59 protein-coding genes and 5 pseudogenes (1 of these 64 cut by a window edge) are annotated in these 55942 nt (G+C 58.5%); 32 read left to right on the forward strand and 32 right to left on the reverse strand.

The features are described from left to right. Positions 1-95: 95 nt before the first annotated feature. Positions 96-701 (reverse strand): TetR family transcriptional regulator, encoded by a 606-nt coding sequence (locus tag HV823_RS24120; RefSeq protein WP_176952228.1) that lies wholly within the window; start codon positions 699-701, stop codon positions 96-98. A gap of 496 nt (positions 702-1197) precedes the next feature. On the opposite strand from HV823_RS24120, the gene HV823_RS27435 reads away from it, so the two are divergent. After that, complete coding sequence (locus HV823_RS27435) at positions 1198-1419, forward strand: DUF982 domain-containing protein (RefSeq protein ID WP_176952229.1); 222 nt, start codon at positions 1198-1200, stop codon at positions 1417-1419. 304 nt (positions 1420-1723) lie between these two features. Here HV823_RS27435 and HV823_RS24130 read toward each other — a convergent pair whose 3' ends face one another. From HV823_RS24130 to HV823_RS24180, 12 genes are all read right to left on the reverse strand, one after another. Then, positions 1724-2065, reverse strand: a complete 342-nt coding sequence (locus HV823_RS24130; protein WP_343052043.1) for a DUF1515 family protein — start codon at positions 2063-2065, stop codon at positions 1724-1726. Further along, positions 2062-3171 (reverse strand): c-type cytochrome, encoded by a 1110-nt coding sequence (locus HV823_RS24135; protein ID WP_176952231.1) that lies wholly within the window; start codon positions 3169-3171, stop codon positions 2062-2064. The genes HV823_RS24130 and HV823_RS24135 overlap by 4 nt, the downstream gene beginning before the upstream one ends. Continuing rightward, positions 3165-3803: a cytochrome c oxidase assembly protein gene (locus HV823_RS24140; RefSeq protein ID WP_246301926.1), complete on the reverse strand. Its 639-nt coding sequence runs from the start codon at positions 3801-3803 to the stop codon at positions 3165-3167. The genes HV823_RS24135 and HV823_RS24140 overlap by 7 nt, the downstream gene beginning before the upstream one ends. Continuing rightward, entirely contained in the window at positions 3800-4180 is a 381-nt protein-coding gene (locus HV823_RS26875; protein WP_246301930.1) for a hypothetical protein, read from the reverse strand. Before HV823_RS26875 ends, HV823_RS24140 begins: the two co-directional genes overlap by 4 nt. A 4-nt stretch (positions 4181-4184) precedes the next feature. Then, a complete protein-coding gene (gene ctaD, locus HV823_RS24145) occupies positions 4185-6704 on the reverse strand; it encodes a cytochrome c oxidase subunit I (protein ID WP_176952233.1) in 2520 nt (839 codons plus the stop codon). Further along, on the reverse strand, positions 6701-7702 hold the full coding sequence (gene coxB / locus HV823_RS24150; protein WP_176952234.1) for a cytochrome c oxidase subunit II: 1002 nt from the start codon (positions 7700-7702) through the stop codon (positions 6701-6703). The genes ctaD and coxB overlap by 4 nt, the downstream gene beginning before the upstream one ends. A gap of 350 nt (positions 7703-8052) precedes the next feature. After that, on the reverse strand, positions 8053-8463 hold the full coding sequence (locus HV823_RS24155) for a TIGR02588 family protein (protein WP_176952235.1): 411 nt from the start codon (positions 8461-8463) through the stop codon (positions 8053-8055). Positions 8464-8470: 7 nt separating this feature from the next. Next, positions 8471-9316: a TIGR02587 family membrane protein gene (locus HV823_RS24160; protein ID WP_176952282.1), complete on the reverse strand. Its 846-nt coding sequence runs from the start codon at positions 9314-9316 to the stop codon at positions 8471-8473. Positions 9317-9568: 252 nt separating this feature from the next. Next, positions 9569-10618 (reverse strand): glutathione synthetase, encoded by a 1050-nt coding sequence (locus HV823_RS24165; RefSeq protein ID WP_176952236.1) that lies wholly within the window; start codon positions 10616-10618, stop codon positions 9569-9571. A 10-nt stretch (positions 10619-10628) separates the two neighbouring features. Then, positions 10629-12524, reverse strand: a complete 1896-nt coding sequence (locus HV823_RS24170) for a flavohemoglobin expression-modulating QEGLA motif protein (RefSeq protein ID WP_176952237.1) — start codon at positions 12522-12524, stop codon at positions 10629-10631. Further along, positions 12521-13336: an N-formylglutamate amidohydrolase gene (locus tag HV823_RS24175; protein WP_176952238.1), complete on the reverse strand. Its 816-nt coding sequence runs from the start codon at positions 13334-13336 to the stop codon at positions 12521-12523. Before HV823_RS24175 ends, HV823_RS24170 begins: the two co-directional genes overlap by 4 nt. A 17-nt stretch (positions 13337-13353) precedes the next feature. Then, entirely contained in the window at positions 13354-14421 is a 1068-nt protein-coding gene (locus HV823_RS24180; protein WP_176952239.1) for a DNA topoisomerase IB, read from the reverse strand. A gap of 983 nt (positions 14422-15404) precedes the next feature. On the opposite strand from HV823_RS24180, the gene HV823_RS27130 reads away from it, so the two are divergent. The 4 genes from HV823_RS27130 to treZ all read left to right on the forward strand — a co-directional run bounded on the left by HV823_RS27130 (position 15405) and on the right by treZ (position 18978). Next, complete coding sequence (locus HV823_RS27130; protein WP_281374139.1) at positions 15405-15530, forward strand: hypothetical protein; 126 nt, start codon at positions 15405-15407, stop codon at positions 15528-15530. A gap of 146 nt (positions 15531-15676) precedes the next feature. Then, entirely contained in the window at positions 15677-16336 is a 660-nt protein-coding gene (locus HV823_RS24185) for a DUF6766 family protein (protein WP_176952240.1), read from the forward strand. A gap of 61 nt (positions 16337-16397) precedes the next feature. Then, positions 16398-17186 (forward strand): SDR family oxidoreductase, encoded by a 789-nt coding sequence (locus tag HV823_RS24190; protein WP_176952241.1) that lies wholly within the window; start codon positions 16398-16400, stop codon positions 17184-17186. 64 nt (positions 17187-17250) lie between these two features. After that, positions 17251-18978, forward strand: a complete 1728-nt coding sequence (gene treZ, locus HV823_RS24195) for a malto-oligosyltrehalose trehalohydrolase (protein ID WP_176952242.1) — start codon at positions 17251-17253, stop codon at positions 18976-18978. A 95-nt stretch (positions 18979-19073) separates the two neighbouring features. On the opposite strand, the gene glgX is transcribed toward treZ, so the two are convergent. From glgX to HV823_RS27440, 4 genes are all read right to left on the reverse strand, one after another. After that, positions 19074-21143: a glycogen debranching protein GlgX gene (gene glgX / locus HV823_RS24200; protein ID WP_176952283.1), complete on the reverse strand. Its 2070-nt coding sequence runs from the start codon at positions 21141-21143 to the stop codon at positions 19074-19076. Positions 21144-21381: 238 nt separating this feature from the next. Next, positions 21382-21639, reverse strand: coding sequence for a DUF982 domain-containing protein (locus HV823_RS24205; protein WP_176952243.1), 258 nt, complete (start codon positions 21637-21639; stop codon positions 21382-21384). Next, positions 21620-22180 carry a CBS domain-containing protein gene (locus HV823_RS24210; RefSeq protein WP_176952244.1) on the reverse strand — a complete coding sequence of 187 codons (561 nt, stop codon included), beginning with the start codon at positions 22178-22180 and terminating at the stop codon, positions 21620-21622. The genes HV823_RS24205 and HV823_RS24210 overlap by 20 nt, the downstream gene beginning before the upstream one ends. 298 nt (positions 22181-22478) lie before the next feature. Then, positions 22479-22763, reverse strand: coding sequence for a DUF982 domain-containing protein (locus HV823_RS27440; RefSeq protein WP_176952245.1), 285 nt, complete (start codon positions 22761-22763; stop codon positions 22479-22481). A 377-nt stretch (positions 22764-23140) separates the two neighbouring features. On the opposite strand from HV823_RS27440, the gene HV823_RS24220 reads away from it, so the two are divergent. Next, positions 23141-23365: a DUF2934 domain-containing protein gene (locus tag HV823_RS24220; RefSeq protein WP_176952246.1), complete on the forward strand. Its 225-nt coding sequence runs from the start codon at positions 23141-23143 to the stop codon at positions 23363-23365. On the opposite strand, the pseudogene HV823_RS26880 reads toward HV823_RS24220, so the two are convergent. Beyond that, a pseudogene (locus HV823_RS26880) lies at positions 23354-24087 on the reverse strand (transposase). The gene HV823_RS24220 and the pseudogene HV823_RS26880 sit on opposite strands and share 12 nt — an antisense overlap. A 162-nt stretch (positions 24088-24249) precedes the next feature. Then, a complete protein-coding gene (locus HV823_RS24225; protein ID WP_176952247.1) occupies positions 24250-24828 on the reverse strand; it encodes a cysteine hydrolase family protein in 579 nt (192 codons plus the stop codon). Between the two features lie 153 nt (positions 24829-24981). Between HV823_RS24225 and HV823_RS24230 the strand changes: the two genes are divergently transcribed. The 10 genes from HV823_RS24230 to HV823_RS24275 all read left to right on the forward strand — a co-directional run bounded on the left by HV823_RS24230 (position 24982) and on the right by HV823_RS24275 (position 33571). Then, on the forward strand, positions 24982-25473 hold the full coding sequence (locus HV823_RS24230) for a YciE/YciF ferroxidase family protein (protein ID WP_176952248.1): 492 nt from the start codon (positions 24982-24984) through the stop codon (positions 25471-25473). 120 nt (positions 25474-25593) lie between these two features. Next, a complete protein-coding gene (locus HV823_RS24235) occupies positions 25594-26040 on the forward strand; it encodes a hypothetical protein (protein WP_176952249.1) in 447 nt (148 codons plus the stop codon). A gap of 365 nt (positions 26041-26405) precedes the next feature. Then, positions 26406-27914 carry a glycogen synthase GlgA gene (gene glgA / locus HV823_RS24240; protein WP_176952250.1) on the forward strand — a complete coding sequence of 503 codons (1509 nt, stop codon included), beginning with the start codon at positions 26406-26408 and terminating at the stop codon, positions 27912-27914. A gap of 608 nt (positions 27915-28522) precedes the next feature. Then, positions 28523-28774, forward strand: a complete 252-nt coding sequence (locus HV823_RS24245) for a hypothetical protein (protein ID WP_176952251.1) — start codon at positions 28523-28525, stop codon at positions 28772-28774. 89 nt (positions 28775-28863) lie between these two features. Continuing rightward, positions 28864-29040 carry a hypothetical protein gene (locus tag HV823_RS24250; RefSeq protein ID WP_176952252.1) on the forward strand — a complete coding sequence of 59 codons (177 nt, stop codon included), beginning with the start codon at positions 28864-28866 and terminating at the stop codon, positions 29038-29040. A gap of 159 nt (positions 29041-29199) precedes the next feature. Next, the gene (locus HV823_RS24255) at positions 29200-29556 is read left to right on the forward strand and encodes a hypothetical protein (RefSeq protein ID WP_176952253.1); all 357 of its coding nucleotides are present in this window, start codon (positions 29200-29202) and stop codon (positions 29554-29556) included. Beyond that, positions 29556-29810, forward strand: a complete 255-nt coding sequence (locus HV823_RS24260) for a DUF6894 family protein (protein WP_176952254.1) — start codon at positions 29556-29558, stop codon at positions 29808-29810. Before HV823_RS24255 ends, HV823_RS24260 begins: the two co-directional genes overlap by 1 nt. 143 nt (positions 29811-29953) lie before the next feature. Further along, on the forward strand, positions 29954-30811 hold the full coding sequence (locus HV823_RS24265; protein ID WP_176952255.1) for an SDR family oxidoreductase: 858 nt from the start codon (positions 29954-29956) through the stop codon (positions 30809-30811). A 254-nt stretch (positions 30812-31065) separates the two neighbouring features. Next, positions 31066-33177 carry a catalase gene (gene katE / locus HV823_RS24270; protein WP_176952256.1) on the forward strand — a complete coding sequence of 704 codons (2112 nt, stop codon included), beginning with the start codon at positions 31066-31068 and terminating at the stop codon, positions 33175-33177. A 163-nt stretch (positions 33178-33340) separates the two neighbouring features. After that, entirely contained in the window at positions 33341-33571 is a 231-nt protein-coding gene (locus HV823_RS24275; RefSeq protein ID WP_176952257.1) for a hypothetical protein, read from the forward strand. On the opposite strand, the gene HV823_RS24280 is transcribed toward HV823_RS24275, so the two are convergent. Then, positions 33568-33801 (reverse strand): hypothetical protein, encoded by a 234-nt coding sequence (locus HV823_RS24280; protein WP_176952258.1) that lies wholly within the window; start codon positions 33799-33801, stop codon positions 33568-33570. The genes HV823_RS24275 and HV823_RS24280 overlap by 4 nt on opposite strands. Positions 33802-34130: 329 nt before the next feature. Then, positions 34131-34319, reverse strand: a pseudogene (locus HV823_RS27135) (DUF982 domain-containing protein); the annotation flags it as partial. Positions 34320-34329: 10 nt separating this feature from the next. Between HV823_RS27135 and HV823_RS27445 the strand changes: the two are divergent. Further along, positions 34330-34521: a DNA ligase-like domain-containing protein gene (locus HV823_RS27445; protein WP_425487696.1), complete on the forward strand. Its 192-nt coding sequence runs from the start codon at positions 34330-34332 to the stop codon at positions 34519-34521. A 54-nt stretch (positions 34522-34575) separates the two neighbouring features. Continuing rightward, positions 34576-34770, forward strand: a complete 195-nt coding sequence (locus HV823_RS27450) for an ATP dependent DNA ligase (protein ID WP_425487694.1) — start codon at positions 34576-34578, stop codon at positions 34768-34770. On the opposite strand, the gene HV823_RS24295 is transcribed toward HV823_RS27450, so the two are convergent. From HV823_RS24295 to HV823_RS24315, 5 genes are all read right to left on the reverse strand, one after another. After that, a complete protein-coding gene (locus HV823_RS24295; protein WP_176952260.1) occupies positions 34767-35018 on the reverse strand; it encodes a YMGG-like glycine zipper-containing protein in 252 nt (83 codons plus the stop codon). The genes HV823_RS27450 and HV823_RS24295 overlap by 4 nt on opposite strands. A gap of 38 nt (positions 35019-35056) precedes the next feature. Next, the gene (locus HV823_RS27455; protein WP_176952261.1) at positions 35057-35341 is read right to left on the reverse strand and encodes a DUF982 domain-containing protein; all 285 of its coding nucleotides are present in this window, start codon (positions 35339-35341) and stop codon (positions 35057-35059) included. 22 nt (positions 35342-35363) lie between these two features. After that, a complete protein-coding gene (locus HV823_RS24305) occupies positions 35364-35549 on the reverse strand; it encodes a hypothetical protein (RefSeq protein ID WP_176952262.1) in 186 nt (61 codons plus the stop codon). 719 nt (positions 35550-36268) lie between these two features. After that, positions 36269-36862: a general stress protein gene (locus tag HV823_RS24310; RefSeq protein WP_176952263.1), complete on the reverse strand. Its 594-nt coding sequence runs from the start codon at positions 36860-36862 to the stop codon at positions 36269-36271. Between the two features lie 21 nt (positions 36863-36883). Beyond that, positions 36884-37201: a PepSY domain-containing protein gene (locus tag HV823_RS24315; protein ID WP_176952264.1), complete on the reverse strand. Its 318-nt coding sequence runs from the start codon at positions 37199-37201 to the stop codon at positions 36884-36886. Positions 37202-37471: 270 nt separating this feature from the next. Between HV823_RS24315 and HV823_RS24320 the strand changes: the two genes are divergently transcribed. Further along, the gene (locus HV823_RS24320; protein ID WP_176952265.1) at positions 37472-38371 is read left to right on the forward strand and encodes a hypothetical protein; all 900 of its coding nucleotides are present in this window, start codon (positions 37472-37474) and stop codon (positions 38369-38371) included. Positions 38372-39753: 1382 nt separating this feature from the next. Continuing rightward, entirely contained in the window at positions 39754-40038 is a 285-nt protein-coding gene (locus tag HV823_RS24325) for a PRC-barrel domain-containing protein (RefSeq protein WP_176952266.1), read from the forward strand. A 57-nt stretch (positions 40039-40095) separates the two neighbouring features. Here the strand turns inward: HV823_RS24325 and HV823_RS24330 are convergent. The 3 genes and pseudogenes from HV823_RS24330 to HV823_RS24340 form a co-directional block, all read right to left on the reverse strand. Continuing rightward, positions 40096-40725: pseudogene (locus HV823_RS24330) on the reverse strand (IS5 family transposase). A gap of 328 nt (positions 40726-41053) precedes the next feature. Beyond that, positions 41054-41617: a hypothetical protein gene (locus HV823_RS24335; RefSeq protein WP_176952267.1), complete on the reverse strand. Its 564-nt coding sequence runs from the start codon at positions 41615-41617 to the stop codon at positions 41054-41056. 130 nt (positions 41618-41747) lie between these two features. Continuing rightward, a complete protein-coding gene (locus HV823_RS24340) occupies positions 41748-42416 on the reverse strand; it encodes a prolipoprotein diacylglyceryl transferase (protein WP_176952284.1) in 669 nt (222 codons plus the stop codon). A gap of 989 nt (positions 42417-43405) precedes the next feature. On the opposite strand from HV823_RS24340, the gene HV823_RS24345 reads away from it, so the two are divergent. The 8 genes from HV823_RS24345 (at position 43406) to HV823_RS24380 (ending at position 50548) form a co-directional block, all read left to right on the forward strand. After that, positions 43406-43858, forward strand: coding sequence for a helix-turn-helix domain-containing protein (locus HV823_RS24345; RefSeq protein WP_176952268.1), 453 nt, complete (start codon positions 43406-43408; stop codon positions 43856-43858). Positions 43859-43939: 81 nt separating this feature from the next. Beyond that, positions 43940-45700 carry an AfsR/SARP family transcriptional regulator gene (locus HV823_RS24350; protein WP_176952269.1) on the forward strand — a complete coding sequence of 587 codons (1761 nt, stop codon included), beginning with the start codon at positions 43940-43942 and terminating at the stop codon, positions 45698-45700. Between the two features lie 275 nt (positions 45701-45975). Then, positions 45976-47166, forward strand: coding sequence for a YcaO-like family protein (locus tag HV823_RS24355; protein ID WP_176952285.1), 1191 nt, complete (start codon positions 45976-45978; stop codon positions 47164-47166). Next, complete coding sequence (locus tag HV823_RS24360; RefSeq protein ID WP_176952270.1) at positions 47163-47867, forward strand: TfuA-like protein; 705 nt, start codon at positions 47163-47165, stop codon at positions 47865-47867. Before HV823_RS24355 ends, HV823_RS24360 begins: the two co-directional genes overlap by 4 nt. Before the next feature lie 426 nt (positions 47868-48293). Further along, a complete protein-coding gene (locus HV823_RS24365) occupies positions 48294-49130 on the forward strand; it encodes a class I SAM-dependent methyltransferase (protein WP_176952271.1) in 837 nt (278 codons plus the stop codon). Between the two features lie 471 nt (positions 49131-49601). Further along, a complete protein-coding gene (locus HV823_RS24370; RefSeq protein WP_176952227.1) occupies positions 49602-49832 on the forward strand; it encodes a hypothetical protein in 231 nt (76 codons plus the stop codon). Positions 49833-49941: 109 nt separating this feature from the next. Then, positions 49942-50178: a hypothetical protein gene (locus tag HV823_RS24375; protein WP_176952272.1), complete on the forward strand. Its 237-nt coding sequence runs from the start codon at positions 49942-49944 to the stop codon at positions 50176-50178. Between the two features lie 130 nt (positions 50179-50308). Further along, positions 50309-50548, forward strand: a complete 240-nt coding sequence (locus tag HV823_RS24380) for a hypothetical protein (RefSeq protein WP_176952273.1) — start codon at positions 50309-50311, stop codon at positions 50546-50548. Positions 50549-50773: 225 nt separating this feature from the next. Here HV823_RS24380 and HV823_RS27460 read toward each other — a convergent pair whose 3' ends face one another. Then, positions 50774-51295, reverse strand: a complete 522-nt coding sequence (locus HV823_RS27460) for a DUF982 domain-containing protein (RefSeq protein WP_425487695.1) — start codon at positions 51293-51295, stop codon at positions 50774-50776. On the opposite strand from HV823_RS27460, the gene tnpA reads away from it, so the two are divergent. The 3 genes and pseudogenes from tnpA to HV823_RS24400 all read left to right on the forward strand — a co-directional run bounded on the left by tnpA (position 51296) and on the right by HV823_RS24400 (position 53248). Continuing rightward, positions 51296-51739 carry an IS66-like element accessory protein TnpA gene (gene tnpA / locus HV823_RS24390; protein WP_176952275.1) on the forward strand — a complete coding sequence of 148 codons (444 nt, stop codon included), beginning with the start codon at positions 51296-51298 and terminating at the stop codon, positions 51737-51739. Between the two features lie 84 nt (positions 51740-51823). Then, positions 51824-52519: pseudogene (gene tnpC, locus HV823_RS24395) on the forward strand (IS66 family transposase); the annotation flags it as partial. A gap of 147 nt (positions 52520-52666) precedes the next feature. Beyond that, the gene (locus HV823_RS24400; RefSeq protein ID WP_176952276.1) at positions 52667-53248 is read left to right on the forward strand and encodes a dienelactone hydrolase family protein; all 582 of its coding nucleotides are present in this window, start codon (positions 52667-52669) and stop codon (positions 53246-53248) included. A gap of 56 nt (positions 53249-53304) precedes the next feature. Here the strand turns inward: HV823_RS24400 and HV823_RS24405 are convergent, their stop codons facing one another. Next, on the reverse strand, positions 53305-53460 hold the full coding sequence (locus tag HV823_RS24405) for a hypothetical protein (protein WP_176952277.1): 156 nt from the start codon (positions 53458-53460) through the stop codon (positions 53305-53307). Between the two features lie 1725 nt (positions 53461-55185). Here HV823_RS24405 and HV823_RS24410 point away from each other — a divergent pair. Further along, complete coding sequence (locus HV823_RS24410; protein WP_176952278.1) at positions 55186-55419, forward strand: hypothetical protein; 234 nt, start codon at positions 55186-55188, stop codon at positions 55417-55419. Between the two features lie 338 nt (positions 55420-55757). Here HV823_RS24410 and HV823_RS26895 read toward each other — a convergent pair. Then, a pseudogene (locus HV823_RS26895) lies at positions 55758-55942 on the reverse strand (SDR family oxidoreductase); it runs 263 nt beyond the window's last position.

Raw genomic sequence — 55942 nt, forward strand, 5'->3', positions numbered from 1 at the left:
GCGACGTGATGCGGTGCTGCGCAGCCGGAATGGCTCCGCACCGCAACCCGCCGCTACCGTCCCAAATACAGCAACCCAAAACCGCCGGAGCGAACTTAAAACTGGATAAAATTTGGGGGCAAGGTCAGGTTCAAGCCGTCGCTTGGGGAGAACACGTAGAGCCGCATGATCCCTTCGAACACGAGGGAAACGCGCGCGGCGATAGCCTCCGCATCAAGATCAGGCGACACGCGTCCGTCCTTCTGGGCGGCACGGATGCCACGATGCATGAGGTCCATGAGCCCGGCTTCCGAGTTGCGCAACATCCTGGCAACCTCCGGATTTCGTGCACCGTCGCTGGCGATCTCCGCTCGCAGAACGGCGATATCGTGCCCTTCTTTGGTCAGCAGTATGTCGCGCAGCGCCTCCTTGATGCTCGCCGAACCCAAATCCGTCTTCCAGAAGCGGGCGATAAGGTCGGCATGACGCTTGAGGTCGATCTCGATCAGAGCGACAATCAGCGCTTCCTTCGTTGGAAAGTACTGATAGAGATTTGCCACGCTTACGCCGGCCGACGCGCTGATCTGCGCGGTCGACGATGCATGAAAACCAAATTCTACGAAGCAGCGACGCGCCCCCTCGAGAATCTGGTTCATCCGTTCTTGTCGCGCCAGTTCATTGACCGGACGACCGCGCTGGCTCTGAATCTTATCTTTGCTCACGTCAAGATATATATAACTTTTAGAATATGCGCTTGCTTGTCTCCTCAAGGAATGTGCTCATCAAGCGGTTTCAAACAATCGCACCAATCGGCAGGCCGCCATGAGTGACCGCACCGAGACCAGCTGTCCTGCCATCGCACAGCAGGTCGATCAGAGTTTCCCTGAAAAGGAAAAAACCGCGTGGCTTAGTCGGCGCCACAGCAGCGACGCTGCAAGGCGCGAGCGCCGGATCGACAAACACGGATATTTGACCCAAGCCAAGGAGTGCCGTGTCCCGTTGAGAGCGAACGAGCTCATTCGTTAGGGCGCGCACTGATCCGCTTTATACGAGCAGAGCACAACGGAGCATCATGAGATGGGTCCTCGTCGCCAGCTTTACGCGGCATAGCAATTAACCGGCCTAGAACGGAACAAAGCGGTTCTTCGTTACTTTTAATGTTAAGGACCGGGTGGAGGCGGTCAGATCGTGATTGATCCGCGGTACTGGACAAAAAGCGTGGAAATCGTAATCGATGGGCAAGGTACGTGCCGGCGCATACGGAGCACCAAACAAGCAGAAGAGTGCCTACGGGACTGGCCGGACAAGCAAAACGAGTCTTACACGGAGGCCCTCCGCGTCTGTCGCGCAGTGCTTAAAGCAGGAGCTCCGCGACGAGTGGCGCGTGAGGCGTTCCTACATGCGGCCGAGGAAGCGGGAATTGACATTCGAAAGCGGTGATTGGGCCGTTTAGTGGCAGCGCCGCTTCTCGCATGGGGCTCAAGCGACGCCGCTGGCTGGACAAATGTGGGCGATAACCGCTGAGGCGTGATCCGTGGTCGTCGTGCAGGCCCCCCATCTTCGCCAACTTGATTATCAAAGGAAAGTCCAATGGCGAAGAAACTATGCTCGTTAATCGGACTTGAGCACGTTCGGACGTTTTCCGTCGCGGCGCACCGCCGTCGGACGGATTGCGGAGATTTCGGGGGATGAAAAGTGGATCAGCATCTGGTGGGATCTGGCTGAACTGTACGAACTGTGACGGTCATTGAAAGCTGTTCCGCCGCTTCCTGCCAAGCTTACCCTTAACTACCAGGCCAATCCGACCGATCGTATCGGCAATGGTGACACCCAGCACTATCCCGCCATAGCCCATCTGCTTCCAGCGTTCCACGTCATCGGTGACCGTCTTCATTTTGGAGACATCCTTCTTCATTTCGGACATGCCCGTTTCGAGAGTGCCAACGCGCGATACCTTTTCGTCCGTGCGCCGGCGCACGACTGCCCGGCAATCGACATATGTTCGCCCCACAGTATAGGTCGTCGTCCCGGAGACCCCGGCCCGCATACGTCGCAAGCACAGACGCGACCTCGGCCTGTAGCTCATCGACCTCGACTAGAGAACCCTACTGAGGCAGGTACGATGTGATCAGGACCGGCATCGGCACTCGGATCTCGCGCCGAAAAATACTCGGCTACCGCTTTGATGTCGCTGTCGTCGAGATTGGCCGCCACCTTTGCCATGAGCGCGCGATGGGGTCCCCCACCTCGTTTCTCGTCCACGAACAGGCGAAGCTGAGCGGCGAGATAGGCCGCGGGCTGTCCTGCGAGCCTTGGATAGGCTGGGTTGCCGTTTGTCCTATCGTGACAGGACATGCACGCGGGAATCCGCCTGTCAAGATCGCCGAATCGCGCGATGTGCTCGCCCCGGCCGGTCTGATTTGACAGTGCCACAGCGTTCACGCCACGAACAGTCCGCTCCGAAAAATGCACGGCCAACGCCGCGCGCTCCTGCTCCGTCAGCGACTGGATCGCGACCGCCATAATGCCGCTCGGCCGCATCCCCTCCGCATAGGCTGCAAGACTGTCCCTCAGGTAGGTCTGCGATTGGCCATCGAGCCGGGGAACGAGGCTGTCGCGATCGAGCCGGTCCGGTGCATGACAGCCGTTGCAGGTCTCCAGCACCCGTCCCTGATCGCGAGACTGGTGGGCTGCATGGCCCGCAAGCCGTCGATAGGATGCTCCATCTAGGTCCGGATAGCGACGGAGAAAGGCTACCATGGCCCAGACCTCGTCCTCGCGCTCGGCGACGGGCCATGACGGCATTCCGGTGAAGCGCACCCCATGTTGCACGATCTGGAAAAGTTCGGCATCGGTCCAGGTGGGAATCACCTCCTTCAGGTCCGGCGGCACCGGAAGCATGCCGCGCACGCTTGCTGGCGGCGGCATCGCCGGCGAGCCGTGGCAAAGGGCGCAGCCACCCTCGAAATGCCCCGCCGCCATCGGCAGCATCCCCTCCTCGAGGGGCGGAACCTCGATGCCGATTGCCGAGGTGCGGACGGAGGACCGCATCGCCCAATGCAGGAACCAGTCGGTCAGCTTCCAGTGGCCCGTGCTCGCACTGATGCCGATCACGCCGGACCAGGGAATGACCCATCCGACTAACGCGGCGCCGAGAACAAGGGCCGCAAGGTGCTTCCGTCCGATCACCATCGTCGATCCTCGCGCGCGACGTCGCCTTCGGCCCGGAGCACATCCGAAAGTAGCGCGACGCCGCCAATGAGGTAGGATGCTGACCCGGCGACGAGCATGACCACACTACCGATCTGCTGGTCGGAAATGGCGTCGAGCGGAATGCCGAAGCAACTGACCTCTCCCTTGCCATAAAGCGGCCGCGGCGCAAGTGCCAAGAGCACGCCAAGCAGGGTCATGTGCATGGAGGTGAGAAGAAGTCCGATTGTCCCAGCCAGCCGCCCCCCGCCATCACGTCCCGGCCGCAGGCAGACGACCCAAAGCAGCATGCCAGCGACGAGGAAACTGAGAAGTTCGAGCATCGAGAGCAGAATACTGGTAGCGGCCAGAGCCCGCATTACGGGAACATGCCAGCCCCAGACCACAACGAGTTCAATCACCGATGCGAGTACGGGTGTCATCCACACGAACCTCCGCGAAAGATCGAACCTCGTGTCCAGCAGACCGTATGCGATAAGCGGTGCTGCCACGGCGACGATGCCCATATGCAGGACCATATGCACGGTGAACGAACCGCCGTCGAACGAGGCATAGAGCGCAAGCGACACGATCGCGAGCAGGAAGCCTCCGGTGACGAGCGCGATGGTCTTCATGGCTGGCACGCCTCGATCACGACCAGTGGAACGGCGACAAACAGCACGGCTACGAAGCTGAGCCCGGAGAGGAGCAGCGTTGCAAAGCCCTGAAAAAGCAGCCGATCCTCGCGAGTCGGCGCGTGATGGGGTGGATCGCCACTGCCAAAACCCCATTGGCGCCAGGCGAGCCAGGCTGAAAGCACAATACCTGCAAGAGCGAGAATCGTGATCAGGACCAGGGCCAGGCGGAGTTCGGCGAACGTGAAGTCCTCCGCCCCCGCTTTCTCGCAGTAAATCGCCACAGCGGCATAGCAGGCGAGGAAATGCGCAGCCCAGATCGTCGGCGCCGTAAACAGCGTCCAGAGGCTCTCAACTTCCTTCGGAAGCAACCGCATCGCGTCACCTCACTGCCGGAAACAGGCCGAGAACGCCGAACGACGTGATGGCCGTGATGACGAAGAAATGCCAATAAAGCACGACATTCTGCAGGTCCATATCGTGGCGGGCGCTCATGCGACCGGCAACGCTGCGGGCCAGACAGTACAGCTGCATGATGATCGCCACTGCGCCATGCACGACCGTCCAGATCGCGACGACCCAGACGATCGCAGGGTAAACGTGCGTAGTTGGATCCATCGGGTTCAAGTGCGGGCCGGCAAGTCCGGCCATACACCCGCCCACGGTAAGGAATGCCGAGACCATGAGCGCCGCACGCATAGGCCCCGGGTGGTCGGCGGCATTCGCGCGGCGCGCCAGCAGCATGACGAGCCAGGCGAGCACGAACAGCACAACGGCCAGGAGGGGCCAGGCGATCCCCGGTCCCGAATGCCCGGCGGTGAAGTCATCATGGATCGTCCAGTAGAAGAAGTAGCCGAACATTAGGCTGGCATAGGCGGTGCTATCGCCCGCCATGGTGATGAACATTCCCCACCAGCCTACCGACTGCGGGCCGGAATTGTAGAGGGGCAATGTCTTGCCAAGCCCGATGTCGCGCATGTCCGAACGGGGAATTTCCGCCGTCCCGGTCCAGAGCCAGGTGATGATCGCGGCGAGCGTGAGCAGCGCGCACACCAGCGTCGCAATCCACCAGTGGAACGTCAGCGCGACGAAGACACCACCGAGTGAGCATGCGGCGACCATCGTCAGGATCGACGTGCCGCCGACGCGAAGGCACTGCACCGGGCGCGCGTCAAGCACTGATGTTACCAGGGTTTCGCGTGCCCCGTCCTGTGCATCGGGGAGGTAGTAGCGACCTGCCTTGATGTCTTCGAGTAGGCCCGGCTGGTCCCATATCGGATAGCGACTTTTGATGATCGGGATCGAGCGCACGCCCCAAGCCTCTTCCGGTTCGCTGATCCACTCCAGCGTACCGGCGTTCCAGGGGTTCATCTCCTGCTTGGGCTGACGATGCTTCGGGCGAACGACGTCGATTACGACGACGGCGACACCTGCAGCGAATATGAAGGCTCCCACGGTGGAAACGAGGTTGAACCAGTCCCATCCGATCTCGGCGGGATAGGTGAACACCCGGCGCGGCATGCCCCGCAGGCCCGACAGGTGCATGGGAAAAAAGGCAACGTTGAAGCCCGTGAACATCAGCCAGAAGGCGATCTTTCCGAGCCGATCCGACAGCCTACGGGCGTCGATGAGCGGATAGTAGTAGTAGATTCCGGCGACAACGGGAAATAGCATTCCACCGATCAGGACGTAATGCAGATGGGCGACGACGAAATAGGTGTCATGCGCCTGCCAGTCGAACGGAACGAGCGCCACCATCACCCCCGTCAGCCCACCGATCACGAAGATGGCGAGCCCCCCGGCACCGAACAGCATCGGCACGGAAAAGATGACACGTCCGGCCAGAAGCGTCGCGATGAATACGAAGATCTGCACGCCCGTCGGGATCGCGACCGCCTCGGATGCGGCAGAGAAGAAGGCAAGCGAGATCTGCGGCAGACCCGTGGTAAACATGTGATGTACCCACAGGCCGAAGCTTAGGAAGCCGGTGCCGACGGCCGCGAGCACGATCCAGGAATAGCCGACAATCGGTCGCTGGGCGAAGGTCGGTACGATCATCGCCATGATCGCGATCGCCGGCAGGAAAATGATATAGACCTCGGGATGCCCGAAGATCCAGAACAGGTGCTGCCACAAGAGCGGATCGCCGCCGCGTTCGGCATCAAAAAACGGCCAGTCGAACATCCGCTCCATTTCGAACAGGATGTCGCCGGCTATCAGCGGCGGGAAGGCGAACAGGATCATCCCGGCCACGATTAGCAGATACCAGGCAAAGAGCGGCATCATGTTGATGCGCATGCCCGGCGCCCTGCACTTCATGATGCCGACGATCAGTTCGACGGCCGCCGCAATCGACGCCACTTCGATGAAGGACAGGCCGAGCAGCCAGATATCGGCGCCGATCCCGGAATACTCCTTGTCGGTCGCAAGCGGCGGATACATGAACCAGCCGGTGTTGGGGGCCGCGCCGAAAAAGATCGATCCGCACACGAAAACGCCGCCAATCGCAAAGCTCCAGAACCCGAATGCGGATAGCCGGGGGAAAGGCAGTTCCCGTGCCCCCAACATCGAAGGCAAGAGATAGATCGCGACAGCTTCGAAGATGGGTACGGCGAACAAGAACATCATCACCGTACCGTGTAGGGTGAAGGCCTGATTGAAGACGTCAGCGGAGAGGAAGTCATTTTCCGGAACTGCAAGCTGCACGCGTACGAGCAGGGCCAAGAGGCCCGCAAACAGCATGAATGTGAAGGCCGCTGCACCGTACCACAGGCCGATCTGGGTATTGTTGACAGAAGTCCAGTAGCGCCAACCTGATGGTGTCCGCCAGACTTCGCGCAGTTCCCGCTCCTGCGCCTCGAAATCCTCCGGGCTTAGCTCTCTGATGGCGACTTCAGTCATCGCAGCCCCGTCAGGAATTCGGCTATCGCTGCGATGTCGCCGTGCGGCACCATGTCGAAGGCAGGCATTTGGGAACCAGGCTTGACCGACGACGGATCGCGAATGAAGCGTTCCACGTTCTCGCGCGTGTTTCTAAGCGCCCCGGCCCCGACGGTCTCGCGATCAGCAAAATAAGTCAGATCCGGTCCGAGCCCAGCGATCGGGGTTGTGCCTCTGACCGAATGACAGCCGGCGCAGCCGTGATAGGCGAACAGGCGCTCTCCCTCGCTGCCGCCGGGCTGATTTCCCGATGCCTGCTTCCGCCTCCAGTCGTCGTAGGCATCTTGCCCCATCACGACGACAGAGAAGGTCATATAGGCATGGGAGGTGCCGCAGAACTCCGCGCACGGCGCGTGATACACCCCGGTCTTCGTCGCCTGGAGCGAAAGCACATTTGTGCGGCCCGGGATCATGTCCATTTTCCCTCCAAGAGACGGGATCCAGAAAGAGTGGATCACGTCGGCCGCGCTGAGCGAGAATGCGACCCGCTCGCCGATAGGCAGCCGCAGCTCGTTGGCTGTCTCAAACCCGGCCATGCCGTCCTCGGCCGGATAGCGGACCCGCCACCAGAATTGCTCGCCGGTCACTTCGATCAGGGTGGGTTCGGGTACGGCACGGGCGACCCACGGCCTGATCGTGGGCATCAGCCATACCGCATAGACAAGCAGCGCGAAGAGCACGACCACGGGAAAGGCGACACCGCCCCAGGCGATCAGTCTGCTCGCCTCGTTCTCCGACCAGGCTCGTCTCTGGCCACGACAGGCATGCAGCAACAGGCCGATCACGGCGAGCCAGATGATGCCACCACCGATGACCATCACCGCGAACAGATGATAGACCTCCGCAGCCTCCTGTCCTGCAGGGTCGAGCGCCGACTGTCTGCCAGTGCAGCCGGCGAGGACGAGAGCCGACGAGGTGAGAAGAAGTCCGGTTCTCTTTCGTTTGCTGCGGTCGGTCATGCCTTGAGCGATATGGGACGCAGAACCGTTTCGGCAAGGTTGCGAACAACCGCTGCCCCCGTACAATCACCACAACCGGTCGGGAGGATAACGTGCAGACATGGTCCAAACTCGTCAAACATACCCTGAAGGACATCAAGTTCGCGGAGAATGAGATAGCCTGGACGAAACGCACGGTCAGATCGAAACCTGGAAGAAGCTCAAGATCCTCGATCCGGAGAAGGCGGCGAACGATGTTCGGGCCAGTCTGGCCGTCTCCAGGATCAACCACTAACCGGCCTGCATTCGACTGTCCTTCTGGCCGCGACGCCGCAGTCCGCAAGACGATTCCAACACTCGCCTTGATGGCGCTACGGATCGCTGTATCCGACGGCCGAGACTCGCACCGACCGCCCTTCCGGATCGCTTGTAAAGATCAGCCCCCCTTGGGCGGTCGACTTCATCGGCACATAGTCGAGTGTCATCTCTATTGTCTCCAACGTGCGCCCTCCGTCCCGAATCTCTCCCCTGACAACGACTCCCGCAGCGGTAGCCTTGGCCGCATTGGCAATTTCGAACCGCACGTGATAGCCGGCGCCTTCGGCGCTCGTACCAAGGATTCGAACGGAAAGTTCCGGCGCCGTATCGCGGGGACCGATGGCGTCCCAGCCGATCCAGCCAATCAGTGCGAGGACGAACGCCATCGAAACCACACCCGTCAGCCACTCGATCCAGTGAGGATCGCCTTTGTCGATCGATCTCTGTTTTGATTGGGCATTCATAGGTCACCTAGAGGATGAGGCGCGCGGACGCGGCGCCGATTGCGCTGGGAAAGCCGAGGACGACCGCAGTGATTGCCGCCTCGACAAGATCGACATCGTCGAAGCGGTGGAAGGTCCACAGGCAATAAACACTGACAAGGAAAGCCACCATGTAGCCTGGAAGCGTGAACCGCACGAAGGCATGCCAGCCCGGGGTTCCCTTCTCCATCCCATGCCCACCAGAGAACGATAGCGCATAGACGAACCCGTGCATGAGCGCGATCGACGCAAGGACGACGGCGATCGCATGCCATGGGGTCATCTTGTAGGACAGCAGGATCATTTCCTCCGTCGGCGCGACGTTGAGGCTGAGAAACAAGGCCCCAACCGCCATCATGAAAAGCTCGCCGACATATGTGGTGTCGGCTGGCGAGCATTTCTCGTCTTCATCGTGCGGCCGCTGACCCAGTTGACTGCGCGCGAGCAGGGCGCCGATGCTCGCCGGCACAGCCTGGAGCGCGATCGTTCCCGCAACCTCGGTCGCCGCCTGACCAAATCGAAGAACGCCAATCGCGACAAGAATGGCGGCGCTCGACAATATGCCGAGAAAATAAGCAATTGCCGCATCGCGGAATGCCTCGCGCCAGGTGGACGTCCGTTCGAAACCGATGCGATGGGCAAGTACGATCAACAGCGGGACGTTGACAGAGAGCAGCAGAAACAGCCTGGACCGATCAATGTAAAACCCCAGTTCCCACATCTCCATCGTCAAAAACATGGGCAGGGCAAAGAGGAGGGCGCCGGCGATCCCACGCGACAGCCCGACGACGAAGCGCCTGTGGTCGAAATTCGAACCTTTTCTAACGTCTGCCATGTCGCCTCGCTCAACGGAACGCAAAGAGACTGCTATCCGAAACCTTGTGACCGAGTATCTCTGAAGATATGATCTCCGCTGCGATCTGGCTGAACGTAATGCGGTTGGCGCCATACCCCATCGCAGAGCAGGCGAGGTACGGCGCCGATCATAGGAAGACCATCGGATGTTACGCCAAATGCAGCGGCCCATCGATATGCGGGTTCTTCGATCGGCCGTCCCAGCAGTTTTTCGATAACCATCCCATTTATCCTAGAGCGTCGCAATGGCGCGGTTCGATAGAACCCCCAAATTCCCGTTTCTATGAACGATCTTTCGCTCCAATGCCTCGACGATGCTGTCCGAAAAGTCGACATCATAGAGTTCACGCATCACGCTCAGGCCTCCGGGCGTGAAAACATTTATTTCCAGAATCCTGTCACCGACAATGTCCAGCCCCACCAGGAACATACCGTCTTCGACAAGCTTGGGCCTGACGACTTCTGCAACGGCCAATACGTCCGTATTGACGTCTACCGCGACGGCTGTACCGCTAGCGTGTATGTTGGACCGAACCTCACCCTCAGTGGGGACTCTGCGGATTGCTGCATACTTGCCGTCACGGATTAGCGGGCGACCATTCATGAGAAACAAACGGATATCACCCTCGGTCGCGGCAGGCAGATAGGCCTGGGCGATCAAGTACCCCTCGCCGCTTACCGCCTCGAAAATCTGATTGAGGTTGGCCTCGTCGGTCGATCCGATCTTGAAGACGTTCTTTCCGCCGGAGCCCTGCAGTGGTTTCAAGATAACACCTTCAGGATTGCTGTCGACGAAAGCCCGAATTTCGTCAATACTTTTGGATATAAGCGTGTCCGGGCGCACCGCCCTCGGAAACCCCTGGAAATAGAGTTTGTTCTGCGCAAGCGACAGTCCGTCTGGATCATTGAGAACGACAACGCCGCGCGCCGCAGCGAGACGACCGAACATCGCCCCTACATGGGCGGCCCAGGCACGTCCTCCTTCGTCAAGCGATGGATCATTGCGTAAAAAAAGAACGTCTATCTCGCGTGCATCGACTATGTCGATTTTGGTTTCAGTGCCTTGCAGATCTGCGTGAAGGCTCTGCACTTTTCGGTAGCGCTTGGCAGCCGGCAGTACTCGCCCTCGAACCCAAAGGCTATCGTCGGGACGCAGAATGAAATCCGCTGGTGTGACATAGCACACCTCATGTCCTCGACAGAGGGCAGAGAAGGCCAATCCCGTTGTCGTGTACGTGGCGGTTTCCCCCTCGATTGAATTGACGAAGAAGGCGATACGCATTCTGCTCTCCTCAAGGTTGGAGCATGGCCAGTGGAGAAATCCCTTCTCGAGCGCGTTCCAAACGCCTGCGTCCGTCATCATGTTCCAGACAAAGGGGACGCAGGATGGGAGCCTTCAGCAGCCCACGTTGCGCCAGTTCCTGCATGACGCCGAAGTGCGCCGCAGAAATCTTCCCCATCCAGAACGGGTCAAGCGCCCCGCCGGCCTTGAGGTGTTCGAGAAGCGAAAGAAGGCCGCGCAGATAGATCGCGTCCTTGGCCAGCCCGCCGCCGCGATATATTCGAAGAAGCAACTCAAAGGCGAGTCGGGAGTCTAGGCCGTGATCATGCGTCATCGATCGGAAGCTATCCACGAAAGAGGCGCCGCCAAGCATCATATGGCAGCCAATGACCCTGGCTGCCAGCAAGCGCAGACGCTCAACGGTAAATCCACCCGCCAAGTACTCGGCGAATACCGCAAGCCCCTCCTGCATCCCTTCGTATCCGGAAAGGCCGGTGCGGAAGATGCGCAGCCCCTGCGCCGAGCCATTGAAGTAGGTCAGCAGATGCACTCCGACTTCGTGGCTGAGGAGCGCATCAACGCGACGCCGTAACATGCGTGTCTGTCTGGAGATCAGCAGTCGCGGGCCTGACACCATTAGGCCGGCAGGCAGGTCATCACGAACCTCTATCGTCGCATCGAAACAGGGAAAGCGCGTGAAGTAGGCCGACAGCATCTTGCGCGCATACCGTTCCACAAACGCGGCATCCGCTACGTCCGCATTGTCGGCCCCCGATGGGGCTGCGTGTCTTGCATCATTTATCTCCTGGAGGATCTGCAATGCAGCGGTAACAAGCGAAGGTTCCACCGTGCCATACAGGGCACGGCCGAGATCGATGAAGCGCGTGCTTTCTCTGTCTGCAATCAGCGAGAGCTGCAAATCCAGTTCCTGCTGCTTTTCCCGATACAGATGATGTAGAACGGGATCCTCCAGCCGATCGAGAGGGATCGAGTGAAGACGCCGCTTCTCGCGTTCGACATGAAGCGTCAACGGGCGATAGAGAAAGCGCGGTGGGCTGGTGTAGCTGCTGGCGCGGAACTCTTCCCACGCGGCATTCGTATTAATGGGCGTTACGGCGAGGAGAAGGTCGAAACTGGTGGCCACGTTGTCGATGCTGCGATCGGCCCTTTCTACCGCGTCGATAAATGCCTTTCGCCCAAAGGCCCGATGCGTGACCGGCTTCGGAAGTCCCTCCTCTGCGACGTACGCGACAAAAGCCTGCAGGCCTGCATCGAGGAAATTGTCGACAAGGCGCTCCCGAAGCTCCGGATAAATGTCATCTGTTCCGGGAACGCGATAGATCGGTGCAAAGCGCAGGGTGAGCAGAGGCAGCCGAAGATCGAGCAATTCCGGTCTGACGCACGGGTCTTCCGAAGCATCGCAGGCGTCAATGCGGGGCGTACGAAATCGCGCATGAAATTCTTTCACCGCGGCAACAAATGTCTTCATCGCCTGCTTTTCGGACGGCCCTGCCGTGGCCGAGATCGCCACCTCAAAGGGCTGCAGGAATGGCGCATCCTCCGATAGCAGCCGGTCGCGCTCCAGTTCGTCCACGTCGAGGAGAACGAACGCTCCGAATCGTCTCTTGAGGACGTCGGCAATGGGGCGGATCAAAAGGAGCGCGTCCCCAATGTGACGAACGAGAAGATATGAGGCACTTGAGGCAGTGACATCGCGGGCAACGGGGGCTTCTTCGAGGTCACCAATGCACAGCGTCAGGAATGGCAAGGGCCTGTCAATGTGCAGCCGTCCACCCTCGAACTCATGCCGCACCGTCTGCCCTGCCTCCAGCCTCTCAAGCGCCTTTTCGATAAATGGAAACGTACCCCTCGAAGGCTTCCGGATTGCTGCTGTCTTTCCTGTCATGAGACCTCCCCGAGCGCCCCTTCCAGCACAGGGACAGCACCCTTCAGCAACGCTCGAAGAGCCGACACGGCCTCCATGTCGGGCACGCCCGTCCATTCGTCCATAAAGGTCTTCTTGAACTCGACCGCCAACGCACAACCTGACCGCGGAAACTGTGCATGAACATAGCGAGCTTGCTCGCCGCGCCCCTGGAAAGCGACATCTTCCTGCACATTCAGGCGTCGCCCATGAAAGTCGAATCCGCCTGCATATTCCTTGAAGGCTTCGACAATTGGTGCCCAGCGCCGTCGGTCCAGAGAGAATGTGCCGATGTTGACATCGGGAGCCTGTTTTGGGTCCATAGGGGCTGTGCGCGGACCACCGCGGCGATGGTTGTAGCTGTGTATGTCCAACACTACGAACCGCCCATATCTCCTCTCGATACTGCGCAGATTGTCCTGAAGCATCGAATAGTAAGCGTCGTGAAAGGCCAGAACCGCTTCCACCGTAACGGCGGAGGGCGCTTCGCTCCAAACCGTAAACCCCCATGCCTGCTCCGGCCTGAGATAGACGGCCTGGTCGCGGGCGCGGTTAAGATCAACCTCAAATCGGGAGCGATGAACGACAATCTGGTTTGGAAGGTCGGCGATCAATAGCCCGGTGAACGGGTCTTCTTCACGCAGTCGTTGTGTGCTCGCGATTCCTATCCGTTCCAGAAGCTCCGAACACATGGCGTGACCGTCATGAATCGCCGTGCCAACAATAGGGGACGCTCCTCTACGGATCGACCACCATGCCTGTTCATCGATCTTGCCCACCGACTGATCGGTCATAGCATTTCACCTTTCGATCATCTTTCCAGTGAAATGTCCCGCCTCGTGCTTCGTTCCTTTTGTGAGCCGACCCGGGCCCTCTTCGTCAGCCAACGCAGCACACGAATCTCCTCTTCGTCCATCCATTGCAGTAGCCGCGCGTTGTTATTGCCCTGTAACCTAAGAACCTCACCAAGCTTTCCTCGGCGAAAATCTTCAAAAACCGCCGGATGGATATAGGAAGACCGACACACGGAACGTGTATTCACAAGCCTCGCGGCCACTCTATCAATTGCTTCATTGAGTTGCATTGCAATGGCTCTTTTTGAGGCAGCCACCTCGACCGGCGCCAAAGCGGCAGCTGCCAAGCAGGTAGCTCCCCACGTACGAAACTGTCGAGAGCTAAATTCGTTGCCAGTGACATCGCGAATGTAGGCATTCACATCTTGCGATGAGATTTGTCTGCAGCCGCCATCGTCGCAAACGTACTGGAAAAGCTGCTGCCCGGGCAACTCCTGCAGCCTGCGGATGACGTTAGCTATACGCCTGTCCGAATGGACAAGATTCCATTGCTTCCCCGACTTGCCAATAAATCGAAAGCGAACGCAACTCCCCTCAATTTTTACGTGTCGATCGCGAAGCGTTGTAAGCCCAAATGAACCATTTGCCGCGGTATAGTTGGCGTTTCCTACACGGATGAAGAGATTGTCCAACATCCACACGACGGCGGCCAATGCCTTATCCATCGTCAGGCGCCGTTTGCGCAGGTCAGCATCTACCCGTTCGCGGAGGTCCGGAAGATGGCTGCCGAAATCGGCAAGGCTGTCGAATTTTGCGCGCTCTCTCTCTGACCTCCATTCTGCATGGTAAACATACTGCCTGCGCCCACGACCATCGATGCCGACTGCCTGGAGGTGAGTATGGGGATTGGGCGAGAGGATAACGTCGGTGTAGGCTGGCGGCACAGCTAAGTTATCGAGGCGGGCGATCTCCGATTTGTCCGTTACACGCCGGCCGTCAGCTCTATGGTAGAGAAAGCGATGCTTCCCCTTCTTTCGTGTGATGCCGGTTTCTAGCCCGGATATGTAAATGAGTTCCGATGGCATGCATGGTTGCCTAGATGCATCTCTCGCCGTTTAAACGCGATTTCGAGGACAGAGTTCCTGTAACCTGCGGAACGCCAAGAAATACCTTCGTCTCCAAGCTCGGCGGCAACGTGCGCCAACTGCCTATGTCGCCAAAAAGGTGTGCTGCATCCAAGGTCCGATATCAGTGATGAACGATTTTGCTCGCTCTGGCGGCTCAACAAGGACAAGTCGGGCCGGTGGTCGACGACAACGAACTTCGACACGTAAATGGGGCACCAGAGCCGGCGGCAGCAGAGCCATTCTGGAATTGCCATATCTCCACACTTCCAAGATGCAGCAGGAACTCGAGACGTATCTTCCTACGATCAGTAGACTGTGATGCCTATGTGGACCCTTGGCGGATATAGCCAGCAAAGAGTCGGCAACAGCTGACATGTTGAACGAGGTGCCACCGAATGTTCTGGATCGCCGGAAGCCGGACGCCGCCGAAGGTTGGCGGGCCGCTTAACGCCACTCGCACCCGTGATTTGCTGGTAAAGTCGCTTCTGCCGGCGCAGCAATCATATCAACTCTCACGTGACCGAATGCTCCCGTCTGCGGCTTCACGATTCGCCCGCGCCAGTTCATCCAGGCGAGATTCAACCTAGGCGATCAGTCCGCCTAGGCGACGCATTCCGCTGCACCAATTCTGGCGAATACCCCCACTCCATCCGCGCAAGCGAAATCGCCTTTGCCTCGGCTTGTTCTGGAGAAGTCAAGTTCTTGAGAACCTTGCTTTTATCGCCATAGACCACCAGTGCGCTTCTACTTCTGTAGTCGTAGTGTACCTGGATCGACTCGTACGTCTGCATGGCATCCTCCTGCTAGATCTCGTCTAATCGTCCTTGGCGCGGAAGGTTCCCGTGCGGCGGGATTAAAGAATGTGGAAGCAGTTAGGTGATGGTTGCCAACGCCAGCATCGCACGGGCATCGCTACGGCGAATCTTGTTCATGCGTCCACAATGAACAGCGCGGAATTCCTGATTGCCCGGATACGGTGTCGATCGCCCTGCGAGTGCCGTCCCGCCAACTACGGCGACAGGCCCTTCGTCGTCGATGACACGCAGTTCGACGTCGTAGACCGGTGAGGACTTTGCCCCGTCATCGATTCCCGGTGGGTCATCGGGTAGCGGAGCAGCCACAGCGAACGACCCAAGGCGGAGCGACTTTTGCAGTCTTCCTCTGGAACAAGACGACGCGGCGTGAGTTCAACGCCTAGAGCGAGGAAGCAGACATGCGAAACTTGCGAGACAACGGACTTACGATCGTACTGTTCAGTTTCACCCTCATAGCAGTTCTTGGAATGCTGATGACGGGGTGGGTGGTGTATAGTGGGGAATCGCTGGCGCATGGCGGCGGGGAGGTCCCCCTCATCACCTATGCCGTGTCTGGCCACTTTCTTTCGGCGTTGTTCGAAAACTGGGAGTCGGAATTCCTACAGATGTCTGCCTACGTCATGCTGACGGCTTTCCTTTTCCAAAGGGGGTCGGCGGAATCGAAGAATCCGGATGAAGCCGCCACGCAGGATGAAGATCCTGCCGAGCATCGACACGATCCCGCCTCCCCGTTACCCGTCCGCTACGGGAGCGTCGTGCGGACACTCTACTCATACTCACTAGGAATTGGGTTGGCTCTGCTATTCTTGCTGAGTTTTGTCCTCCATCTGCGGTATAGTTCAGAGACTGCGAATGCGGAGGCTCTCATGCACGGGCAGCCGGTGGAGCCGATACTGAGCCATTTGGAAAGTGCGCAGTTTTGGTTCGAATCCTTTCAGAACTGGCAGTCTGAATTTCTCTCGACCCTCGTTATCGTTGTCCTTTCAATCTTCCTCCGTTTCCGTGGATCCCCGGAATCCAAGCCGGTGGCTGCTCCCCACTCCGAAACCGGAAGCTGAAACGGGCATGTCCTTGCGACATCGGCACTAATGCAAAATGCTGTCCAGGAGGTTCTTTTATATGGGAAGCGGTGCGCTCTGGGGAAAAGTTGCACTTGTCACCGGCGCTGGTTCGGGCATCGGGCGGGCGTCTGCGATCGCTCTGGGGGAACAAGGAGCGAGCGTTGGGCTTCTTGGGCGAACGTCGGAGGAACTCGAGATGACCGCGGTAGAGATCAGCCGTGGCCACGGAAAGGCCTGCCCGCTTACAGCGGATGTGTCAGACGAAAACCAGACCCGAAGGGCTATCGCAACGCTCATCGAGAAGTACGGCCGGCTGGACATCCTTGTCGCAAATGCGGGAATAAATGGTGTCTGGGCTCCGATCGACGATCTGAAACCTGAAGAATGGGACACGACACTCGCCGTCAATCTCCGTGGAACCTATCTCACTGTTCATTTTGCCGTGCCACATTTGAAAATCCGGGGCGGATCCATCATTATTGTGTCCTCAATCAATGGCACGAGAACTTTCACAAGCCCTGGAGCGACCGCCTACGCGGTCTCCAAGGCTGGTCAGGTTGCAATGACGAAACAACTGGCCCTTGAACTGGCCCGCCATCGTATCCGCGTCAACGCTGTGTGTCCGGGCGAGATAGAAACGAACATAAATTCCACCATGGATGTTCGAAGCGAGGACGAAACGCAGATTCCTGTTGTGTGGCCGGAGGGGCAAGTGCCCATCACTGGCGGCAGGCCAGGGACTGCCGGTGACGTCGCGGAAGTGGTCCTCTTTCTCGCTTCCGATAGATCGAAACATATCACCGGCTCGCCGATCTGGGTGGATGGCGGGCAAGGTTTGTTACGGTAGGGCTTTCTCAGTGGCTAAAGAATGCGAGCGTCGATGGGGACCTGTTTTGATGCCGGATGGACGGATGCTGTTTCAGTTGTGGGCGCCGTTGTCATCCAGAGTACAGCTGCATCTGAATGGAACCGACCTTGAGATGGCCAGATGCGGGGCGGGATGGCACGAGCTTGTTGCCAGCGCGCGGCCCGGAGACACCTATGGTTTCCGGCTCCCTGAGGGCCGCGTCGTGCCGGACCCTGCTTCGCGGTGTCAGAAATCGAACATCGACAGCCTTTCGGTAGTGACCGATCCCGAAGCATATGCATGGAAGACTTCGGACTGGAGAGGCCGGCCGTGGAGCGACGTCGTCTTCTACGAAGTCCATATCGGCACTTTTACCCCTGGCGGAACGTTCAGGACCGCCATTACTCGCCTCCGAAAGTTGGCCGACATCGGGATCACGGCGATCGAGGTCATGCCAGTCGCACAGTTCGCTGGAACCCGCGGGTGGGGCTATGACGGGGTGTTGCAGTTCGCACCCCACACCTCCTACGGCACGCCCGAGGATTTCAAGGCCTTCGTCGACAACGCACACGAGCTCGGTCTCATGGTCTTCTTGGACGTTGTCTACAATCATTTCGGCCCTGTCGGAAACCATCTCCTTTCATATGCGCCGGAGTTCTTCCATAAACAAAGCACGCCCTGGGGCGCTGCGATGAACTTCGAACAGAGCGCAGTCCGTAGATACTTCGTTGAGAATGCCGAATACTGGCTGAGCGAGTTTCATCTTGACGGCTTGCGTTTGGACGCCGTGGATCAGATGAATGATGGCAGTGAAGTGCATATCCTTGAGGAACTTTCGGAGGCCGTGCGCACCAGCATTGCCGGACCACGACGATATCTAATCACTGAGAACCCGGCCAATAGCATGGACCTGCTCGATTCGTCGCTGGGGCCTCTTTTCGACGCGGATTGGAACGATGACTTCCACCACGCCATGCACGTGGCGGCTACCGGCGAGGCGGCGGGGCATTATGAACCCTTTGCGGAACAGCCCTGGCAGCGGGTCAATGCCGCTCTAGCAAAAGGATATGTATTACCCGGCAGGGCGCTGTTGGGTTCGCAAGGGTCTGATCCAACGCTACCGCCTGTAGCGTTCATCCATTACCTGCAGAATCACGACCAGACAGGCAATCGCGCCCTGGGAGAGCGTCTCGTCAGCCTGATCAACGAGGAAGCCTATACGCTCTGGCTAGAGATCCTGCTCCTGTCTCCCCAGATCCCTTTGCTGTTCCAGGGCGACGACTACCGCGAGAGCGCCCCATTTCATTTCTTTGTCGATACCGACGAGGAACGTGCTGAAGCGATCCGAAACGGGAGAGCCAAGGCAGCCGACAGCTTTGGAGGCCTTCCTCCAGGCCGATCTGTCGACGATATTCCCGACGCAACCGATCCAGAGACCTTCTTAAAGAGCAAGCTGCCTGCCGATACAGCGGGTGGCTGCCTGAATGAGTACCAGAGGGGGCTGAAGAAGTTGCTTGAACTGCGACGCCAAGCAATCTCACCTCTGCTGAAGGGTATTCAGGCGGGAGATGTCGTCTTCGAACGAGAAGGCGTCATTGCTGTGGACTGGCCCTGTCCTGCAGGTGTCCTCCAACTGCGCGCTAACTTCGCCCGTCATACTGTCGAGCTTCCGCTTCGGCGCGGCCAAGCGCTCTATGCCCGCCATCTACTAAACGGGGACAGGTGCACCGCACTCCTTGGACCGGACGGAATCGCTCTCGTCCGTGCAACCGATCCTGTTATAGTTGGCTAGGAAGCTGGTTGCTGTGCTGCAGAGCCGCAGCAAGCTTGCGCTTCAATTCCAGGTAGAGGGACCAGTTGCTACCGCTCTGGGACTACTCCACCCGCTCACGAGGGGATCGCCACTACCAAGCTGCGGCCGGCCAACAAGTACTCGTCAACCGCGGAACAATCCGTTAGCTCCGGGTCGGCTGTAGATAGCTTTAAATTCCATCCGCTCACATTTCGAGGGAGTTGGAACATAATTTCGGCATCATGGGGATTAAAGAGGATCAAGACATCGTTCCATCCGTCTTCTGTAGAGGACGGCTGTCGTGTAAGTCGGAGACCGATTGTGGTGCTTCCAGGGTCGTCCCAATGTTCCTCAGTCTGCTCTCCGCCGTTGGGATTGAGCCAAATTGCGACCACACCGTCGCGCCAGTTCTCTCGGCGCAAAATGGAGTTCTCTTTGCGAAGTGAGATCATTCTTGTTGCAAAGGCGCGAAGGGCATCATTGCTTGGGGGAAGATTATCCCAATGCACCCAACTCAGTTCGCCGTCTTGGCAATAGGCGTTGTTGTTACCCAGCTGGCTGCGTCCGAACTCGTCGCCCGCCAAGAGCATCGGAGTGCCATGCGAGAGGAAAAGCGTGGCAAGGTAGTTCCGCTTCTGTCGATCACGCGCTTCGTTGATGTCGTTATTGTCCGTTGGACCTTCTGCGCCAAAATTAAAGCTGCGGTTGTCCTCATGTCCATCTTCATTGTTCTCGCCATTCGCGTCGTTGTGCTTTTCGTCATAGGAAACCAAATCATTGAGAGTAAAGCCGTCATGCGCCGTAATTAAGTTTACGCTGGCCCAAGGCCGTCTTCCTCGAAGATCGTAGATATCCCCCGAGCCAAGCAGCCGGGCTGCGAAATCGCGGCTAGTCCCGTCCTCGTCTCGCCAGTAGTCGCGTATAGTATCCCGGTATTTATCGTTCCATTCTGCCCATCCAGGTGGAAAGCCACCAACCTGATACCCCCCCGGCCCTATATCCCACGGTTCGCCGATGAGCTTCACTCTTGAGAGGATCGGGTCTTGCCCAATCACATCAAAGAAGCCTCCACGCTGGTCGAAGCCATCCGGTTCTCGCCCGAGGATTGTACCGAGATCGAACCGAAACCCGTCGACGTGCATTTCCTGCACCCAATAACGCAGCGAATCTAGGATCATCTGCAACACGCGCGGGTGAGAGGTATTTACGGTGTTACCCGTCCCGGTGTCGTTTACATAATAACGCGGCTGTTCGGGCATCGTTCGGTAATACGAAAAGTTGTCAATGCCTCTGAACGATAACGTAGGGCCCATTTCGTTCCCTTCGGCGGTATGGTTATAGACCACATCGAGGATGACCTCGATGCCACCGTCGTGAAGCGCTCTCACCATATTCTGTAGTCCCGCCATTCCTTTCGGACCGTAATATCGTGAGGCAGGAGCAAAGAAGCCCAGGGTGTTGTAGCCCCAGTAATTGCGGAGACCCCTCGCTACTAGATGAGCATCGTCGGCAAACCAATGGATGGGAAGTACCTCCACGGAGGTTATCCCAAGGCTGCGGAGGTATTCAACAACGTCTCTATGGGCCATCCCCTCGTAGGTTCCGCGTAACTTCTCCGGGACAGACGGGTGGAGCCGCGTGAAGCCCTTAACGTGGGTTTCGTACAAGATCGTCCTTGGCCAGTCCACCTCAGGGGGGGCGTCGCTGCCCCAGTCGAATACGTTGCAGTCGATCACCCGGCACTTCGGCATTACAGTCGCGCTATCGGTTGTATCGAATGAGAGGTCCCCGGCGTCGTCATCGAGTCTATATCCAAAGTGCGCTTGATCCCACGAAATTTCCCCGACGAGCTCACGCGCGTAGGGGTCCACGAGGAGCTTGTTGTGATTGAAGCGATGGCCATTTTCCGGAGCGAATGGCCCGTACACCCTATAACCGTATAGCGCACCGGGCTTAAGGCCGGGTACGTAGCCGTGCCAAATTTCGTTTGTGAATTCCGGCAGCACAATACGCTCGATTTCATGGAGACCGTCTTGGCTGAAAAGGCAAAGCTCAACTCTTTCCGCATGGGCGCTGAAGATTGAGAAATTGACACCGTCCTTGTCGGGGGTAGCACCAAGCCGGCTATGATCGCCCGATAGAATGGGGCTTCTGGTCATAATCATCCTCACTTGCGTTAGAATGCGATTTGGAACACCCATTCCAGCCACAAAGCCAATCCATGTCGGCCTTGGCGTGATCACCGGAAACCAATCGAATTGTCGTCGACTTCACATTCGGATTCTAAAATTCGCCAGCGGTCTCGCTGAAGACAATTTACTCCCGAAACGCGCTGAGATCGCATTCTGCAACATCAAACTTCACTTGCTCGGGCTTTCGCGGTGAGGCCGCAGAGCAGAAGCATCAAATCCAACTCTTTACCGTGAAGCCGGCCTTTCGGGCGGCAGAGATAAAAGCCTGCCTCGCAGCATCGGGGTGCGCGAGCCCGCAAATACTGCGCTGACACACCTCAAGCGCGCATCCATGGAGTTCTTCCTTCCGCCCTCTCCAATACTTCCGAAGAAAGATCACCGCATCGCGGCTGCTTGAAACAGTTACAAGCCTGCGAGGGGTTTGGAGCACGACAGCTTCGTCCCACAGCCTATCTCTGGAAATTGCCACGCCCCTCCTCCTGTTGGCTCACGAGCTGTGCTGCGTTCAAGACGCCGCATGGAAGATGATCGTCATCAAGCACGACGAGACGGTTGAGGCCCTCCCGTTTCATCTTCTCGATAGTTGCATCCAGCTCGTCCGTCTCGCCACAAAAGTCAGAACAGATACACATGAACTCTGCGACTGGTGTAGCGCTGTCCAACCCGGCGGCCACTACGATCGTCAGGATGTCTCGATCGCTGATAAGACCGATCGCCGTGCCTACGCCCGGAACCTGAACAATCAGTTCGGCCGTTTTGTTCTCGGCCATCAACCGCGCAGCAGACTGAGCAGTATCAGCCGGGGAGATTGTTGCAATGCGCGTATTCATCGCATCTTTCACGAGCATTTTCGACGGAGCCATTCGCATGGTGTCGCCTGCAATCGTTGGCGGGATCGCCGCGTCGTCCAGAGGACCCGCGTGAGGAGGAGGGAGCGCGTTCGGTGCAACGCCGCTGACTTTACCCAGCGCGTTTCGTCCATGTTTGCCGTCGTCATCTCTCTGGGACATTTGCGCCTATACCACTCTCTCCCACCAAGAGGCTGCCTGGACGTGGCAGCGCCATAGTGCCCTGCCTCCTCTGTAACAGGGCTACAACATCTGAAGTGCTTACTAGTTCCGGCCGTGCCGGTAAAATTGCGCATACTTTGCACTCCCGCTTGCGTGCGATTGTTGGTATTTGGATGCGGAAGCGGGGCGCTTGTGAACGGATGGAAGAAGAGGGCCTTGAGCCTGATCAACGATACCGCTGGAGGCATACTGACAAACGCGTTAGAGAGCCCTGTGCGCCAGACGCGAAAAGTAGGTGCTACATTGGAAGATCTCCCTCACGATACGGTATTCGAGCTTCCTGGCAGGCGTACACGAACATTGTTCGCGCGTACTGGGGAGTTTGCCGGCCGCAGAGAGCCGCGATGCATGCACGTTTCGCACTGATAAACCTATCTCGACGTACTCCTTCGGGCCAAGCATGCATCAGTACAGCGTGCGCGTCTTCAGGCCCCCGGACAACTTTAACTACTCGCTGCCTGGTTGTGATGCTCACCGGCATGCTCCAGTGAACCTTCATTTGTACGACGACTACCTCGCCCATCGATAATGCCTTTCTAGTAGCTAAGCGCCGCTTTGCGTCTGCACCTGCTCTTAAATGACGTCGCTGCCATCAGGCTTCTGGAACGCAACCCTTCGGACGAAGCCATTCGCGAGTTGCTTCGTGGTACGATGTTCCATCGTTGAGGCTCCTCAAGGTTTAAGGACGACTTTGATGCAGCCGTCCTGCGTGTCCCGGACCAGTGCTTTCATCGTATCTGTCCTGTTGATCAGAAGCCGCGCTTGTCGAGCACAAATGCAGGCCGCAGCGAAGTGTTCCGAGCGAATGGCGGGAACAGGAGTGTTGCTCGAGCGTCTAGCGCTGCACCACCGGTCATTTCAGACCACGGTGGGCATCCAAGGACGCCTCAGGAGGACGACATGAGCAAGCAGTCCCGGATACCGGCTTCAAGCGGACCGGGTCCCAAACCCTTCAACCCGGACGATCAGAGCGACAGACTCGATCTGATACGAAGGCGTGCCCACGAGCTTTGGGAAAAGGATGGGATGCCTGAGGGCAAGCATGAGGAACACTGGCGGCACGCTGAACAGGAACTGGAAGAAGAAGGCATCGTTAAGAACCAGACCCAAAGTTTACCTGAATAGGTCGTCCTCGGAGGCCATGCGGCGCCAATGTTGGACGGTGATGAGGATGATGACCCACACCTCTGATCGATCGTGAGACGACCTTAAAGCAAGGCGGGCTGCTTCTGCGACCCTGCGGCGCGGCGCGATTTCGAAGCCTTTCCCTGTCGCTCCGCTTGAAAATCTCGCTCGTCGAGCCCCCGATCTCCCGATCTTCTTCAGCCGTCGCTCCAACTTGTTGCCCGCATAGCCGCCATTGGCAAAGACATGCAGGAACTATGGCCACCTCTGGCGGATGGAATTCCGGAGATCGGGAGCACCGTCGTGATCCTGGACATCGGCACCATGTACCATGAGGCCGCCATCAGGCCGAGTGTATCGACGATGGATGTGTCGCTTGCGATCCTTGTTCTCCTTGCCCGCATCATAGCCCCGGGTCGCTTCCGTGGTTATGACACTCTGGCTATCGATGACACCAGCCGTGGGGCTTCTCTGCCCTCCAGTTCGCGCGCTTCCATCACGAGACGATGGCTGATGCGCGCCCAGAGTCCCAGCGCGCCCCATTCGTGAAGGCGGGAAATCCTTCGGCAGCATCCGCCACTCGTAACTGATCGTGGCAATGTAGAGCAGAGTGTTTACGACCTCTCGCAACCCCCGGGTCTCTGGACGGCCCAAGCGGCGCGGCATTGGCAGAGTAGGCTGATGCCGGCGGTGATGTCGGACCATGCCATTGTGCTCTCCATCGAATCTCGCAAATTTGAAGGAGGAACCTCAAGAGATTGTCCGCGGTACGCGGATATTCATAACAGGGCCAGGGATATCCACAGCCGGAGGCGAAAAAGTCGCCTCGCGCTTTATGTAGGGCAATCATCGGCAATGCCTGGGACGGGTGTCTAGGGGGAGCCCTATACCGACGCAAGCCACTGCTCGGTGCGCATGACTTCCATTTGAACGGAAAACCGATTTCCTAAAAGCTCCAGAGCAGCGTCGTGCGTTCGATCGGCCGTGCTGCAGACGGCATCCTTCAGCAGGATCACTTTATATCCCAAATCGATGGCACCAAGAGCCGTAGCCATAACGCAAACATCGGTCTCCCCACCCGTCAGCACCAGTTTTTCGATACCCTCCCGCGAAAGAAGGCTATGTAGTTGACCGTTTAGCCACGGCGAATATGTCACCTTGTCGAATATTCGCGCTGGCGGCACTAGTCGCTTTAGATCCGCGACGAGATCGACGAGACCCGGCTCGATCTGTGTCCTCGTCATCATCGGCCACTTCTCATAGTAGTCACGCCACATGCCAGGCATCTCACCAGATGAGTTTGGTGGGACGAAGCGCGTGAAAATTGTACACTCTGGGTACCGGTTCGCGACTTCGAGGATCTCCTCCAGCACCCGCGGCATCCACGAGACACGCCAAGGCGTATCTTCCGCAAACATGCGCTGCATGTCTAAGCAGATGTGACTCCACTTCGCCATGTACATCGACGTAGGCCTCAGGAGAATCGGTTGACTAGTCTGGCAACAAAACGGCAATTGACCCAGAGAGTTCCGCGTCACCTTACGAATTTGGAACAAGAGTCCCCTCTCCCGTGTTGTTACGCGGTGACGTTTGGCACCAGCAGGAGGGATTGTATCATGCCCAGTCAAAAGAATTTGGACGACCTGTTCTTGGATACTCTCAAGGACATCTACTATGCGGAGAAGCAGATCCTGAAGGCGTTGCCTAAGATGGCGCGAGCGGCGCAATCGGAGGAAGGTAAAGCCGGATTCCTCCAGCACCGGGATGAAACCCAGGGACAAGTCGAGCGGCTTGAACAAGTGTTCGAGATGCTCGGGAAGCCGGCACGAGGAAAGACCTGCGAAGCCATCCAGGGGATCATCTCCGAAGGACAGGAAATCATGGAAGAGTTCAGGGGCTCCCCCGCCCTCGACGCCGGCCTTATCTCATCCGCGCAAGCGGTTGAACATTACGAAATCGCTCGCTACGGGACGTTGGTCGCGTGGGCCAGGGAACTCGGCATGAACGATGCGGCCGCGCTCCTGAAGCAGAACTTGGCCGAGGAAGAGGCTACCGACAAAAAGCTCACCCGTCTTGCGGTGACCGCGGCCAACGCCAAGGCAGCTTAACTGGCAAGTTCGACGGCCGTCAACCGGCGGCCGTCGCTTGATCCTCTGATCACACGCGAGTCCGGCTGTCTGCGTGGTAGTGAGGCGATTGCTGATCAGATACGAAACCGGAGCAACCAAATGTCAAATGCTTCACGAGTTGGAAAAGAACCGTCCAACACCGGGACGAGTGTCACGTCGTTCGGGAGTTCACCTGAAAGCAAGGCACAGATAACGGATGCTGAAACGGTAGCGTCAGGAGATTTCGGTGAACCGCTCAATATCTATCGACTGGTTCCCATCGCTAGTCCCGGCGATCCCCGCTGGGAGAACTCCCCCTCGCAGGGAGACGTCGTCGTGGCCGCCCGCACGGCGGGAGACGCCCGGATCGTGGCGGCGGGACGGGAATTAGACTTCATGGACGTCGATGCCGCTCCTGCGGACGACGTGACAACAGCTCCTGCAAGCGCATTCAGGTCAGAGAAGCTCTACACTGTCATCGAAATCGAACATGCGCGTACGGATGTCCCACGAGGCGTCATTTCTGGAGAGATTTCAGTTGGCACGATCAAGCCGGTTCAGGAATAGCGCAAGGCCACCGGATTGGGACTTTGTAGGTTTGGAAGCCGCTAGTCGTTCGACAGTGCCGCACCTCGATTTTGGGCCAGCGGAAGCTGGAATCTTTCCGGCCACGCGCGGGGGAGCGGTGGCTACGTGCGCGTGAGTCTTTCAGAAAGCAGCGTCGGCTATCGCGGACCAACAACCTCATCGGCGGCAAATCGCTATTCATCACTCCATCAAGGTTGCAATCTTCAACGGCAGTACCGGGGAGCCGAGAAGTCCGTTTGCCACGATCTTTAGCAGAGAGCACTTTCTTTCTCGAACGAACGGAACAGACCGCCATCGCAGCAGTTTTTGAGCGATGCTGGGCGACCGTTTTGGAGGGATAACCGATGAAAGTCCTTGGCGTCACATCCGAACTCTTTCCGCTCGTCAAAACCGGTGGCCTGGCCGACGTTACGGGCGCACTACCCAAAGCGCTGTCGGCTCATGGAATTGAAACGGTGACGCTTGTTCCCGGCTACCCCAGAGTCCTGGAGCAGCTAGAGAACGCCCAAGTTGTCGCCGAAACTGAGTTTCTCGGGTTGAACTGTCGGCTGTTGGAGGCCGAAAGCGGTGATTTAAAGTTCTACGTGCTTGAGGCGCCGGTTCTTTACGACCGTCCGGGCGGACTTTATCTCGATGAGCACGGCAATGACTATCCGGACAACTGGCGGAGGTTTGCAATCCTTTCGCTGGCGGGAGCCTGGATTGCCAATGGCGGACTGCACGCCTGGCGACCGGACGTCGTTCATGCACATGACTGGCAGGCGGCCATGACGCCCGTCTATCTCCGCCGGCACTTTGAATGCAAGACGCCCACAATGCTGACCATCCACAACCTGGCCTTCCAGGGACAATTCGAGTTCCAAACCTTGGGAGATCTTGGTGTTCCCCCCGAAACCTACACTACTGAGTGTCTCGAATACTATGGACGTGTAAGTTTCTTGAAAGGAGGTATTCAGACGGCAGACTTCGTCACCACGGTTAGTCCAACCTATGCGCGCGAAATATTAAGCGACAGGTCGGGAATGGGGATGGAAGGCGTTCTCCGCGCAAACAAGACGAAAATCAAGGGGATCGTGAATGGCATCGATACTGACATATGGGACCCGGTCAACGATCCATGCCTAGTAGGGAAATTCGATCTGGAGAGGCTCGCCAATCGAGATCTCAATCGACGGTTCCTGATGAACCTGTTCGATATGGGGGATCGGCCGGGCCCCCTGTTCGCCGTGGTGAGCCGGTTGACCTGGCAAAAAGGCATCGACCTCCTTATCGACGCAGTACCCCATATTGTCCAAATGGGCGGTCGCCTCGTTATCTGCGGCGAAGGCGATCGGGATCTCCATGAGCGCCTGCGCAATCTTGCTAAGCAGTACGCAGAGAATGTTGCCGTTTCGATTGGCTATAACGAAGGACTAGCTCATCTGATTTTCGGCGGATCGGATTTCCTGATTCAACCGTCACGTTTCGAACCGTGCGGTCTGACACAACTCTACGCCCTCCGTTATGGAGCCATTCCAATCGTGGGTCGCACCGGCGGGCTCAGCGAAACAATCATTGATGCAAATGATGCAGCGACCGGCGCCGAAACGGCGACCGGCATTCAGTTTCATCCGGTGACTACAGACGAGCTTCAGCACGCGATCGACCGGGCTTTCGAGGTTTATCAAGATCGCGACAGGCTGAGAAAGTTGCAAAGTCGCGGTATGATGGCCGACTTTTCCTGGGCAGGCAGCGGACGACGTTACGCGCGACTGTTCCGGTCTATGGCTGATTTACCGCCCCGGATCGCTCAACTTCCGGTCGTTCGCCATCAACGCAGGATTCTGCGCGCAAACGAGGCACGTGCAAACTGACCTACTTCCGAAGCCGCGATCGTGCCGACTATTCCGATTGCAATCGTGCTGAGACACACTTGCTTGCAATGATGGAGCTCCCATTGAGAGGCTCCGTGCCACCCATGTTCCACCACAATGCTGACGCTGGTGCAGGGCTCGACGACTTGATTCCCTCGTCGCGGGACGACTTGAGTTCAACCAACTCCCTGAACAACGCGGCGCCGGAATCGGGACGAGCTGTCGGGTCGGTGTATTTGAATAGAACTCTCGAACAGTTGAAGAACATCCCGCTTGTTTCTGCTGCCGCCTCCGTCGCGCGGCTGTGTAGGTGTGGGGATCTTCGGTGCCTTGGCCACCAGCCTTGGCGTAGCTATGCAACATCGATCGCATATCTATCGCTGTGCCCTTTCAAGCAGCGAAGGAAATGCATGGTTCCCCCGTTTCTGCTGGCTCGGCACTACACGTCACCGTCTTCCCGCCTGCCGCGTTTGCGACGCGCTGTTCTCGAACTGTGTGAGAAAGCATTAGCACCTTTGACGCAAAGGGCGCACACTGGGCTTCCGCATACATGGCAGGAAAGAGTGGGACAGCTTTCGCCGCCAACTGAGCGAGTAAGGCTTATGCCCATGTCCTGCTACTACGACGCCGCCGGCTATCCATTATTTCCTTGTGGTTCTAACCCGAAAGTGTTCAGCCCCACCGATCTGAACCGGCTACAAGCGATCTTCGACGATTGCCTACGTGAGTGCAGCTTCACGATCGATAGTGAGGCGGCTGAAGCCCTCGGGTGCGCCATCATCCGTCTCTACTCGCAGGGGCAGCAAGATCCGATTTTCATTGAGGCTGCGCTTCTGCCGTCTTTTAAGCGCCGACAGTAGCGCGGAACAGAAACGCCTGCGCCTCGTTCGGGTCTATGAACGGCACGCTTACTCGTGCGTGGGCTGGCTCATTCAACGAGGAACTGTTTATGAAAACTGATGAAACGCCCACAGGACTTTCCCCGTCCGACGATTCACCCGCCGAAAAGCGAACCAAGGTCCAGGCGGGCAAGGGACTGGTTTGGATCATATGCGGCGTTGCAGTTGCTGCCTTTGCTCTGTATGCGTTCACGGTAGTGTACGGCATTATCGCTTCCGGGCCGTAGAGGTTTAGCGTACGCGGTGTCTCGGTCGCATCTTCACCAAAATGTCTTCCGTTGCTCAGTCGATCCTCGGGTAGCCCCTCAAAGTTCCGATAGACGGGGAACTTTCCCGTGCCGGGGATATTACGCCAACGAACACCCGGAAATTTACGGAGGTGAACGATGACAAACATCCGTTCGAGGGGTTTCGACAGTCCTGCGCAATTTCGAGAGCACATCGCAGACCTCGATGACTACCTTGACGAAGAGCAGGACTGGCCTGATCCGAATGGCGAGTTGCGCGTACAGCTTTCACAGCTAAAAGATGAGGTTCGCGATTTGCGCAGGCTAATAGTCGAAACGCGAAACAGGCAACCGCAGACAGTCCAGAAATACGACGATGACAGGTTTTGGCTGCGTCTCGCCGCGACAGTGGCCGCAACGTTGGTCCTTACGGCCGCAGTCCGATACTTTCGCCTCGGGCAAGCAGGCGCCGTCGTCGCACCGTTGATTGCCTCGCGGATCAATGGAGCGGTGTGATGCCAGGCTTTGCCTTTGGGACAAAGGACGCCGATGGCCCCTCCCCCGCAGACCGAATGTTCGACTTCTCGGGTCTGGAGGCTGCGATAGACGAGGCGAAGAAGGTACTGGCGGAAATGGCCCTCGATGGGATCCCGACAAAGCAAGATCAGCCTATATGGGTGGAGATTTTCGACGCGGAGTTCAATCGGGTGGCCAAAGTGGCTCTTCAAATTTCGATCGAGATCGGATCTGGGCGAGCAGAACACAGTTAGGTTGACCTCGGCTATTCAGTGGCCTTGGCGAATGCAGTGCGGCCTGGCACGACGCCCGATACGTCTGTGGAAAGATTACGATTAGTGCGAGAAATCACATCAACGAGACAACCCACAGAAAACGTGAACGAGGAGGCATCATCATGTCCACATACCCCAAACCACCCTTTGTCTCGCAACAGCAGGCTATGCCCGGCTACACGAAGGAAATGAAACCTGTCCCTGATCATGGCGAACAGACATATCGCGGGTCGGGATGCCTGACGGATATGGTGGCACTGATAACCGGTGGCGATAGCGGAATAGGTCGGGCGGTCGCGCTCGCTTACGCGAGAGAGGGAGCCGACGTCGCGATCTCGTATCTGAGCGAGGACGACGATGCTGAGGATACCAAACGGTTGATCGAGGACGCCGGACGAAGGGCACTGGTTATTAAGGGCGATATTCAGGATGCCGGCCATTGCCGAGCCGTTGTCGAAAGAACTGCCAGCGAATTCGGCGGCATCGATATCCTTGTCAACAATGCTGCACACCAGGATACGTTCAAGAAGATTGAGGACATCTCGGACCAGGAGTGGGAGTTAACGTTCAAGGTCAACATCCACGCGATGTTCTATCTTACCAAAGCCGCCGTGAAGCACATGGCGGACGGTGGCTCGATCATCAACACTGCGTCCATCAACTCGGATGCGCCAAACCCCACGCTGCTGGCCTACGCCACGACCAAAGGTGCGATTGCGAATTTCACGGCGGGTCTTGCGCAGATGCTTGCAGAGCGAAGCATCCGCGTGAACGCCGTTGCGCCTGGTCCGATTTGGACGCCGTTGATTCCGTCGACCATGCCCGAGGATGCTGTCAGGGATTTCGGCAAACAGGTACCCATGAAGCGTCCCGGCCAGCCAGCGGAACTGGCTACTGTCTACGTTATGCTCGCCGATCCTCGATCGAGTTATGTGTCCGGAACCATGATAGGCGTCACCGGCGGAAAGCCGATCCTTTAGGCTCACGCTCCCAAGAAGCGTGTCTTCCGACGTGATTTACGCTGGGGTTCTCTCGCTTCCATGAGGCTCAGTCGCCGAAATGGGCTGAGTTTGGCAGGGGCCTGGGCCGCTCACGGCCAAGCCGGGGCGGCAATGCCTTGCACCAGCAGATCCAGGTTTTGCGGCGTCAGCAAAAATGTTCCGGCCTTCGTACCCTGAAGGAACTTTCGCCTCGTGCAACGATTTACCCACATTCATAGCTCGGGAGGTGGGACATGGCACGCAAAATATCCAAGCAAGCGAATCAACTTGCTACGGTTCATGACCAGCAGCTTCATCGCGGAAAGGGAGGTGAACTCCACCAGTTCGCTGAGGACGGACACGAGGTGCTGACCACCGCACAAGGCGGGCCAGTCGACGACGATCAGAATACTCTGCGCGTCGGCGTACGCGGGCCAGCGCTCATCGAAGACTTCCACTTCCGCGAAAAGCTATTTCACTTTGACCACGAGCGTATTCCAGAGCGCGTCGTGCATGCCCGCGGATACGGTGCGCATGGCTATTTTGAGACCTATGAATCACTTGCACACTATACCAAAGCCGACTTCCTGCAGCGGCCAGGCGAGAAAACCCCAGCGTTTGTTCGCTTTTCCACCGTGGCAGGAAGCAAGGGGTCTTTCGACCTTGCTCGTGACGTTCGCGGCTTTGCCGTCAAGCTCTACACCCAGGAGGGCAACTGGGACCTGGTCGGGAACAACATCCCGGTCTTCTTCATCCAGGATGCAATCAAGTTTCCGGACATCATCCACGCCGTGAAGCCCGAGCCCGACCGCGGCTTTCCCCAAGCGCAATCGGCACATGATAACTTCTGGGATTTCATTAGCCTGACCCCCGAGAGCATGCACATGATCATGTGGGTGATGTCGGACCGCGCGATCCCGCGATCCTTCCGCTTCATGGAGGGCTTCGGCGTCCACACCTTCCGTTTCATCAATGCCAAGGACGCGTCCACTTTTGTCAAGTTTCACTGGAAGCCGAAGCTCGGTCTTCAGTCCGTGGTGTGGAACGAGGCCGTGAAGATCAACGGTGCTGACCCCGATTTCCATCGCCGCGACCTTTGGCAGGCGATCCAGTCTGGCAATTTCCCGGAATGGGAACTCTGCGTGCAGTTGTTCGATCAGGATTTTGCAGACAGTTTCGACTTCGATGTCCTCGACCCCACCAAAATCATCCCGGAAGAAGTTCTTCCCCTACAACCGATCGGGCGACTGGTGCTCGACCGAATGCCCGACAACTTCTTTGCCGAGACCGAGCAGGTGGCGTTCATGACACAGAATGTGCCGCCCGGCATTGGCTTCAGCAACGATCCGCTACTGCAGGGTCGCAACTTCTCCTACCTCGATACCCAGTTGAAACGCCTCGGCAGCGCGAACTTTACGCACCTGCCCATCAACGCTCCGAAGTGTCCCTTCCATCACTTCCAGCAGGACGGGCACATGGCAATGAGGAACCCCACCGGCCGCGTCAACTACCAGCCGAACTCATGGGGCGAAGGCCCGCGGGAATCGCCTTCCACCGGCTATCGCCATTTCCCGTCCGAGGAACAGGGACCCAAAATTCGCCTGCGTCCGGAAAGCTTCGCCGACCATTACAGCCAGGCACGCCAGTTCTTCATGAGTCAGACACTCCCAGAGCAGCGGCATATCGCCATGGCCCTGACATTCGAACTGAGCAAGGTCGAAACCTCGGTCATCCGAGAACGGATGGTCTCGCATCTCCTGAATATCGATGAGACGCTTGCAGGCAAGGTGGCCGCGGGGCTTGGACTTGCGGACATGCCCAAGGCTGCGGATGCTGCGGTGCCACCGAGGCAGGACCTTGACCCCTCCCCGGCCCTGAGCATCGTCGAGAACGGGCCGAAGCGGTTCGAAGGCAGGAAGCTTGGCATCCTTGTGACCGATGGAAGCGACGCAACCCTGGTGCAGGCACTTGCAGCTGCCGTGGAGAGGGAGAAAGGCGTCGTCGAGTATGTCGCGCCGAAGGTCGGCGGCGTTACGCTCTCCGATGGGACGACGCTACCCGCCCAGCAGATGATCGATGGCGGACCATCCGTCCTCTATGACGCCGTTGCCGTTTTGCCCGGCGCTGATGCCGTGGCCGACCTCTTGAAGGAGTCCGCAGCGCGCGACTTCGTCGCCGATGCCTATGCGCACTGCAAGTTCATCGGATACGTCAGCGCCGCAGCGCCGATGTTTGAGAAGGCAGGCGTCGATGAATTGGACGAAGGGACAATCGAGCTCGCGACGGCGCAATCCGCCGAGGCATTTGTCGTCGAACTCGGTAGGCTTCGCATCTGGGCAAGGGAGCCAACAGTTAAGTCGGCCTAGTCCAGGGGGTGGTGTAGCCGCGGCGATACCCTGCCATCCGAACGGAGCCGCGAAGGGAGCAGCTTGCTGGTCGTAGCGGGTAGGGCTGCTTCGCGGATAATCGCAACTCTTCATCCGCGTCCCCATCGTCCCCGTCCCGATCAGGGCCATCATCAGGAAGCTGTTGGTCCTTTTACCTCTAATCCTCAATTCGCACGTACTCGAGGGGGGAAATGGCACCGCCAGGACCCGGTTCGCCGCCGCTGGCCAACCGGATCCGGCAGCCTGGCTCGTCGAAGAGGCTGCGCGCCTGCTGGCCAAAGTTGTGGTGCTGCTCGTGGAGCCAGGCTGGAAGGATCCGCATCGCACCGCAATCTATGCGATCACCGTTGGCCTGCCGGCCGTGCTCCATTAATTGGCGCCGCCGAATAGGGACTGATCAGCATTGCCCGCCATGGCAAGAAGCTTTTCCCGGTCGTGGATGCCGGCCTGGTAGTGGCGGAGCAATACCCCAGCTAGCGCAACCGCTTGTTGGCTTTCCGCCTCTATTCCGTGTTGAAGACAGATCTCGTCGAAGGCGCTCCCCAGCATGGAGAGGCCAGCAGGATCGACGAAACTGTCCGTTGGAAGGTAGCGCTGGATCATGATAGTTCTCCTTCGGAGGCGCCTGCCCAAGGCGCCTCGGCAAACAGCGAAAAAATGTGAACTTCTTCGGCGGACGTCAAGATGCCCGCCCGCCCCAGGAGCCGAAATTTAGGTCAAATCGAGACCGGAATTTCCGAACGCAAGGAGGACGTTTGCCCGATGCAGCCGGACGATGCGAAGCGGTGGCAGGTTATAGGTTCGGAGCGCTCGGTGCATAGGCCTTGGTGGCATAGTTCTCGGCGATACCGCTCACGGACGCAATACGGCGCGTAGGGCTCGTCACCATTGGAAAAGGTTAGACCGGCTGGACGCCAACCGGTCTCATCGCATTAAAACTTGGAACGAGCCCCGCCAGCAACAGGGCGGGCGAAGGCGGGCGGCATTGCCCTCACCGGCATGCCGGCTTCAAGGCACGCAGCAGAAAAATCCTCGCGAGCGAGCGCAGGCGGGTCCACCTTGTTCAATGCGTTGCGGCATGAGCGAACTGCCCTCTGATATTTCTGCCCGTGGCGCAGCGGCCGGCTGGCAATCCATAAGGAGCCTGGTGGCGTGCACATTATCACGCGTGACGGCCACGACTGGACGGATTGCTTTCCTGCAATCGCCCAGGCTGCAGTGACGATCGGCGGGGAAACGATGATCCTGGACGGCGAAGCCGTTATTCTCGATGAAACAGGGAGATCGGACTTCGGCGGTCGCGCTAGCGAAGCGCTGTTCTAAGCCTTCGATTTTCTCTACCTCAACGGTCGCCGACCTGACGCGAATGCCACGTCATTGTCGGCTACGAGCCCGTCGCGCGGCGCGCTCGGCGGCATCGGCAGGCTGCTCCTGGCAGCAAGGAAGGGCAGTGGCCTGGTCTATGTCGGCGAGGTGGGGACGGGCTTCACCGAGCGATCAGCGACCGCACTGCTCGACGCCATGGCGATCCCGAAGCCGCAACTTCGCTCTGTTGGTAGGTCCTGCCTCTAGCACGCGGCGATGTAACGGCGCCCATATCGATCACGGTAATAGCAGCGGCCGGGCTGACCGGCGACATTCCCAATCACCGCACCCGAAACGCCCCCGATCGCAGCCCCTACTGCGGCTCCCCGGACATCACCTGTCACGGCACCACCGACGACTGCGCCCGTAGCCGCCCCAATGCCGGCTCCGCGCTCGGTAGGAGTGCAGCCCGCCAGCATACCCAATGCTATGCAGAAGATCGCTGTCCGTTTCATCGCTTTTTCCTTCCAGAGTTTGCGTATGGGCCACGGCGCTACTGAAGCGTCGGCATAAGCTTGAATCGGATTTGGGCCTCCCGGCAGGCCGTAACGAACTTGTCCCTTGCCACGTGCGAGGATCCGTTTCCACAAAGCGCAGCAATACATGCGCGCTTCGCAGAGAAATAAGACGGAGCTCGAGCGCCGTCCGGCCAAGAGTGACTCATTACGGCCAGCGCCTCGTCAGGTGTCCTCACGACTTTCAGGAGACGGTGTGGAGTGTCGATGCAGATTGGCGCGTTCCAAGACAGATGCAAACTCATGGATAGCACATCTCCCATTTGCAAGTCTCCTGGGTCCACGTCAAGCCATTGAAGCTGGGTCGCCTTTCGGCATCAGCGCCGGATTCATTGCGCGCTGTCGCTTTTCACGATCCTCAGCGCCCGCTCCGTCGGATCGAGCACGCTCTTGATCGCGCGCGCGGTTCATCTCAGCCTCGTGGGCTAGTTGCTTTTCCGATTCCGATTTCGGGGTGTTTGAATTGGCCATCTTCATCTCCCGGGACATCAACTCGAAATGCGTATGAAAGCAGAATGTTCCAAGCGTGGTTGAGGATATTTTCCCATGAGTATGAGGCTCTATTTGTGTTGCTCGTCCCGAGGTCGGCACTGCGGTCTTCTTCCCGTTGTTCTCCCAAAGTGCCGGTGTGGCGCTAGAGACGGCCACCTTGGGTAGCGCCGTGTGCGGGAACGCGTCCCTTTCCGCGGGGATGGCCATACCGAGCTGGCTTCACCTTTGCCAAGTCTCGATAAACCTCGCGCCAGGGCCAGCGGAGGCCATGTCAATCCTCCGCTGGCTTGCGAGCGTGGGGCTCGCCGGCGTGGGCAACGAACTCGCTCCGGGGGGCAGGGGGCGCCAACCCGACTTCCAAACTTTGTGCAAGCGGAAATGTTCCGAAATGAACGAAATTTGCGCTCCTCGCCATGACCGGCCTGCCGCCAGGCGCCAGGCTGGGGAGGTGTTATTTTCCGCGACGGCCGCGCATTGACGGGCAAACACCGGCATTCGTCATTCTGCGACGAGGCGGATGCAGCCGGGAATCTACCGGGTTTGCAGTGATATGGTTTTAGAGAAGGCCCGCTGCCATTTTAGGAAATGGTCCGCTACGGTCTGCGGTCATTCGCCTAACCGTCGGCATAACCGACCGTTTCATGCTCTGCCGCATCCAAGGAAAAGGCCAGCGGGTGCTGGCCTTTTCCTTGTATAATTCAACGCCTGTAGCGCAGCCGCTCCTGTTCGATTTCGGCGGGCCCATAGGGGTCGAGCGTATCGTCAAAGCGGGTCCAGCCCTCTTCGGCATAGACCGAGCGCCGCTGATCGGGATCGACCCAACTCGACCTGCGAAGGATGGCTTCGGCCTCCGCCTGGAGGCTGTCGTCGACCTTCGCCGTCACAAGCGTTCCGCCGCGGCGAACTCCCTCCGCATAGACATGCGCATTATCTTCGGAGACGCCAGATTCTGTCAGCGCGCCAATGAGTCCGCCCGCGGCCCCACCGGCAACCGCACCGGCAGCGGCGCCCGCCGCGGTTGCGGCAAGCCAGCCCGCGGCTACGACCGGCCCAACCCCAGGGATGGCCATGATGCCTAGCCCGGTCAAAAGGCCGCCGACACCACCAACAGCGGCGCCGATGCCCGCACCCGCCCCTGCCCCTTCGGCAGTATTGCGTTCGATGCCATGGCGTTCATCGGCATTGTTGGAAACGATGCTGATGTCACTGGAGGGAACACCATGTGCCTCCAGGGCGCCGACGGAGGCGCTTGCATCGGAATAGTCGTCGAATAGTCCTGTAACGGTTTTCATAGAAACCTCCTGAGGGTGAATCTAGTTGGCTACGATGTTGCCCTGATAGTCGAGCGCAACGCTCACGGCCTTGCCGTCCTTCATCGCCTTTGCCTGCCAGACACCCTTGTCGTCGAGCGTGAGGCCGGTGATATCGGCATAGCCGTCTTCTGTAAGGCGTTTCTTCACCTGATCTTCCGTGAAGCTGTTCGCACCCTCAACCGGGGCGGTCGCATTCTTGGTGTCTGGCGTCGCAACAGCGGGCGTGTCGCCATTCGTTGTCGGGGCCGGAGACGTCTGAGCGAAGGCGCCGAACGTCGATGCACCGAGAAGGGCGGCGGCTAGCATAAGGTTTTTCATGATTTTTTCCTCATTGGAGCCTCAGATCAAGCTCCATAGGAACCCCCTGCCTGTCGCATAGTTCCGCAGATCGAAAAATAGAAAACAGCAATAGCCACACTGTTCCATGGAACCTCCGACGGTTCGAAGAGTTCGGACGCAATGCTGCGGGCATTCGCTCGCACACTATTGGAGGTGTTCAAAATGGGTCGCGGTATTCTTCTCTGGCTTCTGGGAATTCCCCTGCCGATCGTCATCCTGCTCATCCTCTTCCTGCGATAGGAGGCTGACATGTCCCTTTATAGTTCGGGTATTTCCGACGTTGGCGTAGAATCCGGCAAGCCTGCTCTCGCCTGGGGTCCTGTCATCGGCGGAGCGGTCGCGGCGGCGGCGACCACAATCATTCTTCTTCTGCTCGGCTCCGGTGTCGGCCTCACGATGGTCTCGCCATGGGCAGGCGACGGCGCTTCCTTCACTACCGTTAGTGTCATGGCCGCAATCTGGTTCGTGGTCGTCCAATGGCTGGCCTCGGCGCTTGGCGGTTATCTGACCGGCCGGTTGCGGGCGAAGTGGGCGAATGTACATACGGACGAGGTGTTTTTCCGTGACACCGCGCACGGCTTTCTGAGCTGGGCACTGGCAACGGTGGTCGTCATCGGTTTGGCAGGCTCTGCCTTCACCTCGCTCGCCGGCACGGGCGTTCAGGCCCTTTCGACTGCAGCAGCCCCTGCGACGGTTGCGGGCACTGCCGCTGTGGCAAGCGACGCCTCCGCGCCCGATGCCGCGACCAGCTACTTCACGGATATGCTCCTGCGTCCGCAGGACCTCGCCGCCCGGGCACAATCGGACAATGCGTCGGCCACGGCTGAGATTTCCCGGATCCTGATGAGGGGTGCGCTAAACGATGGCGTGCCGGAAGCCGACCGGCTCTACATCTCTTCGATCGTCGCATCACGCGCCGGCATCTCGGCGGAGGACGCACGCGCCCGTGTAGAGCAGGTTCTGCAGCAGGTTGAGGATGCGAAAAGCGCGACCCTCACGGCTGCCGATGAGGCACGCAAGTCCGCTGCAACGGCGGCGATGCTCGGCGCCCTCTCGCTGCTCGTGGGCGCCTTCATTGCCTCCGCTGCCGCTGCCCTCGGTGGGCGCCAGCGTGACGATGACGAGGCAGCCACGATCGTTGTACGCTAGCTGAATTGGAAAGTCGCCTCTCGTCCGGGGTGACTTCTCGTCGTGTCGTGTGACGGAACAATTTGTTGTGAGCGCAATAGCCCACCCTTGGAGGCAGTACTCCCGATCAGCGGATCGGGAGTACTGCTCCAGGCGAACACACCGAAATGCTCACGCGCCAATAGCTTGCTTCGCACACCGTGCGCTTTCGATCTGGCGCGGGATCGAAGGCTGGCACCATGTTTGTCGAATGCTGCCAGCACGATCAGAATTGCAGAGGTTCTGGACTGCTCTGGCGGTTAGGGTGAGCGGAGCTGCAGCCGGGTTGCTGCATAACCTCATACACAGCTCATTCGCGTTCCGCGAGCACCGAAATTAAAGCTGTAGTTGCGTAAATCTCCGTGTAACCCGCCTAGTATAAGCTCGGCGTTTGCCAAGGGACGTTGAAGCCGTTTCGCATTTTCTCAGGGACAGTCAGCCAGATCGCAGTTTCGTCGCCAGCTGCACCTTACCATCACGAACTGCCCGACCTTTTCCGCATTCTACAGGCAATGCATCTTCGCGCCACCAATCACTCAGACATCTTCTCGCTCGTAGCGGGACGTCATCTCCCGGCTCCTTGCGCCCTCGCAAGCGCATGCTGCAGCCCCGCCGCCGATAGGCTAGTTTGGCAGCGAGTTCGCTGGTCTCCTCATTGCGGGGGCTGCGCTAGGGAGTTGGGCACACGGCCTCGTTCAATGCGGCGCCCGTATCCGTCGGTTCTGTTCTAACTATGCTCTCATGTCCAACGGAGGCAATCGAGCGTTCGATCGGTAACAGCCCGATGATTGGATCCCGTCACACCGTTGGATCACCGGAACATAAAACCCGCTGGTCAGTTGAGTTGCAATGAAACTCTTACGTGGGAGAGCCGCCATGCGGATGGGAGACAAACCCTTATCTGAAGGCACCGGGGAACGGGACATGTCGAACCTCAGGGAGTACCGGCGCGACGGAACGCCAGTTGAAGAAACGGCGAGCAAGGTTCGGCCTGGGCCGCTCGGGCGGCCGGTGGCGATTGTGTTAGCTTCGGCGTTGATCCTTGCGTTCGTAGCATGGGCAGCAGTGGAGCTTTGGGGCGAGACTCAAGACACCGATACCCCGCCGGCCGCTACAGAAAGCAGTGAGCCATCGCCGCCGTCTACACCGACGCCCAACAACGGAACCATCAACACACCTGACAATACGGCGCCTACCGACCGGGATCCGACGCCTCCCTCCGGAACAGGCGGGGATTCCGAATCAACTTCTCCCGATGGCACTCAAAATGCACCTGCGCAATAAAACGCAAGGTTGCGTATCCAAGGGAACAATCGGGATTTGCACGGGACTATGGTAGCCCATCCAAAACGGAAGAACTAAAGATGGACCACACTAATCATGTTCGCCTCACGCTGAGTGAACTCACGCCGGAAATACTCGAAGGCGCGACGGTCTACGACTACAGCGACAGCAAAGTCGGGACGGTTGACCACCTTCATGGCAGCACAGCAGTCATCGACGCTGGCGGCTTTCTCGGTATCGGAGCGAAGGCTGTTGCAATTCCGCTTTCCGAACTCGACTTCATGCGGGATGAAAATGGCGATGTTCACGCGATTACGGCACGGACTAAAGACCAGCTCGAGGAGATGCCGGAGCATACCGACTAAATCTTCGCGCCAGTGAGCGAACAAAAAGCCCCGCTCGATGGCGGGGCAATGCACACATTAGGGTCCGGGCTCACCACCACCAGATGACGGGCGGTCGAAGCGGGTCGCGAGGCGATGCCAGTCCTTGAGGCGACAGAACATGCGCTCGATGACATTGCGCTGCTTGTAGATGGCCTTGTCGTATTCATATTGGATTTTGCGGTTCTTGCGCGGCGGGATGACGGCTTGGGTACCACGCTCGTCGAGCCACTAGCGCAGAGCCTGGCTGTCGTAGCCTTTGTCGGCGACGAGTTCGGCGGAGGGTGGCAGAGCTTCGATACAGAGCCTCGCTACCTTGCAATCGTGGACGTTGCCGGGCGTCAGGAGCAGGACGTGAGGGCGGCCCTTTGGCATCGCAAACCGCATGGAGCTTGGTGTTCCGTCCACCTTTGGTGCGACCGATACCATGAGCCAAGGCCCGCCTTCCCAGATGCCGCGTTCGGACCAGCGGACGAAGCGGTTGTAGAGTGTCTTCTTCGGTCCATAGACATCTGCGCAATCCGCCCAGCGGCCACCACAGCGCAGCGCATGGACGATCCCGCTCAAGACCCAGCGGTCATCCACGCGCGGCTTGCCTCGCACATCTGTCGGCAAAAGGGGCTTTATCCGCTCCCACTGCGCGTCGGAAAACCAAAAGAAATCAGACATGCAACCGCCTCCTCGCTGAGGCGAGTGAATTGGGTCCGGACCCTAGATCGCCGCTGATCTTGCCAGGAGAGGCCGCGCTCAAGGTACCGTCGAGGAATTTCAGGCCCCCGACCTTGACGAGGGGAATGTTGCGCCGGGGTGAACCCGAAGGATTTCGCGCTCATAGGCCGGACCAAAAGCAGCGATCTCGTTCGGCGCTCCAGGTTCAGCGTGCGCGGCCAGGCCATCAAGCAATTCGGCCGTCACAGGCGCGACAGAGACGCCGCGGCCCCAGGCAGGCTTGGGCCGCCATTGACCTTCGTTCAAACGAGTAGATATCGTGACTGGTTCAACGTTCGAACCGCTCCAGCATCTTCCTCAGTTGTGCGTTCTGCAGGCGAAGCTTGCTTGCCATCTGCCCCCGCAGGATCCTGATCTCTTCATCCAGGCTGATCATTTCGTCGGAAACGGTGGGGGCGGCTGGAGAGTTCTGCGAAACGACAACACCGGTTTCGACCGACCTGACACGACGTCTCCGCTTGGCCGACGCGGCTTCAGGAGTCTCTTCGACCTTCGGCGTGCCATATGCGAGGGCGACGCCGATGTCAGACAAAGCCGGGCCAGAGACTTTTACGACCTCGGTGGCACTATCTCTCTCCACCGTGCCGTGAACATCACTGCCCGTTTCTTCCAACGGCCCGAGTGCGGCGGAGAGCGCATCGGATCGATCGAAGGGCTGCGGCTTTTCTCCTCCCGGCAGACCGAGGCTATTCAGACGCTCTTCGGCAGCCTTTTCGGTCGAACCCGCGATCCCCAGCGCGTCCGCTTTCACGTCCTCGATCGGGCCATCTTCCTGCCTTTGCTGGCGTCGCGGCGACACAAGTCGGGCAAGGAATTTCCATGGAGACGCCATTTATTCGACCTCGCGCTTTATCCCGCATGCAGGCTGCGAGTTCACGTGTTGGTGGCGGCCGTGACCGCCACCAGAATACTCGTCTCAAAAAACCTGAAAATGCCGCCGGCGATTGGCTACCTGCCTGCTATCAATCGAGCTTCAGCCGCTTTCGCAGATCAGCGTTTTCAGCGCGAAGCTTTTCGGCCAGCAGCTTGCGCAGCCTTTGATTTTCTTCTTCCAGCTGCAGCAGATCCGCCATCTCGTCTACCGCTGGCGGCACGACAGGCGCCGCCTGCACCACCTTCGGGCTACGCTTCATAGGTGCGCGCTTTGCTGTGCCCGCACCGTCGATCGATTTCGGCTTGCGTCCTCGCTTCTGCTTTCCAACTGCGCCGGGTGAAACGACTGTCGGTTCTGCTGCAACGTCAAAAGATGTCGCTTCAGGAGCTGCCTTTTTGGCGCGGGGTTTGCGTTGCTTCTTCGGCGCAACGGGCGTTTCAACAACGGCCGGTGCATCTGTATTGATCATCGTATCGCTTTCGTCGCCCATCAGCGTCTCCTCTGTAGCTGCTGCAGTTGTGTGCTGCCTGACCGGTTGTGTCAACAACGGTCCTGCTGGCTCAGCTTTCGATGAAGACACGTCGCCGGCGGATTTGTCATCCAGTTGCTTGCCCGGCACAAATGGCTTCGCCTCTTCCTCGACATCGCGGGCAACGGACTTGAGGTCCATGTCACCCCAGATCGAGTTCGATTTGGGATCTGGTTTTCGCCGACCGGATTTATATTCGACAGCAAAACTGCGTTGGACTTTTTTCAAAGTTGGAGGCCCTACGTATCCAAGGAGGTTTTTCGACGGCATCTCAGTGTCGCCGCGGGCCCAGGAAATATCGATTGCCGACCTCGCAGTCCAGCCCATTGCGCAATCTGGCTCTGAGTGCGCTAGACGATTTACCGCCCCCCGACTGGGAACTGCTCTGAGACCGAAGTTCGGACCATGGGATATTGGAGGTTCCAGTCTCTTGCTGTGACACCGATTTTTTGGACCGAGGGGCTGCCGGCCGGGAGAAATCCAGGATGACGTCGTTGGCAGGCCCAAAGGCCCTTCAGCGTGGCTGCCATCGGCTGTGCGCTGAAGGATCGTGCCCGCAGCCGGTGGCAGCTTGCTATCGCGACCAGCTGTCCGTGTGATCGCCGGGCTTGGCCAGGCGCCCGCTGTGGCTTCCCGCGTCAGGTCGGCGCCTGGACGAGGTGGAACGAGGCTCGTCTGAACAACGATCTAGCTGAGCAAGGACTGGGCCTGCGAACGATCGGCGGCGTCCCGATCCGATGGGAAGTGGGCGATGACCTCGCGACGGCGGGATGCCAGATGCAGTTTCCGCCAGCTGCGAAGGTATTTGGCGCGGTATATCTACTCCAGCCAATGGTCGGGCGCCATAGACTTCCAGTCCCGTGCAGTCGATTCCTCCTGTGATTTGATGACCTTGCCGCTTGTCAGACAAATGTCGTGTCCGTGAGCCCGCGCCGGCGAGGGCCCGTCTCGTATTCCAACCGGTTCGCCACCTTGTATCTGAATTTGCCAAACGATAGCCCGGGGGCCTTGTCTAAAAGGCATGATGGCAACACTGGCGCTGCGCCTTGTTCTATCTCCGCTAAATGATCCGAGCACCAAGGCTCTACTCGAAAAATATCACAACTCCATTAGATGTGCCTTGGGGGCGTTAAATCTGTTCATTACCCGTCGCCAAAATTGCAGGATTATTTCGAGCAAGGCATAGTGATGGAGTTATCGTCAAGCGGGAGCGTCCTATGGAAAAGAAGAAACCGAATCCGATAGACGTATTGGTGGGCTCCCGGGTCAGGATGCGTCGCCTCATGCTCGGGCTTAGCCAGGAAAAGCTTGGCGAAAGGCTTGGTCTTACGTTTCAGCAAGTCCAAAAGTACGAGAAAGGAAGCAATCGAGTCGGCGCAAGCCGTCTAGTGGCCATTTCGGAGGTTCTGAATGTTGCTCCCAGCTTTTTCTTTCAGGATGACAGCACGTTGCTGCCAAAGGGAACCACCATTGGCGAAACCGACGAGCTCGCATCCTTTGTGAAGTCGAGCGAGGGCGTCGCCTTGAACAGGGCATTCGCCAAAATCAAGAATCTAGCGCTTCGCAAAAAGGTCATAGCGCTCACCGAAGCACTTGCAGGGCAAGCGGATGACCCCGACATGCGTGCCCTCGAAAAAGGTGAGGACACAGCGCCGGGGCATCGACTCTAGATGCCGGCCTCCTGCCGCCTCTACACTCTTGGCCGGCCGCGGTTGGTGGCCACTGAAGGGAATGACATCGCATTCCCGCAAATGGGTTTGATCGTCCTTGCCTTTTTGAAGGCCACCGGCCTCTCCAGTTACCCCCGGGCGGACATTGCAATGCTTCTATGGGGCGACGCTGATCCACGTCAGGCCTACGCAAATCTTCGCAAGACGATTTCACGAATCTTGAGCCGCCAAAGCGAGATCGATCTGGAACTTTTGTCATTCTCGAAGACAGAAATTGCATTAGGTGCGGATGCAGTCGATACTGATCTCGATGACCTCCTCATCAACAGTCCCACTATCGACAAGGCCCGGGCAATCCGGCTTGCTTCTGGGCTACGCAAAGAATTTCTGCAGGACGCAAGAACGCAAAGCAAAGCGCTAGCTGCCTGGATTGATCGCGAGCGTGAAGCGCATCTGGCCATGCTGCGCCGCTGTGTTCTCGAGATTGGTGTCCTTGGCGATGACCCAGGCAACCGATCGATAAAAGACGCGGCCATCAGGCTTCTGGAACGCAACCCTTCGGACGAAGCCATTCGCGAGTTGCTTCGTGGCACGATGTTCCAGATGGCCGGGAATGTATCAGCGGCCGTAGCGCGGCGCGGAAGACCGCCGCCAGCGCCCCTGGAAGATATGACGTCGAGCATGCAACGTTTGCCCCGATTGGTTCTGCTCCCGCCTTTGGCGGGTGGGGCAGGTCATGACATCGCCTCGTTCGCCGCGGCGCTGATCGAAGACGTCACCATCGGCTTGTGCAGCATGCGTTCGGTATCGGTCGTAGCCCCCTACAGCGCCGCCAAGATTCGCCACCAGACGGACAAGGCAGCGACCTACGAGCGGCACGCGATCAGCTACATTCTCGATACACGGCTGACGCGCGAAGGGGGGCATTATTCCTTGTTTGCCCAGTTAATCTTCTTCGGTAGCGACGAGGTTGTGTGGGCGGAGCGCTTTGAACTGGACGGTGCGGGACTGATCAGATCACGACGCGATCTCGCATACCGTCTTGCGGCGGCCATCTCGCAACAAATCCACGTGGGCGAAACTATCAGGAGCAACTATGAGCATGGTGCTGACGTTTATCGCCGCTTCCTGCGCGGCCAGAGCCATCTGATGAGCCTGAGCCTTCCCGAAATCCGGAGGGCAAAAAAGAACTTCCGCGATGCGCTTAAGATAAACCCGGAGTTCGCTCCCGCACAAAGTGGCCTTTCGCGCAGCTATTTCCTGGAGTGGCTCGTAACAGCGCGGAATGATGCGGGTCTGCTGTCAACGGCCGAGCAACATGCCCGAAGCGCTATCGCTGCCGATCCTCACTTGTCTGCCGGATACAAGGAACTCGGCGTTGCCAAACTCTATCGGCGTCAGTTCGACGAAAGCGCGGAGTTCTTTCAAACGGCTGAATCCCTCAGCCCGCACTATGCAAATCTGATCGCGAGCTTCGGTGATGCATTGATCCAGGGTTCGCGGCCCGAGGAAGGCCTGAAGAAAGTCGAGCATGCGATTGAGCTCAATCCAATTGCGCCGGATGAGTATTTCTGGACGGCAGCTGGCGCCTGTTACTCCCTCGGGCGGTACGAAGATGCATTGGACTACATCGGCCGTATGGAAGACAGAACGCCCGCGGACAGGCTATCTGCCGCGAGTTGGGGCATGCTTGGTGATGTGCGCAAGGCGCGCCAGTTCGTCCGAAAGACCTTCGATGTTCACCCGACATTCGATCTGGACACATGGATGGCGCTGGTTCCGTTCAAGGAGGAGTGGCAGCGGCAACATTACAAAGAGGGACTTATCAAAGCAGGGTTCTGAATATGGTCAACACAGAGAAAGGGTGAACGCCATGGCAAATGTAGTTGTAATCGGTGTTGCGGGAGAAGACGGATTGTGGGTCGCGGACCTCGGGGCGGGGACTGTGACGAAAATCGCAGATCCGGCCACAGGCGCACTTCAAACGGCGAATGATCTGCGAAAAAGCGGTGTCACAGTGACCAAAGGGATAGGTCTTGCGGTCGTTGCACAGTCCGCCGCATCCGTCTCTGGCGGTTATATGGACGGCTAGGAACTGCTGAGCGGGCGTGGATAGTATCGCCAGTCGCAATAGCGACAGAATTTGCCAATCGGCAGAAACCTGGGAGCGGGTCGAGCCCCTGTTGCGCCAGCTTGGCATCGTCCGGCTTTCCCGCTTGACCGGACTGGACAGGGTCGGCATTCCGGTCTGGAATGCCGTCGCACCAAATTCAAGATCCATCGTCATCAATCAGGGCAAAGGCGTCAGCGACATGGATGCCCGCGTCTCCGCTGCAATGGAGGCGTTGGAACGGGCAGTCGCATGCAGACCGGCGGCCGCGGTTGTTGAGGCATCGCCCAGAGAATTGGCAAACTCGCGTCGGCGGTTTGCCACGCTTCCCCAGCTGATCGCTTCAAACAAAAGCGAGATAGGTGATGATGAGACAATAGCCTGGATTGAAGGCAAGGACCTCCTTTCAAAGGCCGCAGTTTTGGTTCCGCTCGAAGCAGTAATTTTGGACCGGACACTCGAAAACTGCCGCTTCTGGCAATCTTCCGATGGGTTAGCCTCGGGGAACAACGAAACTGAGGCCACACTTCATGCTCTGCTCGAGCGCATCGAGCGGGACGCCGACGTGCTGTGGCGTCTTCGGTCAAACGCTGGGCGGCTGGCGACTTGCGTTGACCCGACCCGTTTCAATGATCCCGTGATCGATGACTTGGTAGGGCGATATAGTTCGTCAGGGTTGGACCTTCGCCTGTTCGACCTTACGAGTGACATTTCTGTACCTTGCTACGCGGCGATTGTCGCCGAAAGGGGCATTCTCACGCGAACACGGCCGCGGTTTCATGACGTCACCGTCGGCTACGGCGCGCATCTTGCGCAAGAGCGCGCCGCGATCCGCGCGCTTACCGAGGTGGCGCAATCACGCCTGACCATTATCAGCGGCGCTCGGGACGATATTTTTGCCGAAACCTATGGGCGTCCTCTCCCGAGCGAGACGCAGAACCTCTTTGGGGCGACACCTGGAGCGTTAGTCCGAAACGCATCTTCTGCAGCGTCCGGAGACCCGGCTGCTCTGTTGGAGGACGTGCTGAGCAAACTGAAATCAGCAGGGATCAAATCCGCCATCGCCGTGCCGCTCCATTCACCGGGTCTTCCGGTGGCGGTCGTCAAGGCGATCGTCCCGAGCCTCGAAAACCCTGACGGAGCGCGCAAGCATCGACTTGGTGCACGCGCCCTCTCGCTCGCCATAAGTGCCACATGAAAGTAATCTTCGCCGGACCTAGCCTTCCCGATGCTGCTTCGCTATGCGGAGCCAGCATTGTCGTTCACCCTCCCGCGGTGCAGGGCGACATACTGCGCGCTATTCTTGATGGTGCTTCCGTCATTGGCCTGATCGACGGAAACTTCGAATACACAGCTCCGGTTTGGCACAAGGAAATTCTCTATGGCCTTGCCGAGGGGGTGTCGATCTTCGGCAGCTCGAGCATGGGCGCTCTTCGGGCAGCCGAATGTCAAACGTTTGGTATGGTGGGGATCGGTGAGGTCTACCAGCGCTATTCAACCGGGGAGACGGTCGACGATTCAGATGTCGCGCTGGTCCACGCTCCCGCGGAACTGGGATATGCACCTCTCTCCATTCCCATGGTCAACCTCCTGGTGACCCTTGAGCATCTGGTTGCAGCGGGCCGGGTTCCAAGGGAGCAGCTAGACGAATTGAAGAGCGTTGCAGAGCGAATCTTTTACAAGGAACGGACCTGGGAAAGCATCGCGACCGCGGCGCGCTTGCATAACCCAGCCTTTGAAGCCTTCTTCGAGGAAGTTCGTGCCTCCTTTATCGACATTAAGCGCGCCGATGCATTGGCCCTCATTCATGCCGTGGCGAATGCGGTCGGCCAGCGATCCGAGACCAAGCCGTCATGGGTTTTCCATTCAACTTCGATGTGGAAGTCGCTGTCGCCCTAAATGGAGGTGCGTCATCCCAACAGGTTATGATTCCCTCGGATGTGCGACATTCGATGGAGAACACAATGGCTTGTCCGAAATCACCCGCCGGAAAAATTCCCGGTGAACGACACGCTAGGGCCTTCAAACAAGCAGCACATTTGAACTGCGACACGTGCACGTCTAGCTGGGGAAACTAGCGACCTTGCAATTCCATCAATGCGTTTGGTGAAGACTTGCGTTAATGGGCTCTATGACGTTGATTGATCGGCGGCGCACTGCAGAAGCGACGCGAATGGGTCACGCCGAGCCGCGGATCTGCTGCCATCCGCATCAAGGGCAGCCACTTAGTGCCCACTTTCCGGCCCATTGCGGGCTTAGCCAACCCAACGGGGGAATAGCCCGCGCAAGAACGGCAGCGTATACTCTCAATCAGGAGGGTCAGCCATGACCGTCGAAACGCAACAGCCAGCCGGAGCGCGCAGCTACGAGTTCTACAGCGCCCAGTATTCGCGCTTCGGCAGTCTACTGGCGGCCGAAATCAGACGCGAGGTCTATGGCGAGGACCTTGGGCAACAGGGGTGGCGGACGCTTGACGAACAACAGGAAATGATAGGGCTCATCAACGATCGGCCGCACCGCCGTTTGCTCGATGTAGCGTGCGGCTCTGGTGGCCCCGCGATTGCGATCGCCGCCGCCACCGATTGTTTGCTGACGGGTGTGGATATTGAGGAAGCCGCGATCGAACAGGCGAAAACCCTGGCTGCGGTGGGGCAATTGCGGGTCGGCCCCACCCTTATCGTCGCCGATTCCAGCAAGGAACTCCCGTTCAAAGATGAAGTTTTCGATGTCATCTCTTGTATAGACGCTATCAACCACCTCGCCGACCGTCGCGCGGTGTTCGCAGACTGGTTCAGATTGCTCGGGCCTGGCGGTCTGCTGATTCTGACGGATGCGTGCGTGTTAACTGGAGCTGTCTCGAGGGAGGAATTGGACATCCGGGCGTCTCAGGGAGCATTTCATATCGTACCAGCCGGTTTCAATGAGGTCTTGCTGGAGGGAACGGGCTTTGAGTTGCGGGTCTGCAAAGACACCACGGATGCTGTCGCAGGTCTGGCCATGCGGCTCTACCGGGCTCGAGATTCCCGCCGCGACGCGCTGTTAGAAGAGGAGGACGCTGAGTGGTTCGAAAGCAGGCAGACATTTCTCGCGAAGACGGCTGAATTGGCGAGAACGGCGAGACTATCCAGGTTCTTCTACGTCGCGGTGAAGCCGAAAACATGAATAGCCGTTCTCCGGCAACTAGCTCTAAGTAAATCTCTCCCGAGGGGGTCCTTGAGGGCGCAGTCGCTCAGAACATGCGGGCGAGCACAATCGCCTGCCCTGTCTAAGAAGGTCTCCCGAAGCGTCAGATGGCGCAAACCTGCAGCCTGGCAACATTCGTACATGTCCGCTTTTTGGAAACCACCGTGCTCCACTTAGGGCGCAAAGCGATCGTAGCCCATTTGTGACATCAATCCCAAGACCGGCTGTCACGTGGTCATATTCCAGAACTCACGACCTGGGATCGACATGCTACAAAATAAGTCTGGAACGGGTAGAGGGGATCGGACCGTTCGTTCGGCTTGGCGCCATCCCTTTGCGCCGATCGCTTGACGATAAAACCTCATCGAAGCGGTCGGAACGACGTCAATGGGTTAGCCGCGCACTGTAAAATCAGAACCGGTGCCCTATCCTCCCACGGAGGAGGTACCCATGTCGGATATTTCAACACCTCGCCGCGGCCTTACGTCGGACCGTCTGACAGAGTGCGACGAGGCAATTGAGGCGGCTTTCCAGGAACTCGTCTGGCGCGCCATGCAAGCCGGCTGGGATGAAGTGGAGGTGTGCACCGCGGTCGCCATGCTGGCGGATCATCACATCCTCGCGGCATGTGACAATCAGAAGAATGCCAAGGGCGTGAAACGGGCATGGAAAAAGCGCTGATCGAATTCGTCCGGCGGACTACAAAGTGAGGCCCACGGCCGGGCGATCATCCACGTTGACATCTCTCCAAAATGAGAACAGTTATAGAACAAAATGAGGAGATGCAGCGATGGCTATGGCTGAAAAATATATCGTCCTTCCGTTCAAGCGCGTCCGCGGAGGTCTGGCGCCCGGCGAGATGCGCGCTGCGTCAACGGCCGCGGGAGCTGAGAAAGTTGCTGCGGCGATGGCGCCGCGTCACATCGGCGTTGCCGCTTATGCGGTCCAGGTCGATATGGAAAGCGGCGATATGAGCAGTCCCCGACTTCTGGTCCAGTTCGGCGAGATTGGTGAACTCGCCGCGTAGCTCATGCAAGCCACGTCGCACAAATCGATGATGCGACCGCCACCCTGAAAAACCGACAGCGGCCTGCTGCGACCATCGCAGGAGAACGTAGACGTGTGCCCAATAGTACCGCGGCCTTACGAGGGAGACGATGCCCGAGGGATACGTGCGCGAGATGATTCATCCGGGCATGCGCGCAAAGATACATTGCCTGTCGAAGGCGGAAGAGGTCGGGCAACTCGTCAAGGTCGACCTGACCATTTTCGAACTTGACGGAAGCTTCCGGTGCAGCCGCTGCGGAAAGAAGGCGGCCGTGAAGGCCACCCTCGTTCTTCCAAACGCCGCGGAGCGGATGAAGATGGCGGTCCGTGCGGAGTTGACAGAATCCTGAGAACACCGCCACCTTGGGAACCGGAGGGTCGTCATGTGGAACCTGTATAACGTCACGACGATCGACTGTCCTCCCTTCCAAAGCCAGTCGATGAACCACGCCATGAGGGGCCGGCGGGATCTGACATCATTGGACCGAACTGATTGCCGTCAGGCTAGACTATTTGAACACCACGATATTTAGGACATGATGTGAGCTCGCCCCACACAGCAAAGGCGCCCGCCTTCAGGCCGCGATGGGGTCCCCGCTTTCTCTCCCGGCAGTAAGGCCCGCCTCTTCGATTGCCGCGAGAAAGGCATCCCGCGCACCTTCTGACGCTGTTGCATCTTTGATGGCCGCTAAGCACATCCGCTCCGCTCGATCGCGTTGTGTGCCGCTCTTCGTGGGCCATGAAATCATCAGCAACATTGCTGCAGCGTATGGGCCGTGAACTGTCTGATCCCCGGCGCCGTCGAGGGTCAGTCTAACTGGGGCGCTCCATTTCGACATACGTGAAATCTCCCTAATACGACGCACGAACGCGCTATAGCGCTGAAAGTTCCGCCGCCAATCCGTTTTGGCGGAACATGTGAGGTCAGACCCCATTAGGCGAAGAGGTGGAGGACCTAAGTCATTTATCATGACGCTGCAGGTCACCCGACATTCCCTGGCGCTGAAGACCGATTGAAACGTATGCGGCGTTCTGACCCCACCTTCCGGATCAGCGGCTGATCGGTGATGTTTCAAGCCCAACGAGGGCTTAGACATATGACGATTTTAGAGCTTACGCTTAATAGCAGGGAACAAGGGCCTGTCCGCCGGTTCGAGGTCTTTACGGGAACCGGGCGCCGTCGCGACTGGGGCGATGAAGTGAAGGCACGGATCGTTGCGGAGAGTTATGTGGCCGAGACCACGGTTTGCGCTGTGGCGCGACGGCATGGGCTTTCGCCGCAGCAGTTGTTCACCTGGCGGCGGCTTTTCCGGAAGCGCGAGCGCGATGCAGTTGAAGCCGCTCCCATGTTCGTGCCCGCGATTGTCGAAACTCAGAAAGAGCCTGCGACGGCGAAAGTATGGAGAGCAGGGTCGCCGGGAAAGGTGTCGGCAAGTGTTGCCATCGAGCTGGAGATTGATGGAGCGACGGTGCGGATCGCATCTGGCACTGATGCCGCGACAATTGCAGCCGTTATTCAGGCTTTGAAGGCGTCATCGTGATCGGCCCGTCCGGCGCGGTGAAAATGATGATCGCCACCAAGCCCGTCGACTTCCGCAAGGGGGCGGAAGGTCTGGCGGCGCTGGTATGCGCCGGATCGCAAAGCCGAACGCCCGATGGCGCATCTCGAAGGCTTTGTCGGCATCCTGCAGGTCGACGGTTACAGTGGTTATCGCCCGCTCGCCGCCAAGAACGCGGTGTCGCCGGCATTTTGCTGGTCACAGGTTCGTCGGCGCTTTTATGAACTGGCGGCCGCAGGCCCTGCACCGATTGCCAGCGAGGCCCTGCGACGCATCGCCGAACTTTACAAGATCGAAGACGAGATACGCGGCCGGACGCAGGAAGAGCGTAGCGCCTTCCGCCAGGAAAAAAGCCGCCCGATCACCGACAGCCTTGCGCCCTGGCTTCGCGAGCAACTTGGACTGATCAGTCAGAAGACAAAGCTGGCCGAAGCGATCCGCTATGCTCTGTCACGATGGGATGGACTGTGCCGGTTCATTGATGACGGACGCACCGAGATCGACTCCAACACAGTAGAGCGGTCAATCCGTCCAATTGCCCTCAATCGGAAGAACGCACTCTTTGCAGGCTCCGACGCCGGGGCAGAGCATTGGGCGACGATTGCTTCGCTGATCGAAACCGCCAAGCTCAATGACGTCGAGCCACTTGCCTATCTGCCCGACGTCCTCAGCAGGATCGTCAACGGCCATCCGAACAGCCAACTCGATGACCTGCTGCCTTGGGCTTATGCAGCAAGCACGACGCCCAAGGCCGTGGCCTGAGAGCACCGTTTATTCGAGCCGAATCATGACGGCCGTCACCTGGGTCGCAGACGTTACTCCTATAACGTGTCCGCATTCTTCCCGGCGAGGCGATGACGCTGTAGAGTGAGCGAACGTGCGCCCGACCATCCCACCCGGAGGCCCCGTATGGCTGAGGTTTTGCTGTTCCACCACGCACAGGGGCTGACCCAGGGTGTGCGCGCGTTCGCCGACGACTTGCGGGCCAGCGGTCACATCGTGCACACGCCGGACCTGTTCGACGGACGCACGTTCCAGAGTATCGACGAGGGTCTCTCCTACATCGGTGAGATCGGGTTCGACGAAATGCGGGAGCGCGGCGTCCGCGTCGCCGACGAACTGCCTCACGAGCTCGTCTACGCTGGGTTCTCGTTCGGTGTGTTGCCGGCACAGAAGCTTGCACAGACACGACCCGGAGCCCGCGGAGCCCTGCTCTTCTACTCTTGCCTGCCGATCAGTGGCGAGTGGGCCTTCGGACCCTGGCCGGACGGCGTCGCGGTCCAGATCCACGGTATGGACAACGACCCGATCTTCGTCGGCGAGGGCGACATCGACGCCGCCCGCGAGATCGTGGGGAAGATCGAGGACGCGGAGCTTTTCCTGTACCCCGGCGATCAGCACTACTTCGCCGACAGCTCGCTCCCGTCATACGACGCGGATGCGACCGCGCTACTCACCATCCGAGTGCTTGAGTTCCTGGATCGCGTCTGATCCATGCTGGCGTCTTGGCTTGAGATCATTCCCGAAAGGTGGTCCCGAAACAGCGCTTACATTGAAACGGGCGAAACAACGAAGTTCGCAATAATGGACGGCGGGAACAACGGCAGGAAGTCATGATGACTGGCCGGGTTGCCCTTGAGGATTATGTCGACGGTACTTTGGAGGGCGCGCGCCGACTTGGGGACATCAAGATTGGATGCCATCAGGGCGATCGTGCAGGACTGGCTTGAGACACAGGGCTATCGGCGCTACGGACGACCTTGACGAAGAGCACACACCAAAACTCTGGAGCAGGCCGGGGTGATGAACGCCGGACACTTCGAGGCCAGCGTCCGTGAGAGCGCGATGCAGATGTCGGAGAGGTCGGAAGCTGTGGGCCGCCTGATAGAGGATTTTGCTGATCAGCTTCACGGGCCAGAGGTAGATGAGATGGCGTCTCGCGGAGAATAAGTCCTCACGTTCGCGGCGCTTGCCATTTTCGAGCTGTTCCGTGGCGTACCGGTGTAGCCCACCGTTTTATAGTCCGCGCGTGCTGAGCCGCGGTTATCGTAGACATTTTCGGACAGCGGCGTTCAAATATCAGACGCACAAATTTCCCTATGTAACAGGGGTCGATACCTCTTGATGCTACGGCGGCCGCATCTGCGCCCGCTGCTAGCTCCCACTGTCCCACCGCAACTTGAGGTGGTTCTTGTCGACTACGCATTGGCGATGGCCGTGCTTGCACGATATCGCAGCGTTGAGGAGCTAGCGCGGGAGCTTAAGTACGCCTAGATCACCCGCGAACTGGAAGACGAGATCGAGCTCCTTCTAACCTGCGATCACGCGCCATGACACACCTCCATGCACGACGCTTTCATAAGGACTACTTGAGGCTTGCCTATCGAAGGCCATAGTCTGCCTGTGACCACCAGCGCTGCCTTCTCCCCCGTCGGCCGTGCTTTTTTCGCTTAACCGTACCAGAATCGCGAAATCAGACCTTCCCCCAGCGACATTCGCTGTCGTTGATAGACGCCGGCTCGTTCATGCCGAGCCTCCCCTGCGCCGAACTGAGCCAACAGCGGCGCGCTTGTCGCCATTGTGCGGGGCTCATTTCTGCTGGTATGGGATATGGCTCCCTCCCGAATGCAGCACGAAGACCCGTCGGATCAAATTACTGAAGCATTCCGTCTATCTCCAGCCGAGCAAACTCTGCCTGAATCTTGGCTACATCAACGCGCCGAATGCGCTTCAAAGACATTAGTTCCCTGTCGCTCATCCGCGAAAGCTCACTGACGTGATGATACGATGAGAATGCAGGACCACCGTGAGCCGGACGCTCAGCCGAGAGAAGTTCAGATCGTCGCGCTCATGACTGGTCGGCGTGAAGACAGTCGATTACTTCAATCATAGCGCATTTGAAACGGAGGCTGAGGCAGCCAGTTCGCAAGGCAGTTGTCGGTCGACTGAGCTTCCGCTTAGCGGCGATGAGAACTGAACCGCGGCGGGTCTACGCGACTATTATCGTCGCCATGCTGGGCGCCCTGGCGAGTGCCGTGGGGCATGTGGGGATGGCGTTTGGCAGTTGATCAGGCAGGTATGTGAAACCCGTCCTTCACCAAAAGGCAACTACCGCCCCCAACATCGCCCCGAGGATGACCTTGACCGCAATCTCGGTGCTGGGGATTGCATTCGTCGAGATTTGTAGGCAACGCGGCATAATGGCAGAGGCCAGGAGGCTATTGCGCTCGCAGGCCTCTTGCTCCGACACTACCGCGCCGGCATCCATATCCGCGAAAAGCTTCTCGCCATGGCGGGCGCGGTCAGATGTAACGCGAAGCTGTGATTGGGTTTTCGCACATCGCGTGTGTCACGCGAATGTCACGCGCACGAGACGCTCACCGCATATATGCTAGGCCTTGGTCTGCATTGGGGTCTGGGGAAGAACTATGAATTTGGCTGCGGCGTTACCGCCCGAGATTGATGACAGAAAAAAGGAACTGATCGCGCTCGCCCGCCTTCTCACATATGCGAAGGATACGGCGGAGTCACTCGAAGCCGATGTCACAGCCTTCTGCATCAGTTCGGCGATCAGCACAATACTCGAGCAGTTCGCAGGCGACGCCATAGGGGCGCAGGTCCTAAGCGACTTCATTGACCTGAACGCTGCCAGCAGTTGCTAGATCCGGTGTTGGGCAAAGAAGTTCAGCCCCGATGGCATCTGGCGAAGTGTTCGTGACGATCGGCGGACTGAAGCACTGGCTTGGGCGCGCTGTAGACTAATTCGGCGCCTCATTGATCAGAACCCAATTGCCCAGTTTCCGCAGCTGCGCCAAGGCTGGTTTTCGAGTTCGCGCCATGCATTGCAGAACTGAGCAACAATGTCTTCGTAGGAATTGAAGACCCCGGTTGAATAGCCAGTTTTCGCACATGAAAGTCTGAGATTTTCGACTGGGTGGCCGTCGCGGCACACATCTGAGGTCACCGCTCTGACGAGCAGTGACCATTCGAATATCGACAATCAGAAGACCTGACCGCCGGAGACTTCGTTGTCGGGGCCGAGCAGGCTCGGCCCGATATCGTCGGGTACGCCCACGCGACCGAGCGCAGTCATGCCCGAATTGCATGTTGAGATCCGGCATGTAATGAACGGCGCCGCCGAGGAAGTCGGTTTCAATGGCTCCCGGCGCCACTGTGTTCGCGGTA

The sequence above is a fragment of the Mycoplana rhizolycopersici genome (genome assembly GCF_013378445.1).
Taxonomy (GTDB): domain Bacteria; phylum Pseudomonadota; class Alphaproteobacteria; order Rhizobiales; family Rhizobiaceae; genus Mycoplana; species Mycoplana rhizolycopersici.

Excerpts from the sequence above, each read along its gene's own strand:
- HV823_RS24235 (WP_176952249.1), top strand. The coding sequence starts at position 25,594 with ATGTCAAATGCTTCACGAGTTGGAAAAGAACCGTCCAACACCGGGACG.
- HV823_RS24280 (WP_176952258.1), bottom strand. The coding sequence starts at position 33,801 with ATGATCCAGCGCTACCTTCCAACGGACAGTTTCGTCGATCCTGCTGGC.
- HV823_RS24295 (WP_176952260.1), bottom strand. The coding sequence starts at position 35,018 with ATGAAACGGACAGCGATCTTCTGCATAGCATTGGGTATGCTGGCGGGC.
- HV823_RS24180 (WP_176952239.1), bottom strand. The coding sequence starts at position 14,421 with ATGCCATCGGAACTCATTTACATATCCGGGCTAGAAACCGGCATCACA.
- HV823_RS24245 (WP_176952251.1), top strand. The coding sequence starts at position 28,523 with ATGTCCTGCTACTACGACGCCGCCGGCTATCCATTATTTCCTTGTGGT.
- HV823_RS27130 (WP_281374139.1), top strand. The coding sequence starts at position 15,405 with ATGAACAGCGCGGAATTCCTGATTGCCCGGATACGGTGTCGATCGCCC.
- HV823_RS24375 (WP_176952272.1), top strand. The coding sequence starts at position 49,942 with ATGGCTATGGCTGAAAAATATATCGTCCTTCCGTTCAAGCGCGTCCGC.
- HV823_RS24345 (WP_176952268.1), top strand. The coding sequence starts at position 43,406 with ATGGAAAAGAAGAAACCGAATCCGATAGACGTATTGGTGGGCTCCCGG.
- tnpA (WP_176952275.1), top strand. The coding sequence starts at position 51,296 with ATGACGATTTTAGAGCTTACGCTTAATAGCAGGGAACAAGGGCCTGTC.
- HV823_RS24220 (WP_176952246.1), top strand. The coding sequence starts at position 23,141 with ATGAGCAAGCAGTCCCGGATACCGGCTTCAAGCGGACCGGGTCCCAAA.
- HV823_RS24260 (WP_176952254.1), top strand. The coding sequence starts at position 29,556 with ATGCCAGGCTTTGCCTTTGGGACAAAGGACGCCGATGGCCCCTCCCCC.
- HV823_RS24310 (WP_176952263.1), bottom strand. The coding sequence starts at position 36,862 with ATGAAAACCGTTACAGGACTATTCGACGACTATTCCGATGCAAGCGCC.
- HV823_RS27455 (WP_176952261.1), bottom strand. The coding sequence starts at position 35,341 with ATGGGAGATGTGCTATCCATGAGTTTGCATCTGTCTTGGAACGCGCCA.
- HV823_RS24210 (WP_176952244.1), bottom strand. The coding sequence starts at position 22,180 with ATGTCCCAGAGAGATGACGACGGCAAACATGGACGAAACGCGCTGGGT.
- HV823_RS24130 (WP_343052043.1), bottom strand. The coding sequence starts at position 2,065 with ATGAGCTACAGGCCGAGGTCGCGTCTGTGCTTGCGACGTATGCGGGCC.
- HV823_RS24410 (WP_176952278.1), top strand. The coding sequence starts at position 55,186 with ATGAATTTGGCTGCGGCGTTACCGCCCGAGATTGATGACAGAAAAAAG.
- HV823_RS24255 (WP_176952253.1), top strand. The coding sequence starts at position 29,200 with ATGACAAACATCCGTTCGAGGGGTTTCGACAGTCCTGCGCAATTTCGA.
- HV823_RS24400 (WP_176952276.1), top strand. The coding sequence starts at position 52,667 with ATGGCTGAGGTTTTGCTGTTCCACCACGCACAGGGGCTGACCCAGGGT.
- HV823_RS24160 (WP_176952282.1), bottom strand. The coding sequence starts at position 9,316 with ATGGCAGACGTTAGAAAAGGTTCGAATTTCGACCACAGGCGCTTCGTC.
- HV823_RS24335 (WP_176952267.1), bottom strand. The coding sequence starts at position 41,617 with ATGGCGTCTCCATGGAAATTCCTTGCCCGACTTGTGTCGCCGCGACGC.
- HV823_RS27440 (WP_176952245.1), bottom strand. The coding sequence starts at position 22,763 with ATGGGCGAGGTAGTCGTCGTACAAATGAAGGTTCACTGGAGCATGCCG.
- HV823_RS24265 (WP_176952255.1), top strand. The coding sequence starts at position 29,954 with ATGTCCACATACCCCAAACCACCCTTTGTCTCGCAACAGCAGGCTATG.
- HV823_RS24325 (WP_176952266.1), top strand. The coding sequence starts at position 39,754 with ATGGACCACACTAATCATGTTCGCCTCACGCTGAGTGAACTCACGCCG.
- treZ (WP_176952242.1), top strand. The coding sequence starts at position 17,251 with ATGCTGTTTCAGTTGTGGGCGCCGTTGTCATCCAGAGTACAGCTGCAT.
- HV823_RS24380 (WP_176952273.1), top strand. The coding sequence starts at position 50,309 with ATGCCCGAGGGATACGTGCGCGAGATGATTCATCCGGGCATGCGCGCA.
- HV823_RS24315 (WP_176952264.1), bottom strand. The coding sequence starts at position 37,201 with ATGAAAAACCTTATGCTAGCCGCCGCCCTTCTCGGTGCATCGACGTTC.
- HV823_RS24170 (WP_176952237.1), bottom strand. The coding sequence starts at position 12,524 with ATGACAGGAAAGACAGCAGCAATCCGGAAGCCTTCGAGGGGTACGTTT.
- HV823_RS24305 (WP_176952262.1), bottom strand. The coding sequence starts at position 35,549 with ATGGCCAATTCAAACACCCCGAAATCGGAATCGGAAAAGCAACTAGCC.
- HV823_RS24175 (WP_176952238.1), bottom strand. The coding sequence starts at position 13,336 with ATGACCGATCAGTCGGTGGGCAAGATCGATGAACAGGCATGGTGGTCG.
- HV823_RS24190 (WP_176952241.1), top strand. The coding sequence starts at position 16,398 with ATGGGAAGCGGTGCGCTCTGGGGAAAAGTTGCACTTGTCACCGGCGCT.
- glgX (WP_176952283.1), bottom strand. The coding sequence starts at position 21,143 with ATGATTATGACCAGAAGCCCCATTCTATCGGGCGATCATAGCCGGCTT.
- HV823_RS24165 (WP_176952236.1), bottom strand. The coding sequence starts at position 10,618 with ATGCGTATCGCCTTCTTCGTCAATTCAATCGAGGGGGAAACCGCCACG.
- HV823_RS24140 (WP_246301926.1), bottom strand. The coding sequence starts at position 3,803 with ATGAAGACCATCGCGCTCGTCACCGGAGGCTTCCTGCTCGCGATCGTG.
- HV823_RS24320 (WP_176952265.1), top strand. The coding sequence starts at position 37,472 with ATGTCCCTTTATAGTTCGGGTATTTCCGACGTTGGCGTAGAATCCGGC.
- HV823_RS24360 (WP_176952270.1), top strand. The coding sequence starts at position 47,163 with ATGAAAGTAATCTTCGCCGGACCTAGCCTTCCCGATGCTGCTTCGCTA.
- HV823_RS26875 (WP_246301930.1), bottom strand. The coding sequence starts at position 4,180 with ATGCGGTTGCTTCCGAAGGAAGTTGAGAGCCTCTGGACGCTGTTTACG.
- glgA (WP_176952250.1), top strand. The coding sequence starts at position 26,406 with ATGAAAGTCCTTGGCGTCACATCCGAACTCTTTCCGCTCGTCAAAACC.
- HV823_RS24250 (WP_176952252.1), top strand. The coding sequence starts at position 28,864 with ATGAAAACTGATGAAACGCCCACAGGACTTTCCCCGTCCGACGATTCA.
- HV823_RS24350 (WP_176952269.1), top strand. The coding sequence starts at position 43,940 with ATGGGTTTGATCGTCCTTGCCTTTTTGAAGGCCACCGGCCTCTCCAGT.
- HV823_RS24405 (WP_176952277.1), bottom strand. The coding sequence starts at position 53,460 with ATGGCATCCAATCTTGATGTCCCCAAGTCGGCGCGCGCCCTCCAAAGT.
- coxB (WP_176952234.1), bottom strand. The coding sequence starts at position 7,702 with ATGACCGACCGCAGCAAACGAAAGAGAACCGGACTTCTTCTCACCTCG.
- HV823_RS27460 (WP_425487695.1), bottom strand. The coding sequence starts at position 51,295 with ATGTCTAAGCCCTCGTTGGGCTTGAAACATCACCGATCAGCCGCTGAT.
- katE (WP_176952256.1), top strand. The coding sequence starts at position 31,066 with ATGGCACGCAAAATATCCAAGCAAGCGAATCAACTTGCTACGGTTCAT.
- HV823_RS24225 (WP_176952247.1), bottom strand. The coding sequence starts at position 24,828 with ATGTACATGGCGAAGTGGAGTCACATCTGCTTAGACATGCAGCGCATG.
- HV823_RS24365 (WP_176952271.1), top strand. The coding sequence starts at position 48,294 with ATGACCGTCGAAACGCAACAGCCAGCCGGAGCGCGCAGCTACGAGTTC.
- HV823_RS24370 (WP_176952227.1), top strand. The coding sequence starts at position 49,602 with ATGTCGGATATTTCAACACCTCGCCGCGGCCTTACGTCGGACCGTCTG.
- HV823_RS24155 (WP_176952235.1), bottom strand. The coding sequence starts at position 8,463 with ATGAATGCCCAATCAAAACAGAGATCGATCGACAAAGGCGATCCTCAC.
- HV823_RS24135 (WP_176952231.1), bottom strand. The coding sequence starts at position 3,171 with ATGGTGATCGGACGGAAGCACCTTGCGGCCCTTGTTCTCGGCGCCGCG.
- HV823_RS24185 (WP_176952240.1), top strand. The coding sequence starts at position 15,677 with ATGCGAAACTTGCGAGACAACGGACTTACGATCGTACTGTTCAGTTTC.
- HV823_RS24230 (WP_176952248.1), top strand. The coding sequence starts at position 24,982 with ATGCCCAGTCAAAAGAATTTGGACGACCTGTTCTTGGATACTCTCAAG.
- ctaD (WP_176952233.1), bottom strand. The coding sequence starts at position 6,704 with ATGACTGAAGTCGCCATCAGAGAGCTAAGCCCGGAGGATTTCGAGGCG.